Origin of the sequence: Pseudomonas sp. NY15435, from assembly GCF_048068295.1 — a bacterium.
In the GTDB taxonomy this organism is placed as follows: domain Bacteria; phylum Pseudomonadota; class Gammaproteobacteria; order Pseudomonadales; family Pseudomonadaceae; genus Pseudomonas.
The window spans coordinates 228,960-284,210 of the sequence record NZ_JBLUQA010000006.1 but is presented as its reverse complement, the minus strand read 5'-3'; the positions used below and the strand labels follow the sequence as shown (position 1 = coordinate 284,210).

56 protein-coding genes (2 of these 56 running past the window's edge) are annotated in these 55,251 nt (G+C 64.4%); 26 read left to right on the top strand and 30 right to left on the bottom strand.

What is annotated here, in order from left to right:
- Positions 1–646, bottom strand: the 5' end (the start) of a protein-coding gene (gene gyrA, locus ACNFH5_RS16705; RefSeq protein ID WP_416747770.1) for a DNA gyrase subunit A. 2,144 nt of this gene lie to the left of the window's left edge; 646 of the gene's 2,790 nt are visible here — the first part of the coding sequence; it begins with the start codon at positions 644–646; its stop codon lies beyond the left edge, outside the window.
- A gap of 233 nt (positions 647–879) precedes the next feature.
- Complete coding sequence (gene mtnA / locus ACNFH5_RS16700) at positions 880–1,956, bottom strand: S-methyl-5-thioribose-1-phosphate isomerase (RefSeq protein WP_416747768.1); 1,077 nt, start codon at positions 1,954–1,956, stop codon at positions 880–882.
- 155 nt (positions 1,957–2,111) lie between these two features.
- Between mtnA and ACNFH5_RS16695 the strand changes: the two genes are divergently transcribed.
- The 5 genes from ACNFH5_RS16695 to ACNFH5_RS16675 all read left to right on the top strand — a co-directional run bounded on the left by ACNFH5_RS16695 (position 2,112) and on the right by ACNFH5_RS16675 (position 7,121).
- Positions 2,112–3,440: a TRZ/ATZ family hydrolase gene (locus ACNFH5_RS16695; protein ID WP_416747767.1), complete on the top strand. Its 1,329-nt coding sequence runs from the start codon at positions 2,112–2,114 to the stop codon at positions 3,438–3,440.
- A 319-nt stretch (positions 3,441–3,759) separates the two neighbouring features.
- Positions 3,760–4,458 carry a bifunctional 2-polyprenyl-6-hydroxyphenol methylase/3-demethylubiquinol 3-O-methyltransferase UbiG gene (gene ubiG / locus ACNFH5_RS16690; protein WP_416747765.1) on the top strand — a complete coding sequence of 233 codons (699 nt, stop codon included), beginning with the start codon at positions 3,760–3,762 and terminating at the stop codon, positions 4,456–4,458.
- Complete coding sequence (gene mupP / locus ACNFH5_RS16685) at positions 4,455–5,132, top strand: N-acetylmuramic acid 6-phosphate phosphatase MupP (protein WP_416747763.1); 678 nt, start codon at positions 4,455–4,457, stop codon at positions 5,130–5,132. The genes ubiG and mupP overlap by 4 nt, the downstream gene beginning before the upstream one ends.
- Positions 5,133–5,185: 53 nt before the next feature.
- Positions 5,186–5,929 carry a YciK family oxidoreductase gene (locus ACNFH5_RS16680; RefSeq protein ID WP_416747761.1) on the top strand — a complete coding sequence of 248 codons (744 nt, stop codon included), beginning with the start codon at positions 5,186–5,188 and terminating at the stop codon, positions 5,927–5,929.
- Between the two features lie 265 nt (positions 5,930–6,194).
- Positions 6,195–7,121: a GGDEF domain-containing protein gene (locus ACNFH5_RS16675; protein ID WP_416747759.1), complete on the top strand. Its 927-nt coding sequence runs from the start codon at positions 6,195–6,197 to the stop codon at positions 7,119–7,121.
- 169 nt (positions 7,122–7,290) lie between these two features.
- Here the strand turns inward: ACNFH5_RS16675 and rluB are convergent, their stop codons facing one another.
- Positions 7,291–8,751, bottom strand: coding sequence for a 23S rRNA pseudouridine(2605) synthase RluB (rluB, locus tag ACNFH5_RS16670; RefSeq protein ID WP_416747757.1), 1,461 nt, complete (start codon positions 8,749–8,751; stop codon positions 7,291–7,293).
- A gap of 120 nt (positions 8,752–8,871) precedes the next feature.
- On the opposite strand from rluB, the gene ACNFH5_RS16665 reads away from it, so the two are divergent.
- The 4 genes from ACNFH5_RS16665 (at position 8,872) to ACNFH5_RS16650 (ending at position 11,650) form a co-directional block, all read left to right on the top strand.
- Positions 8,872–9,306: an NUDIX hydrolase gene (locus ACNFH5_RS16665; protein WP_416747755.1), complete on the top strand. Its 435-nt coding sequence runs from the start codon at positions 8,872–8,874 to the stop codon at positions 9,304–9,306.
- 150 nt (positions 9,307–9,456) lie between these two features.
- Positions 9,457–10,884, top strand: a complete 1,428-nt coding sequence (gene ccoN, locus ACNFH5_RS16660) for a cytochrome-c oxidase, cbb3-type subunit I (RefSeq protein ID WP_205339689.1) — start codon at positions 9,457–9,459, stop codon at positions 10,882–10,884.
- 1 nt (position 10,885) lies between these two features.
- Positions 10,886–11,116: a cbb3-type cytochrome c oxidase subunit 3 gene (locus ACNFH5_RS16655; RefSeq protein ID WP_416747752.1), complete on the top strand. Its 231-nt coding sequence runs from the start codon at positions 10,886–10,888 to the stop codon at positions 11,114–11,116.
- 267 nt (positions 11,117–11,383) lie between these two features.
- On the top strand, positions 11,384–11,650 hold the full coding sequence (locus ACNFH5_RS16650; RefSeq protein WP_236173051.1) for a DUF2790 domain-containing protein: 267 nt from the start codon (positions 11,384–11,386) through the stop codon (positions 11,648–11,650).
- 208 nt (positions 11,651–11,858) lie between these two features.
- On the opposite strand, the gene ACNFH5_RS16645 is transcribed toward ACNFH5_RS16650, so the two are convergent.
- Positions 11,859–13,763, bottom strand: a complete 1,905-nt coding sequence (locus ACNFH5_RS16645; RefSeq protein ID WP_416747750.1) for a potassium transporter Kup — start codon at positions 13,761–13,763, stop codon at positions 11,859–11,861.
- Positions 13,764–14,008: 245 nt separating this feature from the next.
- On the opposite strand from ACNFH5_RS16645, the gene rimO reads away from it, so the two are divergent.
- From rimO to ACNFH5_RS16630, 3 genes are read left to right on the top strand one after another with little or no spacing between them, the layout of a single operon-like run.
- A complete protein-coding gene (gene rimO, locus ACNFH5_RS16640) occupies positions 14,009–15,331 on the top strand; it encodes a 30S ribosomal protein S12 methylthiotransferase RimO (protein ID WP_416747748.1) in 1,323 nt (440 codons plus the stop codon).
- A 53-nt stretch (positions 15,332–15,384) separates the two neighbouring features.
- Complete coding sequence (locus tag ACNFH5_RS16635; RefSeq protein ID WP_045210051.1) at positions 15,385–15,846, top strand: DUF1456 family protein; 462 nt, start codon at positions 15,385–15,387, stop codon at positions 15,844–15,846.
- Positions 15,847–15,853: 7 nt separating this feature from the next.
- Entirely contained in the window at positions 15,854–16,222 is a 369-nt protein-coding gene (locus tag ACNFH5_RS16630) for a DUF2784 domain-containing protein (protein WP_416747746.1), read from the top strand.
- Here ACNFH5_RS16630 and ACNFH5_RS16625 read toward each other — a convergent pair.
- Complete coding sequence (locus tag ACNFH5_RS16625; RefSeq protein ID WP_416747744.1) at positions 16,170–17,753, bottom strand: ArnT family glycosyltransferase; 1,584 nt, start codon at positions 17,751–17,753, stop codon at positions 16,170–16,172. The two genes, ACNFH5_RS16630 and ACNFH5_RS16625, sit on opposite strands and share 53 nt — an antisense overlap.
- A gap of 173 nt (positions 17,754–17,926) precedes the next feature.
- On the opposite strand from ACNFH5_RS16625, the gene ACNFH5_RS16620 reads away from it, so the two are divergent.
- The gene (locus ACNFH5_RS16620) at positions 17,927–18,700 is read left to right on the top strand and encodes an SDR family oxidoreductase (RefSeq protein ID WP_416747742.1); all 774 of its coding nucleotides are present in this window, start codon (positions 17,927–17,929) and stop codon (positions 18,698–18,700) included.
- Between the two features lie 48 nt (positions 18,701–18,748).
- A complete protein-coding gene (gene tsaA, locus ACNFH5_RS16615; protein ID WP_416747740.1) occupies positions 18,749–19,447 on the top strand; it encodes a tRNA (N6-threonylcarbamoyladenosine(37)-N6)-methyltransferase TrmO in 699 nt (232 codons plus the stop codon).
- An 8-nt stretch (positions 19,448–19,455) separates the two neighbouring features.
- On the opposite strand, the gene ACNFH5_RS16610 is transcribed toward tsaA, so the two are convergent.
- Positions 19,456–19,758: a putative quinol monooxygenase gene (locus ACNFH5_RS16610; RefSeq protein ID WP_138212700.1), complete on the bottom strand. Its 303-nt coding sequence runs from the start codon at positions 19,756–19,758 to the stop codon at positions 19,456–19,458.
- A 60-nt stretch (positions 19,759–19,818) separates the two neighbouring features.
- Here ACNFH5_RS16610 and ACNFH5_RS16605 point away from each other — a divergent pair, with 60 nt between their 5' ends.
- Complete coding sequence (locus ACNFH5_RS16605) at positions 19,819–20,232, top strand: VOC family protein (protein WP_169940869.1); 414 nt, start codon at positions 19,819–19,821, stop codon at positions 20,230–20,232.
- A 440-nt stretch (positions 20,233–20,672) separates the two neighbouring features.
- Here ACNFH5_RS16605 and fpr read toward each other — a convergent pair whose 3' ends face one another.
- On the bottom strand, positions 20,673–21,449 hold the full coding sequence (fpr, locus tag ACNFH5_RS16600; RefSeq protein ID WP_017517998.1) for a ferredoxin-NADP reductase: 777 nt from the start codon (positions 21,447–21,449) through the stop codon (positions 20,673–20,675).
- 223 nt (positions 21,450–21,672) lie between these two features.
- On the opposite strand from fpr, the gene ACNFH5_RS16595 reads away from it, so the two are divergent.
- Positions 21,673–22,599: a LysR family transcriptional regulator gene (locus tag ACNFH5_RS16595; protein WP_081517925.1), complete on the top strand. Its 927-nt coding sequence runs from the start codon at positions 21,673–21,675 to the stop codon at positions 22,597–22,599.
- A gap of 96 nt (positions 22,600–22,695) precedes the next feature.
- On the opposite strand, the gene ACNFH5_RS16590 is transcribed toward ACNFH5_RS16595, so the two are convergent.
- Positions 22,696–23,067 (bottom strand): diacylglycerol kinase, encoded by a 372-nt coding sequence (locus ACNFH5_RS16590; RefSeq protein ID WP_024765290.1) that lies wholly within the window; start codon positions 23,065–23,067, stop codon positions 22,696–22,698.
- 108 nt (positions 23,068–23,175) lie between these two features.
- Positions 23,176–23,826 carry a response regulator transcription factor ErdR gene (gene erdR / locus ACNFH5_RS16585; RefSeq protein ID WP_416747736.1) on the bottom strand — a complete coding sequence of 217 codons (651 nt, stop codon included), beginning with the start codon at positions 23,824–23,826 and terminating at the stop codon, positions 23,176–23,178.
- 266 nt (positions 23,827–24,092) lie between these two features.
- Here erdR and ACNFH5_RS16580 point away from each other — a divergent pair, with 266 nt between their 5' ends.
- The gene (locus ACNFH5_RS16580; protein ID WP_416747734.1) at positions 24,093–24,977 is read left to right on the top strand and encodes a DMT family transporter; all 885 of its coding nucleotides are present in this window, start codon (positions 24,093–24,095) and stop codon (positions 24,975–24,977) included.
- A gap of 163 nt (positions 24,978–25,140) precedes the next feature.
- On the opposite strand, the gene ACNFH5_RS16575 is transcribed toward ACNFH5_RS16580, so the two are convergent.
- On the bottom strand, positions 25,141–25,857 hold the full coding sequence (locus tag ACNFH5_RS16575) for a tRNA-uridine aminocarboxypropyltransferase (protein ID WP_416747732.1): 717 nt from the start codon (positions 25,855–25,857) through the stop codon (positions 25,141–25,143).
- Positions 25,858–26,166: 309 nt separating this feature from the next.
- Here ACNFH5_RS16575 and ACNFH5_RS16570 point away from each other — a divergent pair, with 309 nt between their 5' ends.
- Positions 26,167–26,574 (top strand): quorum-sensing-regulated virulence factor family protein, encoded by a 408-nt coding sequence (locus tag ACNFH5_RS16570; protein WP_416747730.1) that lies wholly within the window; start codon positions 26,167–26,169, stop codon positions 26,572–26,574.
- A gap of 9 nt (positions 26,575–26,583) precedes the next feature.
- Positions 26,584–26,799, top strand: coding sequence for a DUF3820 family protein (locus ACNFH5_RS16565; protein WP_416747728.1), 216 nt, complete (start codon positions 26,584–26,586; stop codon positions 26,797–26,799).
- 39 nt (positions 26,800–26,838) lie between these two features.
- On the opposite strand, the gene ACNFH5_RS16560 is transcribed toward ACNFH5_RS16565, so the two are convergent.
- The gene (locus tag ACNFH5_RS16560) at positions 26,839–29,244 is read right to left on the bottom strand and encodes a xylulose 5-phosphate 3-epimerase (protein ID WP_416747726.1); all 2,406 of its coding nucleotides are present in this window, start codon (positions 29,242–29,244) and stop codon (positions 26,839–26,841) included.
- 125 nt (positions 29,245–29,369) lie between these two features.
- Here ACNFH5_RS16560 and ACNFH5_RS16555 point away from each other — a divergent pair, with 125 nt between their 5' ends.
- Entirely contained in the window at positions 29,370–30,791 is a 1,422-nt protein-coding gene (locus ACNFH5_RS16555) for an MBL fold metallo-hydrolase RNA specificity domain-containing protein (RefSeq protein ID WP_416747724.1), read from the top strand.
- 168 nt (positions 30,792–30,959) lie between these two features.
- Positions 30,960–32,033 (top strand): LOG family protein, encoded by a 1,074-nt coding sequence (locus ACNFH5_RS16550; RefSeq protein ID WP_416747722.1) that lies wholly within the window; start codon positions 30,960–30,962, stop codon positions 32,031–32,033.
- A gap of 51 nt (positions 32,034–32,084) precedes the next feature.
- On the opposite strand, the gene recX is transcribed toward ACNFH5_RS16550, so the two are convergent.
- The 3 genes from recX to ACNFH5_RS16535 all read right to left on the bottom strand — a co-directional run bounded on the left by recX (position 32,085) and on the right by ACNFH5_RS16535 (position 34,208).
- Complete coding sequence (gene recX / locus ACNFH5_RS16545) at positions 32,085–32,549, bottom strand: recombination regulator RecX (protein ID WP_416747720.1); 465 nt, start codon at positions 32,547–32,549, stop codon at positions 32,085–32,087.
- 5 nt (positions 32,550–32,554) lie between these two features.
- Positions 32,555–33,610 carry a recombinase RecA gene (gene recA / locus ACNFH5_RS16540; RefSeq protein WP_416747718.1) on the bottom strand — a complete coding sequence of 352 codons (1,056 nt, stop codon included), beginning with the start codon at positions 33,608–33,610 and terminating at the stop codon, positions 32,555–32,557.
- A gap of 85 nt (positions 33,611–33,695) precedes the next feature.
- Positions 33,696–34,208, bottom strand: coding sequence for a CinA family protein (locus tag ACNFH5_RS16535; RefSeq protein ID WP_416747716.1), 513 nt, complete (start codon positions 34,206–34,208; stop codon positions 33,696–33,698).
- An 82-nt stretch (positions 34,209–34,290) separates the two neighbouring features.
- Here ACNFH5_RS16535 and mutS point away from each other — a divergent pair, with 82 nt between their 5' ends.
- Together mutS and fdxA are read left to right on the top strand one after the other, a co-directional pair.
- Positions 34,291–36,864, top strand: coding sequence for a DNA mismatch repair protein MutS (gene mutS / locus ACNFH5_RS16530; RefSeq protein WP_416747714.1), 2,574 nt, complete (start codon positions 34,291–34,293; stop codon positions 36,862–36,864).
- 65 nt (positions 36,865–36,929) lie between these two features.
- Entirely contained in the window at positions 36,930–37,253 is a 324-nt protein-coding gene (fdxA, locus tag ACNFH5_RS16525; protein ID WP_015476292.1) for a ferredoxin FdxA, read from the top strand.
- A 434-nt stretch (positions 37,254–37,687) separates the two neighbouring features.
- On the opposite strand, the gene rpoS is transcribed toward fdxA, so the two are convergent.
- The 8 genes from rpoS to ACNFH5_RS16485 all read right to left on the bottom strand — a co-directional run bounded on the left by rpoS (position 37,688) and on the right by ACNFH5_RS16485 (position 44,714).
- Positions 37,688–38,692: an RNA polymerase sigma factor RpoS gene (gene rpoS / locus ACNFH5_RS16520; protein WP_045210031.1), complete on the bottom strand. Its 1,005-nt coding sequence runs from the start codon at positions 38,690–38,692 to the stop codon at positions 37,688–37,690.
- 95 nt (positions 38,693–38,787) lie between these two features.
- Positions 38,788–39,636, bottom strand: a complete 849-nt coding sequence (locus tag ACNFH5_RS16515; protein ID WP_416747712.1) for a peptidoglycan DD-metalloendopeptidase family protein — start codon at positions 39,634–39,636, stop codon at positions 38,788–38,790.
- Between the two features lie 73 nt (positions 39,637–39,709).
- Complete coding sequence (locus ACNFH5_RS16510; protein ID WP_088418250.1) at positions 39,710–40,345, bottom strand: protein-L-isoaspartate(D-aspartate) O-methyltransferase; 636 nt, start codon at positions 40,343–40,345, stop codon at positions 39,710–39,712.
- Between the two features lie 25 nt (positions 40,346–40,370).
- A complete protein-coding gene (gene surE / locus ACNFH5_RS16505) occupies positions 40,371–41,129 on the bottom strand; it encodes a 5'/3'-nucleotidase SurE (RefSeq protein WP_416747710.1) in 759 nt (252 codons plus the stop codon).
- Positions 41,117–42,175: a tRNA pseudouridine(13) synthase TruD gene (gene truD / locus ACNFH5_RS16500; protein WP_416747708.1), complete on the bottom strand. Its 1,059-nt coding sequence runs from the start codon at positions 42,173–42,175 to the stop codon at positions 41,117–41,119. The genes surE and truD overlap by 13 nt, the downstream gene beginning before the upstream one ends.
- A complete protein-coding gene (gene ispF, locus ACNFH5_RS16495) occupies positions 42,172–42,645 on the bottom strand; it encodes a 2-C-methyl-D-erythritol 2,4-cyclodiphosphate synthase (protein WP_416747706.1) in 474 nt (157 codons plus the stop codon). The genes truD and ispF overlap by 4 nt, the downstream gene beginning before the upstream one ends.
- Before the next feature lie 59 nt (positions 42,646–42,704).
- Positions 42,705–43,556 (bottom strand): S-formylglutathione hydrolase, encoded by an 852-nt coding sequence (fghA, locus tag ACNFH5_RS16490; protein WP_416747704.1) that lies wholly within the window; start codon positions 43,554–43,556, stop codon positions 42,705–42,707.
- Between the two features lie 45 nt (positions 43,557–43,601).
- The gene (locus ACNFH5_RS16485) at positions 43,602–44,714 is read right to left on the bottom strand and encodes an S-(hydroxymethyl)glutathione dehydrogenase/class III alcohol dehydrogenase (protein ID WP_416747702.1); all 1,113 of its coding nucleotides are present in this window, start codon (positions 44,712–44,714) and stop codon (positions 43,602–43,604) included.
- Positions 44,715–44,929: 215 nt separating this feature from the next.
- Here ACNFH5_RS16485 and ACNFH5_RS16480 point away from each other — a divergent pair, with 215 nt between their 5' ends.
- From ACNFH5_RS16480 to yedF, 3 genes are all read left to right on the top strand, one after another.
- On the top strand, positions 44,930–45,823 hold the full coding sequence (locus tag ACNFH5_RS16480) for a LysR substrate-binding domain-containing protein (protein WP_416747700.1): 894 nt from the start codon (positions 44,930–44,932) through the stop codon (positions 45,821–45,823).
- Between the two features lie 68 nt (positions 45,824–45,891).
- The gene (gene yedE / locus ACNFH5_RS16475) at positions 45,892–47,118 is read left to right on the top strand and encodes a selenium metabolism membrane protein YedE/FdhT (RefSeq protein ID WP_416747698.1); all 1,227 of its coding nucleotides are present in this window, start codon (positions 45,892–45,894) and stop codon (positions 47,116–47,118) included.
- Positions 47,084–47,332, top strand: coding sequence for a sulfurtransferase-like selenium metabolism protein YedF (gene yedF / locus ACNFH5_RS16470; protein WP_236198462.1), 249 nt, complete (start codon positions 47,084–47,086; stop codon positions 47,330–47,332). The genes yedE and yedF overlap by 35 nt, the downstream gene beginning before the upstream one ends.
- Positions 47,333–47,526: 194 nt before the next feature.
- Here the strand turns inward: yedF and ispD are convergent, their stop codons facing one another.
- The 8 genes from ispD to dnaE form a co-directional block, all read right to left on the bottom strand.
- Complete coding sequence (ispD, locus tag ACNFH5_RS16465; protein WP_416747696.1) at positions 47,527–48,225, bottom strand: 2-C-methyl-D-erythritol 4-phosphate cytidylyltransferase; 699 nt, start codon at positions 48,223–48,225, stop codon at positions 47,527–47,529.
- Positions 48,222–48,506: a cell division protein FtsB gene (gene ftsB / locus ACNFH5_RS16460; protein WP_416747694.1), complete on the bottom strand. Its 285-nt coding sequence runs from the start codon at positions 48,504–48,506 to the stop codon at positions 48,222–48,224. The genes ispD and ftsB overlap by 4 nt, the downstream gene beginning before the upstream one ends.
- Positions 48,507–48,569: 63 nt before the next feature.
- Positions 48,570–49,859, bottom strand: coding sequence for a phosphopyruvate hydratase (gene eno, locus ACNFH5_RS16455; protein WP_416747692.1), 1,290 nt, complete (start codon positions 49,857–49,859; stop codon positions 48,570–48,572).
- Positions 49,860–49,966: 107 nt separating this feature from the next.
- Entirely contained in the window at positions 49,967–50,812 is an 846-nt protein-coding gene (gene kdsA / locus ACNFH5_RS16450) for a 3-deoxy-8-phosphooctulonate synthase (RefSeq protein WP_416747690.1), read from the bottom strand.
- A gap of 2 nt (positions 50,813–50,814) precedes the next feature.
- Complete coding sequence (locus ACNFH5_RS16445) at positions 50,815–52,443, bottom strand: CTP synthase (RefSeq protein WP_169940904.1); 1,629 nt, start codon at positions 52,441–52,443, stop codon at positions 50,815–50,817.
- A 171-nt stretch (positions 52,444–52,614) separates the two neighbouring features.
- Positions 52,615–53,934, bottom strand: a complete 1,320-nt coding sequence (gene tilS, locus ACNFH5_RS16440; RefSeq protein WP_416747687.1) for a tRNA lysidine(34) synthetase TilS — start codon at positions 53,932–53,934, stop codon at positions 52,615–52,617.
- Positions 53,935–54,003: 69 nt separating this feature from the next.
- Positions 54,004–54,954 carry an acetyl-CoA carboxylase carboxyl transferase subunit alpha gene (accA, locus tag ACNFH5_RS16435; RefSeq protein WP_416747685.1) on the bottom strand — a complete coding sequence of 317 codons (951 nt, stop codon included), beginning with the start codon at positions 54,952–54,954 and terminating at the stop codon, positions 54,004–54,006.
- 114 nt (positions 54,955–55,068) lie between these two features.
- Positions 55,069–55,251: the final stretch of a DNA polymerase III subunit alpha gene (gene dnaE, locus ACNFH5_RS16430; protein WP_416747683.1), read on the bottom strand. Its footprint extends 3,348 nt past the window's final position; 183 of the gene's 3,531 nt are visible here — the last part of the coding sequence; the start codon falls outside the window, past its right edge; the stop codon is at positions 55,069–55,071.

The window sequence follows — 55,251 nt, the reverse complement described above, 5'->3', positions numbered from 1 at the left end:
CCGGACCGGGGATGTACTGCATCAGGTCATCGATGGACAGCTCGGGGTTGTCCATCAGCGCCAGGCAGCCGTCGATCACCTCGGTGAGGTTGTGCGGCGGGATGTTGGTCGCCATGCCCACGGCGATACCGCTGGAACCGTTGACCAGCAGGTTCGGGATCTTGGTCGGCATGACCGCCGGGATCTGCTCGGTGCCGTCGTAGTTGGGCACCCAGTCGACGGTTTCCTTGTCCAGGTCCGCCAGCAGCTCATGGGCCAGCTTGGACATGCGCACTTCGGTGTATCGCATGGCCGCGGCGTTGTCGCCGTCCACCGAACCGAAGTTGCCCTGGCCGTCGACCAGCATGTAGCGCAGCGAGAAGGGCTGGGCCATGCGGACGATGGTGTCGTACACCGCGGTGTCGCCGTGCGGGTGGTACTTACCGATCACGTCACCGACGACACGGGCGGACTTCTTGTAGGGCTTGTTCCAGTCGTTGCCCAGTTCGCTCATGGCGTACAGGACGCGGCGGTGCACGGGCTTCAAGCCATCGCGTGCATCGGGCAGGGCACGACCGACGATCACGCTCATGGCGTAATCGAGGTAGGACTGTCGGAGTTCGTCTTCGATGTTGACCGGGAGGATTTCTTTGGCCAGTTCGCCCATGAGAAGCCTGGTTCCTTTTTCAAATGGGTCTCCGTCATGCCCGTCCTGGGCCTGGCGGAGCGCGGTGCGCCATCAAAGCGCCACCGACTCTCTACAAATCAACGACTTGGCCGTTGATCCGCGATGCTGTGGGGGCCGTAAAAATGCCCCATCAAGAACCGTCGGAGCTTACCACAAGCCAGGGTCAAACCCTACCCTCGCCCAAGCCCCTCGATGAATTGCCGCAGGCCCCGTCAATGCAGGCGCTTGCGGCTCATCAGTTGGGCCATCCGCTCGGCGTCCGGACGCTCGACAACACCGCGCTCGGTCACGATGGCATCGATCAGGTCGGCAGGAGTCACATCGAACACCGGATTGAAGGTCTCGACGTCAGCGGCAATGCGTTTGCCGCCAATTTCCAGGAGTTCGCGACCGTCGCGCTCCTCGATCGGGATGTCCTCGCCGCTTTCCAGACCCATGTCGATGGTCGAACTGGGCGCTACCACCATGAAGCGCACACCGTGGTGCATGGCGGTGACAGCGAGCTGATAAGTGCCGATCTTGTTGGCAACGTCGCCGTTCGCAGTGATGCGATCTGCACCCACGATGACCCAGGTAATGCTTTCGGTCTTCATCAAGTGCGCGGCAGCCGCATCCACATTGAGAGTGACCGGAACGCCCTCGTTGGCCAGCTCCCACGCGGTCAGACGGGCGCCCTGCAACCAGGGACGGGTCTCGTCGGCATACACGCGCTCGATCAGCCCTTCCAGGTGCGCTGCACGCAACACGCCCAGCGCAGTGCCGAAGCCGCCGGTGGCCAGGGCGCCGGTGTTGCAGTGGGTGAGGATCTTCTGCGGGCCGCCGTGGTGCTTGCGAATCAGGTCCACCCCCAACTGGGCCATGGTCAGGTTCGCCTCGCGGTCGCTTTCATGGATCGCCACGGCCTCGGCCTCCATCAGCGGCAGCGGGTCTTCACCCGGTTTCAGACGCTCCAGGCGATCGCGCATGCGGTTCAGCGCCCAGAACAGGTTGACCGCGGTCGGCCGCGACTCGGCCAGCACGCTGAAGTCCTGTTCCAGCGCCGCGCGCCAATCGCCACCGGCGGCCACGCGGGCGCGCAGGCCCAGCACCAGCCCGTAGGCGGCGGCGATACCGATGGCCGGCGCACCGCGCACCACCATCTGGCGGATGGCATCGGCTACGCCTTCGGCAGTCTCGTAGGACAGCCAGGTTTCTTCCAGCGGCAGCAGGCGCTGGTCCAGCAGTCGGAGTGTGCCCTTGCGCCAATCAATGGCCGTGACCCGTTCGGCCGCCAACAGTCGCTCACGCATGGAACACCTCTTCAATTCGAATGGAATCGCGGGCCCAACCCGGCCCCCTGGACATTGCCCCGCCCAGGCGGGGAAAACGGCCGAGTATACCGAGCCTGCGGCGGTGGCGCTCGGCTATACTCCGGCCCTTTATCAACGCGCCCAGGATGCGCTTCATGCCCACCGCCAAAGTCCCGCTCGACCTGCTGCTCTTCCCCACCTGGATCGTCCCCGTGGAACCCGCCGGCATCGTCCTGCGTGACCACGGCCTGGGCATCCGCGACGGACGCATTGCCCTGCTCGCACCGCGCGCCGAAGCACTACGCCATCCGGCGACGGAAACCCGCGAGCTGCCGGGCATGCTGCTCTCCCCCGGCCTGATCAACGCCCACGGCCACGCGGCGATGAGCCTGTTCCGCGGCCTGGCGGACGATCTCGCGCTGATGACCTGGCTGCAGGAGCACATCTGGCCAGCAGAGGCCAAGTGGGTCGGTGAGGACTTCGTCCGCGACGGCACGGAGCTGGCCATCGCCGAGCAGCTCAAGGGCGGCATCATCTGCTTCTCGGACATGTACTTCTTCCCGCAGGTCGCCTGCGAGGTAGTACACAAGGCCGGCGTTCGCGCACAGATCAGCGTGCCGGTGCTGGACTTCCCGGTGCCCGGCGCGCGCGATGCCGACGAGGCGATTCGCCAGGGCCTGGCGCTGCGCGACGACCTCAAGCACCACCCGCGCATCAAGGTGGCCTTTGGCCCGCACGCGCCGTACACGGTCAGCGACGACAAGCTGGAAAACATCCTGATGCTTGCCGAGGAACTGGACGCCGGCATTCATATGCACGTCCACGAGACCGCCTTCGAGGTCCAGCAGGCCGTGGAAAAGCATGGCGAGCGCCCGCTGGCTCGCCTGCACCGCCTGGGCCTGCTCGGCCCGCGCTTCCAGGCCGTGCACATGACCCAGGTGAATGAGGAAGACCTGGCCATGCTGGTGGAGACCAATAGCTCGGTGGTGCACTGCCCCGAGTCCAACCTCAAGCTGGCCAGCGGTTTCTGCCCGGTGGAGCGACTGTGGCAGGCCGGCGTCAACGTCGCCATCGGCACCGACGGCGCCGCCAGCAACAATGACCTGGACCTGCTCGGGGAAACTCGCACCGCCGCCCTGCTGGCCAAGGCCGTGGCCGGCCAGGCCACCGCACTGGACGCCCATCGCGCCCTGCGCATGGCCACCCTCAACGGCGCCCGCGCCCTGGGCATGGAGCAGGAAACCGGCAGCCTGGAACTGGGCAAGTCTGCCGATATCACCGCCTTCGACCTCTCGGGCCTCGCCCAGCAGCCGGTGTACGAGCCGGTCTCCCAGCTCATCTATGCCAGCGGCCGCGACTGCGTGCGTCACGTCTGGGTCGGCGGCAAGCAACTGCTCGAAGACGGCAAGCTCACCCGCCTGGACGAAGAGCGCCTGATCGCCGTGGCCAGCGAGTGGGGCCAAAAGATCGCTGGCGTCCGATAGCCTACAGAGCCTGAAAGCCCCCTCTCCCCGAAGGGAGAGGGGGCTGTTCGGCGCTAATCGAGAATATGGGGTGTCCCTGATACACCAGGAAGAACACCCAACCTGAACATCACAGAGGACAACTCCCTCTCCCTTCGGAGCGGGGCGCGCAGCCAGGGCTGGGGAGAGGGTAACGCCTGGTGCCGATACCCCCACCGCCACGGCAAACCCCATTAAGTTCGCGCCGCTGCGACAATCTGTCATGCCGCGCCCCATCCATTCCACGAAGCTGGCATCATAGTCAGTCTTCGTTTCCAGCTTTTTGATCAATAGGGACCCCATGAGCAACGTCGACCACGCCGAGATCGCCAAATTCGAGGCCCTCGCCCACCGCTGGTGGGACCGCGAAAGCGAGTTCAAGCCCCTGCACGACATCAACCCGCTGCGGGTCAACTGGATCGACGAGCGCGTCAGCCTCGCCGGCAAGAAGGTGCTCGACGTCGGCTGCGGCGGCGGAATCCTCAGCGAAGCCATGGCCCAGCGCGGCGCCACCGTCACCGGCATCGACATGGGCGAAGCGCCGCTGGCCGTCGCCCAACTGCACCAGCTGGAATCCGGCGTACCGGTGGAGTATCGCCGCATCACCGCCGAGGAACTGGCCGAGGAAATGCCCGAGCAGTTCGACGTGGTGACCTGCCTGGAAATGCTCGAGCACGTGCCGGACCCGGCCTCGGTCATCCGCGCCTGTTACAAGATGGTCAAACCCGGCGGCCAGGTGTTCTTCTCCACCATCAACCGCAACCCGAAGGCCTACCTCCTCGCCATCGTCGGCGCGGAATACGTGATGCGCCTGCTGCCGCGCGGCACCCACGACTTCAAGAAGTTCATCCGCCCCTCCGAACTGGGCGCCTGGTCGCGTGATGCGGGCCTGGCGGTCAAGGACATCATCGGTCTGACCTACAACCCGCTGACCAAGCACTACAAGCTGGCCAACGACGTCGACGTCAACTACATGATCCAGACCCTGCGCGAGGAGTGAATCGCATGCTCAGAGCGGTTCTCTTCGACATGGACGGCACCCTGCTGGATACCGCGCCGGACTTCATCGCCGTCTGCCAGGCAATGCTCAAAGCCCATGGCCGCGAGCCGATCGACGACCAGCGCATCCAGGACGTGGTGTCCGGCGGCGCCCGCGCCATGGTCGCCGCGACCTTCAACATGGACCCGGAAGCCCCTGGCTTCGAGACCCTGCGCCAGGAGTTCCTCGACCGCTACCAGGAGCACTGCGCCGTCCTCACCCGCCCGTACGAGGGCATGCCGGAGCTGCTGGAGAGCATCGAACGCTCGCGCCTGATCTGGGGCGTGGTGACCAACAAGCCGGTACGCTTCGCCGCGCCGATCATGGAGCAACTCGGCCTGGCCGAACGCTCGCAGGTGCTGGTCTGCCCGGACCACGTCACCAAAAGCAAGCCGGACCCGGAAATGCTTCTGCTGGCCTGCAGCCAACTGAAAGTCGACCCGTCCGAAGTGCTGTTCATCGGTGACGACCTGCGCGACATCGAATCCGGCCGCGCCGCCGGGACCAAGACCGCGGCTGTGCGCTACGGCTACATCCACCCGGACGACAACCCCGCGCACTGGGGCGCCGACGTCATCGTCGACCATCCCCGCGACCTGCTCGCCGTCCTCGACCGCGCCCTCTGCTCCTGCTGAGCCGAACCTCGCGAGCCCGTCCATGCGCTGACGGGCTCCGCCTAGGAGAAACCATGTTCGACTATTCCGCCCGCCCCGACCTGCTCAAGGGCCGCGTGATCCTGGTGACCGGCGCTGGCCGCGGTATCGGCCGGGCCGCCTCGCTCGCCTTCGCCGCCCACGGCGCCACCGTGCTGCTGCTGGGCAAGACCGAGGACTTCCTCAACGAGGTCTATGACCTGATCGTCGCCGCCGGCCATCCGGAACCCGTGGTGATCCCGCTGAACCTCGAAACCACGTTGCCCCACCAGTACGACGAACTGGCGGCCATGATCGAGAAAGAGTTCGGCAAGATCGACGGCCTGCTGCACAACGCCTCGATCCTCGGCGTGCGCTCACCCATCGAGCAGATTTCCACCGATAACTTCACCCGCGTCATGCAGGTGAACGTCAACGCCATGTTCAGCCTCACTCACACCCTGCTGCCGCTGCTCAAGCTCTCCGAGGATGCCTCGGTGGTCTTCACCTCCAGCAGCGTCGGCCGCAAGGGCCGCGCCTATTGGGGTGCCTACGCGGTGTCGAAGTTCGCCACCGAGGGTCTGATGCAGGTGCTGGCGGACGAGTGCGAGGACATCACCAGCGTGCGCGCCAACAGCGTCAACCCTGGCGCCACCCGGACCGCCATGCGCGCCCACGCCTATCCGGGCGAGAACGCCTACAACAACCCGGCGCCGGAAGAGATCATGCCGATCTACCTGTACCTCATGGGCCCGGACAGCAAGGGTGTGAACGGCCAGGCCTTCAACGCCCAGGACTGATTCCGACCTGAAGATTCGGTACTGACGTACCAGCGGCGTCGACCTGCAGCCCAGCAACGACGCCGCTTCCCGCCAATTTTCCGGCTCCGCCGCTCGCCGCCCTCCGGCAAAGTGCCACTATTTCGCCAGACTTCTGGCGAAACCTTGATCCCCTCGGGAACCCTGACCGCCATCGGTCGGTCAATACGGCGTCTTTTCAGGCCTTTCCGCGCCCTGGCACGGAAATCGCTCTACCCCTGCAAACGCCGTAAAAATGGTCACCGCCATGGTTCCTCCCAAGCAGTCCAACACCATCGATTTCGATGCTGCCAAGCTCCAGCGCGCAGCCAGCCAGGACATCCGCACACCTTCGCGGCGTCCGCTGGACCTGCTGGAACTGCGCCAGCAACTGAACCTGCAATTGCAGGTGAGCCTGGAGGCCGAGCGCATCCTGGCGGTGTTCTTCCGCGAGATCCAGCAGATGCTGCCGGTGGAATACATGGCCTACTGCCATGCCGGCGCCGACCTGCGCCTGGAGTTCGGCGAAGCGGCCCGGCACAGCGCCGACTACCGCCTGACCCACGCCAGCGAATACCTCGGTGAGATCAGCTTCCGCCGCGCCCGCCGCTTCTCCGAGGCAGAGCTGTCGCAGCTGGAATCGCTGATGGCCTGCCTGCTCTACCCGTTGCGCAACGCCCTGCTCTACCGCGCCGCCGTGCAATCGGCGCTGCGCGACGCGCTGACCGGCACCGGCAACCGCATCGCCATGGACCAGACTTTGGCCCGCGAGGTCGAGGTGGCGCGCCGCCATCTGCTGCCGCTGTCGATCCTCATGCTCGACCTCGACCACTTCAAGCAGATCAACGACGAACATGGCCACAGCGTCGGCGACGACGCCCTGCGCGCCGTCGCCACGGCGCTGAAGAACAGCCTGCGTAACGTCGATATGGTGTTCCGTTTCGGGGGAGAAGAATTTCTCGTGCTGCTCTCCAATACCCCCGGCGCTGCCGCCGTACAGGTAGGTGAACGGCTGCGCGCTGCCGTGGAAGAGCTGAACCTGGCCGCCGACGGCAAGCGCTTGCCGCTGTCCATCAGCCTGGGCTGCGCGACGCTCAACGGCGGCGAGTCGGTGGATGACCTGCTGCGCCGCGCCGACAGTGCCCTCTATGAGGCCAAGCGGGACGGCCGCAACCGGCTGGCCTGCGCCAGCTGATCCAGCGAGAGAGGCAACCCTGCAGGAGCGAGCTTGCTCGTGAAAGGGTTTCCCGGCAGCTCTGGCGTCAAGCGGGTTCGCGAGCAAGCTCGCTCCTACAGAAGACTTCCGGTAAATCGCAGGCAAGAAAAAGGGCTCCGAGGAGCCCTTTTCCATTTACCGCTGACGCTTAGCGCTTGAAGCCCGGACGCATGCCGTCGCCAGCAGCCTGCGGGCGGCGCTTGGCGATCGGCTTGCGCGCGACCGGCTTGCCGGGACGCTCGGCCAGCGGGGCGCCTTTTTCACGCGCCGGACGGTCGCTCGGAGCCTTGCGCGGCGCACGGTTCTCACCGGCATCGCTGCGCGGGCCACGGGCCGGACGATCAGCGCCGTCGCGCGGAGCACGAGCAGGACGATCACCACCAGCATCACGCGGTTTGCGCGGGGCGCGGCTATCGGCCGAATCGCTACGCGGGCCACGGGCCGGACGGTCACCGGCATCGCGCGGTGCGCGAGCGGGACGATCACCACCGGCGTCACGCGGCTTGCGCGGGGCGCGGCTGTCAGCGGAATCACTGCGCGGGCCACGAGCCGGACGATCACCGGCATCACGCGGAGCGCGGGCCGGACGGTCAGCGCTGTCGCGCGGTGCGCGCGCCGGACGCTCGTCGCTATCACGCGCAGCACGAGCCGGACGTTCACCGGCCGCCGGGCGCGGAGCACGCTGCGGACGCTCGCCTTCAACACGCTCGGTACGGGTACGCGAACCACGGCCCGGACGCTCGCTGGGCGCCAGCTTCTTGCCGAGCTTGCGCTCCTGGCGCTCGACCTTTTCCTTGGTCTTGGTGGAGACCGCCGGCAGGGCGACCGGCGTCAGGCCGACTTCCTCGCTGAGGATGTCCAGCTCGCGCTGGCCCATCTCGCGGTAGCGGCCCATGGTCAGCTCGGAGGTCAGGAAGACCGGTCCGAAGCGCACGCGCTTCAGGCGGCTGACCACCACGCCCTGGGATTCCCACAGGCGGCGGACTTCGCGGTTACGGCCTTCCATCACCACCACGTGGTACCAGTGGTTGAAGCCTTCGCCACCCGGCGCTTCCTGGATGTCGCTGAACTTGGCAGGGCCGTCTTCGAGCATCACGCCGGCTTTCAGGCGCTCGATCATCTCTTCGTCGACTTCACCGCGCACGCGCACGGCGTACTCGCGGTCCATCTCGTAGGACGGGTGCATCAGGCGGTTGGCCAGTTCGCCGTCGGTGGTGAACATCAGCAGACCGGTGGTGTTGATGTCCAGGCGGCCGACGTTGATCCAGCGGCCGCTGCGCAGGCGCGGCAGGCGGTCGAACACGGTCGGACGGCCTTCCGGATCGTCACGGGTGCAGACTTCGCCTTCGGGCTTGTTGTAGATCAGCACGCGGCGGACGTGCTCTTCGATCTTCTCGCGCTTGAGCAGGCGGTCATCGACGGCGATGGCATCGCGGTCGCCCACGCGCTGGCCAAGGGTGGCGACGGCGCCATTGACCTTGACCCGGCCCTCCTCGATCCAGGCTTCGACGTCGCGGCGCGAGCCCACGCCCATGCGGGCCAGGACCTTCTGCAGCTTCTCGCCTTCCGGAGCGGGGGTCAGTTCGGTGTTTTCGTGCTGGTCGTTCATCTCGGCACCTCCCGGTGTGTCGTGCAACGAAGAAAAAGGTCGCGCATCATACGCGCTTGTGCGCGGCAAAGCACCGCCCGCAGTCGGGAAAGACTAGTCGACTTACAGGGGAATGAAGCCATGCAGCACGAAGACGACTTCACCGGCGCCAAGCTCGCGCTGTTCCATGGGGGCCAACTGGTGGTCTACAAGCGCGACGACAAGCCCGGCATTCCCTATCCCGGCTGCTGGGACTTTCCCGGTGGCGGCCGCGAGGGAGAGGAAAGCCCGGCGCAATGCGCGCTACGCGAGCTGGAAGAGGAGTTCGGCCTGCGCCTGGGCGAGCAGCGCATCGAATGGCAACGCCGCTACCCTGCCACGCACGGCCCCGCGCCCTGGGCCTGGTTCCTGGTGGCGCGCCTGCAACAGGCGGAGTTCGAGGCCATCCGTTTTGGCGACGAAGGTCAGTACTGGCGGCTGATGCTCGTCAGCGAATACCTCGCCGAAGAACAAGCGGTGGGTTACCTGCAGGAACGCCTGCGGCATTTCCTCGCAGGGCGCATGGACATCGCCTGAATCCACGCGCCGAGCCGCTGATACGCATTTGAGCGGCCCATCTGAATCTGTTTCCTCTGCCCGCATTTTCCTAGATTGCCCGCTCACCGGAGCGCGCTGGATTCACAGTCCGTTGCGCGCCGGACGTTCTGTCACAAGCGGGAATCGAGCATGAACACGAGAAGCACGGAGCAGGCGTACAACTACAAGGTAGTCCGCCAATTCGCCATCATGACGGTGGTCTGGGGCGTCGTCGGCATGGCCATGGGGGTACTGATCGCCTCTCAACTGGTCTGGCCGCAACTGAACCTGGACCTGCCATGGACCAGTTTCGGGCGTCTGCGCCCGTTGCACACCAGCCTGGTGATCTTCGCCTTTGGTGGTTGCGCGCTGTTCGCCACCAGCTACTACACGGTGCAGCGCACCTGTCAGACGCGTCTGTTTTCCGACAGCCTCGCCGCCTTTACCTTCTGGGGCTGGCAGGCGCTGATCGTGGTGATGATGATCAGCTTGCCGCTGGGCTACACCACCACCAAGGAATACGCCGAGATCGAATTCACTGGCGCAGTGTGGATGGCCATCGTCTGGGTCGCCTACGCGGTGGTGTTCTTCGGCACGCTGATGAAGCGCAAGACACCGCACATTTATGTGGGCAACTGGTTCTTCGCCGCCTTCATCCTGGTGACGGCGATGCTGCACATCGTCAACCACCTGGCCATTCCGGTGGACTGGTTCAAGTCCTACCCGGTGTACTCCGGCGCCACCGACGCGATGGTGCAATGGTGGTACGGGCACAACGCGGTGGGCTTCTTCCTCACCACCGGCTTCCTCGGGATGATGTACTACTTCGTGCCCAAGCAGGCCGGGCGCCCGGTGTATTCCTACCGGCTGTCCATCGTGCACTTCTGGGCGCTGATCACCCTGTACATCTGGGCCGGCCCACACCACCTGCATTACACCGCCCTGCCCGACTGGGCACAGTCGCTGGGCATGGTGATGTCTCTGATTCTCCTGGCACCGAGCTGGGGCGGCATGATCAACGGCATGATGACCCTCTCCGGCGCCTGGCATAAGTTGCGTACCGATCCGATCCTGCGCTTCCTCGTGGTCTCGCTGGCGTTCTACGGCATGTCGACCTTCGAGGGCCCCATGATGGCGATCAAGACCGTCAATGCCCTGTCTCACTACACTGACTGGACCATCGGCCACGTCCATGCCGGCGCGCTGGGCTGGGTGGCGATGATCTCCATCGGCTCGCTCTATCACCTGATTCCCAAGGTTTTCGGTCGCGAACAGATGCACAGCATCGGTCTGATCAACGCACACTTCTGGCTGGCCACTATCGGCACGGTCCTGTACATCGCCTCGATGTGGGTCAACGGCATCACCCAGGGCCTGATGTGGCGGGCGGTGAACGCCGACGGCACGCTCACCTACTCCTTCGTCGAAGCGCTGCAGGCCAGCCACCCGGGCTTCGTGGTACGGATGACCGGCGGGCTGATGTTCCTCAGCGGCATGCTGCTGATGGCCTGGAACACCTGGGTGACCGTGCGCCAGGCGCGCCCGGAAGCCATGCGCGTCGCCGAGAGGATGGCCTGAGATGACGCTGTGGCTGGGGCTGGTCGGCCTGCTGGCGATGTACTTCGGTATCGGCTGGAGCCTGCGGGCGCACCGTCAGCGCGGTATCGAGGAGGCCAGCATGCTGCCTTTCGCCGATGACGAGGACGTGGCCAGACGCATGGAGAAAGCCACCGGGCGCAGCCGAACTGGCTGCGCCTGCCCCGGCCGCTGCCAAGGCGACTGCGAGCACTGGCGCGACTGGCAGCCCTAGTACGGCACTTTGCGGGCATGCCTGCGACAGAGCGCCACATCACCTCCATCAATTTTCATTAGCAAGCACATCAATTTCCCGGCGGCGGGCCCGAGGAGGAATATCACTCCCGTGCCCCGCCACCTGATGGACGCCTGAAGCATCGTCCCCTGTCCTGTCTGGACCCCAGGACAGACATCATCGATGCCAGTGCTCCCCGGTGGGGCTTTCAAACCCATTCAAGGGCCCCGCGGGCCCTCACCGAGCGTTTCACCGAGGGAATAAAGAATGAAGCTTGCCTCTGTCGTGTCGGCTGTCATCTCCAGCCTCGCCCCGATGGCTTTTGCCCAGGACGCAATCAAGAACCCCGGCGCCGATCTGCCGGCCACCGAATACCACTACGGCATGTCCCTGGACGTCGACAAGGTCCTGCACCGCACCGACAACTCCGGCAAGGTCGGCATCGTACCGGCATACATGGTCTATCAGGATCACGAGGGCCAGACCCACAAGGTGCGCTTCCTCGAATGGGGCGGCAGCACCAGCCAGGGCTGAGTCTCACGAATATCGCCCTCCGGCTGTCTTGGCCAAACCCCGCGAGCCAGTGGTGGCGGTCGGGGGGCGATCCTGGCTCCATCTTTTCGCGAGCAAGCTCGCTCCTACAGGTAGACGCTGGTGTGCTCTTTGTAGGAGCGAGTTTGCTCGCGAACCAACCTAAACGAAAAAGCGCGCCGATTGGCGCGCTTTTTCGTGCGTGGGCGGATCAGATTTCCACCTGCGTCCCCAGCTCGATCACCCGGTTCAGCGGCAGGTTGAAGTAGCGCAGGTTGCCGTTGGCGTTCTTCAGCAGGAAAGCGAACAGCGCCTCGCGCCAGCGCGCCATGCCGATCAGCTTGGATGGGATCACCGTCTCGCGACTGAGGAAATAGGTAGTACGCATCGGGCTGAAGTCCAACTCATTGAGGTGGCACAGCTTGAGCGCCTGCGGGATGTCCGGGTCTTCGATAAAGCCGAAGTGCAGCACCACGCGGAAGAAGCCTTCGCCGTAGGCATCCACCTCGAATCGGCGGTCCGGGGCAACCCGCGGACTGTCTTCGTTGACCACGGTGAGCAGCACGACCTGCTCATGCAGCACCTGGTTGTGCAAAAGGTTGTGCAACAACGCATGGGGCACGGCGTCGGTGCGCGCGGTGAGGAACACGGCGGTGCCCTGCACGCGGTGCGGCGGCTGCGAGCGGATGCTGGAAATAAACAGTGGCAGCGGCAGCGAGCCTTCGTCCAGACGATCCACCAGCAATTGGCGACCGCGCTTCCAGGTGGTCATCAGGATGAACAGGCCGATACCGGCGATCACCGGGAAGGCACCACCCTGGACGACCTTGGGCAGGTTGGCGGCGAAGAACAGAGTGTCGACGAACAGCATCATCAGGAAGAACGGAATCGCCAGCCACAGCGGCCACTTCCACATCAGCCAGACCACCACGCCCATCAGCAGCGTGGTCATCAGCATGGTGCCGGTCACCGCCACGCCGTAAGCCGAGGCCAGTGCGGCAGAGGACTCGAAGCCCAGCACCAGCAACACCACGCCGACCATCAGCGCCCAGTTGACCATGCCGATATAGATCTGCCCCTGCTCGTGGCTGGAGGTGTGCTGGATCACCATGCGCGGCACGTAGCCGAGCTGGATCGCCTGACGGGTCAGGGAGAAGGCACCGGAAATCACGGCCTGCGATGCAATCACCGTGGCCGCCGTGGACAGCGCCACCATGGGCACCAGCGCCCAGCCCGGCGCGGTCAGGTAGAACGGGTTACGCGCGGCTTCCGGGTTGACCAGGATAGTCGCACCCTGGCCGAAGTAGTTCAGCACCAGCGCCGGCAGCACCAGGGCAAACCAGGCACGGGCGATGGGTTTGCGGCCGAAGTGGCCCATGTCGGCGTACAGCGCTTCGGCGCCGGTCAGCGCCAGCACGGTGGCGCCGAGGATGGCCACGCCGATGCCCGGGTGGGAAATGAAGAAGTTGACGGCCCAGGCCGGGTTCATCGCCTTCAGCACTTCCGGCTGCTGCGACACGCCATAGGCCCCCAGCGCCGCCAGCGCCACGAACCACGCCACCATCACCGGCCCGAAGAGAATGCCGATACGCGCGGTGCCGTGCTTTTGTATGAGGAACAGTCCGACCAGCACGATCAGCGACAGCGGCACCACCCAGTGTTCCAGGCCGTCGAAGGCGATCTCCAGGCCCTCGATGGCCGAGAGCACCGAGATCGCCGGCGTGATCATGCTGTCGCCATAGAAAAGTGCCGCGCCGATCAGGCCGGCTATCACCACCATCGCCTGCAACCTGCGGCGTCCGGTGGCGGCGCGCCGGGCCAGCGCGGAGAGGGCCATCACCCCGCCCTCACCCTGGTTGTCAGCGCGCAGGACGAAGATCACGTACTTGATCGACACCACCCAGATCAGCGACCAGAAGATCAGCGAGAGCACGCCGAGTACACCGTCGTGGTTGGCCTGCACGCCATAGCCGCCGACGAAGACTTCCTTGAGGGTGTACAGCGGGCTGGTGCCGATATCGCCGTAGCAGACGCCCACGGCACCGACCATCAGGCCGACGGCGGAGCTGGAATGGGGCTGCTCATGCTCAACGGTGCCGGCGCTTGCATCGGACATGTAACAAAATTCCTCAAAAAAAATTCGGCGCATCCTGCTCCGACCCTTTCGTCGATGCAAGAGCCGGGTTCGAAGGTTCTGATTGACTATAGAGCCTGTTGCCCGGAATTACCGGGCAGACGGGGCTGTCCGGCGGCGTGCGACAGCTTGTCCCAGAGAGGCTGGTCAAGTGCGCGGGACGCCGCTAGAATTGCGCACTTTTTGATCAGAGGCGCCGCCAGCGCGCCCTTCGAGGTTAGCCGCACATGTCCACCGCCACACCCAAAGTAGGATTCGTCTCGCTCGGATGCCCGAAAGCGACCGTCGACTCCGAACGCATCCTCACCCAACTGCGCATGGAAGGGTACGAAATCGTCCCCACCTACCAGGACGCGGACGTGGTGGTGGTGAACACCTGCGGCTTCATCGACAGCGCCAAGGCCGAATCCCTGGACGCCATCGGCGAGGCCATCGCCGAGAACGGCAAGGTGATCGTCACCGGCTGCATGGGCGTCGCCGAAGACAGCATCCGTGACGTGCACCCCAGCGTGCTGGCCGTGACCGGCCCGCAGCAATACGAGCAAGTGGTCAATGCTGTCCACGAGGTGATCCCGCCCAAGGCCGAGCACAACCCGCTGATCGACCTCGTGCCGCCGCAGGGCATCAAGCTGACTCCGCGCCACTACGCCTACCTGAAGATTTCCGAAGGCTGCAACCACAGCTGCAGCTTCTGCATCATCCCGTCGATGCGCGGCAAGCTGGTCAGCCGCCCAGTCGGCGACGTGCTCAGCGAAGCCCAGCGCCTGGTAAAAGCCGGCGTGAAGGAACTGCTGGTCATCTCCCAGGACACCAGCGCCTACGGCGTCGACCTGAAGTACAAGATGGACTTCTGGGACGGCCAGCCGGTGAAGACCCGCATGCTGGAGCTGTGCCAGGCGCTCTCCTCCATGGGCGTGTGGGTGCGCCTGCACTACGTCTACCCGTACCCCAACGTTGACGACGTGATCCCGCTGATGGCCGAGGGCAAGCTGCTGCCCTACCTGGACATCCCCTTCCAGCACGCCAGCCCGAAAGTGCTGAAGTCCATGAAGCGCCCCGCCTTCGAGGACAAGACCCTGGCGCGCATCAAGAAGTGGCGCGAGATCTGCCCCGAGCTGACCATCCGCTCCACCTTCATCGTCGGCTTCCCCGGCGAGACCGAGGAAGACTTCCAGTACCTGCTCGACTGGCTGACCGAAGCCCAGCTCGACCGCGTCGGCTGCTTCCAGTACTCCCCGGTGGAGGGCGCCCCGGCCAACGACCTGGGCCTGGACGTAGTGCCGGACGACGTCAAACAGGACCGCTGGGAGCGCTTCATGGCGCACCAGCAGGCGATCTCCGCCGCCCGTCTGCAACTGAAGATCGGCAAGGAAATCGAAGTCCTGATCGACGAAGTGGACGATGAAGGCGCGGTCGGCCGCTCCTACGCCGACGCCCCGGAAATCGACGGTGCCGTCTACATCGACAGCTTCGACGTGAAGCCGGGCGACAAGGTGCGCGTACGCATCACCGACGCCGACGAGTACGACCTCTGGGCCGAACTGGTCTGATCCGCAAAAGCCCCGCTGATGCGGGGCTTTTCATTTCTGCTATTGGAAAGCCCATGACCAACAACGACGTACTGCGCAGCCTGCGCTACCTGCTGGACATCCGCGATGCCCAGGTTGCCGAGATCACCGCGCTGGCCGGCTTCAACGTCAGTGCCGAGGAAATCGGCGCCTTTCTCGCCCGCGACGACGAACCGGATTTCAAACCCTGCAGCGACCGCGTGCTGGCGCACTTCCTCGACGGCCTGATCGTGCATCGCCGGGGCCGCGACGAATCGCGCCCGCTGCCGCCGGTGGAACTGCCGCTGACCAACAACATCACCTTGAAGAAGCTGCGCGTGGCCTTCGAGTTGCGCGACGACGATATCCTCGCGATCCTCGACAGCGTCAGCTTCATCGTCACCAAGACTGAGCTGGGCGCACTGTTCCGCAAACCCGGCCACAACAACTACCGCCCGTGCGGCGACCAGTTGCTGCGCAACTTCCTCAAGGGCCTGACCCAGCGCCAGCAGCGCTGAGGCTGCCGTGCTCTATCGCCTCGCCGCCGACGCCGTCGTCCTGCTGCACCTGGGGTTCATCCTCTTCGTGCTGCTTGGCGGCGTTCTGCTGCTGCGCTGGCCGCGCCTGGCCTGGCTGCACGTGCCAGCAGCGGCCTGGGGCATGGCGGTGGAATTTCTCCACCTCTACTGCCCGCTCACCCCGCTGGAAAACCACTTCCGCGGCTTGGCCGGCGACAGCGGCTACAGTGGCGGCTTCGTCGAGCACTACCTGATCCCGCTGATCTACCCCGCCGGCCTGACCGAGGCGACCCAGGTCGTCCTCGGCCTTGTAGTGGTAGCGGTCAATCTGCCGCCGTACCTGCTTCTCCTGCATCGGGCGCTGCGTTCGCGCTGAGCGGCTTTCCGATAGGCAGATAGGCGAGGCTCGCCTCCTTGTTCTTTGCATGGCCCAAGCGCTGGCCGTTGTTGAGCGTCGATTCGATCAGCCGGTGATCCGCCGTCAGCCAGTTCAGCGGCTGCGTTCCCTCGTGTGTCACCTGGGAGATGATCAGGGTGCGCGCCGGATCCCACTCCTCGCCGGTGTTCTGGTGAAGCCAAGCGAACAGTGCCGCGCTGTCGCCCTGTGGATAACCGGAGTGGATATAGAGGAATGGGTGCGCCTGCTGCTCACCCTGCTTCTGCAGATAGATCGGCAGTCGCGCATCATCATCACCAAGGACCAGTACCCGCCACTGCGACCACGGCGCGGTCTGCTCCGCCGCCGCACGCACCTCCTTGGCAAACAGCGGAACCCCGCCCCCGCCATTGCTCCACGGGTAGGCCACCCCCAGCACCAACAGCATCACCACAGCGCCCGCCCCCACCAAGCGCGGCCAGAACCGCCCCAGCCCGACGAGCCCACGCTCATGCCGCGACTCGACTACCCACCAGGCCGCCAGCAACTGGGCGAACGGCACCAGCGGAAGCACGTAGTAACTGCGCCGGCCACCGCTGGCAGTGAAGAACGCAAACAGCAGCACCAGCGCCCAGACCAGCCAGCGCGCGTTGGGCTCCAGCTGCTTCCAGCGGCGCGCGGCGAACCACAGGCCGAGTACCCACAACGGCGCCCAGGGCAGCGTGTAGGCCGGCAGGTACAGCAGGTAGGTGTAGATCGGCCCCTCGTGGTCGAAAGGCTGGAAGAAGCGCACCACGTTCTCGCGGAACACCAGCGCCAGCCCGCTCTCGCCGTAGCTCGGCTGGCCATAGAAATGCGACAGCACGAAGGGAATCGCGTAGACCGCACCAGCCACCACCAGCGCCGCCAGCAACCGCAGGTTCAGGTGCCGGCGCCAGCGCCCGTCACTGAGCAGGTGCGGCAGCAGCACCAGACCCGGCAGGACGAAACCGATCAGCCCCTTGCACAGCGAAGTCAGCGACAGGATCAGAAAGAAGCCGAGGTAGCCGCGGAAGCGCGTGTCCTCCGGATCACGCCAATACCAGGCCAGCGCCGCCAGCACGCCAAACACGGTGAGCATGTCTGCCGTCGCCACCCGCGCCCAGAACAGGAAGTAAAAAGTGCTCGCCAGCAGCCAGCCGGCCAGCAACCCGGTGCCTTTGCGCAGCAGGCGCTCGCCCAGCCACCAGGTCAGCCACACGCTGCCCAACCCGGATAGCACGGTGCTGGCGCGCAGCGTCCAGTGGTTGAGGCCGAACAGGCTGGCCGGTGCGGTAATCAGCCAGTAGGACAGCAGCGGCTTGTCGTAATACGGCGCGCCGCGCAGATAGGGGTCGAAGTAATCGCCCGACTGCAGCATCTGCAGGGAGATATCCGCCCAGCGCACTTCCGGCCCCCAGACTTCGCGTGCCCATAACCCGGTCACCATCAGCACCAGCGTGGCAACCATCAGCAGCAACAGCGCTTTGCGATCTTTGCTCCAACCCTGCATTACCCGGCCCCCGGCCTCTCGAATGTGCGCGGGACACTAGGGCAGCGATGGTTATGCGCAGGTTAAGAAAATGCAGCCGTCGCGTAATGCGCCGCCATTTGCCGACTGGATAGTGCTCGGAGCCCCCCGACGATCCCGCTAGGGTGACGCGAAAACCCAGCCAGGAGAGGCTCATGCACCCGTACTTTTCCCTTGCAGGCAAGACCGCACTGGTCACCGGCGGCACCCGTGGCATCGGCCGAATGATCGCCCAGGGCCTGCTTGAAGCCGGCGCCAAAGTGATCATCTGCGCCCGCGACGGCGCTGCCTGCGCCGACACCGCCGCCGAGCTGTCGCAGTACGGCGAATGCATCGGCCTGCCGGCCAACCTCGCCACCGAGGAAGGCGCCCGCGTGCTGGCCGCCGATCTCACCGAACGCCTGGACCACCTCGACATCCTGGTGAACAACGCCGGCACCACCTGGGGCGCACCGCTGGAAAGCTACCCGGCCTCGGGCTGGGAGAAGGTCATGCAGCTCAACGTCACCGCCGTGTTCAGCTGCATCCAGCAACTGCTGCCGCTGTTGAAGAAGGCCGGCAACGCGCAGAGCCCGGCGCGGGTGATCAACATCGGCTCGGTGGCCGGCGTCACCGCCCACGGCGAGAGCGCCTACGCCTACGGCCCGAGCAAGGCCGCGCTGCACCAGCTGTCGCGCATGCTCGCCCGCGAACTGGTGAACGACCACATCAACGTCAACGTCATCGCTCCCGGCCGCTTCCCCAGCAAGATGACCCGCCACATCGCCAACGATGAGCAGGCCATGGCCGAGGATACTGCCGTTATCCCCATGCGCCGCTGGGGCCGCGAGGAAGAGATGTCCGCCCTGGCCATCAGCCTGGCGAGCGCCGCCGGTGCCTACATGACCGGCAACATCATCCCCATCGACGGCGGCTTCCACCTCGGCTGAAGCGCGTAATCGGGTACCATGGCGGCCCCTGCAACCGCTTGTGCCGCCATGTCCCACACCGTCTCGCCCATCGGCTACGTCCGCTCCTGCTTCAAGGAGAAGTTCGCCATTCCGCGCCAGCCGCAACTGGCTCCGGCCGCGACCGGTGTACTGGAACTGCTGCCGCCATTCGACACAGGCGACGCGGTGGCGGGCCTGGAGCAGGTCAGCCACGTCTGGCTGATCTTCCTCTTCCACCAGGCGCTGGAAGACAAGCCACGGCTGAAGGTGCGCCCACCGCGCCTGGGCGGCAACCAGTCGATGGGCGTGTTCGCCACCCGCGCCACCCACCGGCCCAACGGCCTCGGCCAATCCGTAGTGAAACTGGAGAAAGTCGAGCCCGGCCGCCTCTGGCTGTCCGGCATCGATCTGCTGGACGGCACTCCGGTCATCGACATCAAGCCCTACGTGCCCTACGCCGACATAGTCGCGGACGCACGCAACGCCATCGCCGACGCGCCGCCCGCCCCCATTGCCGTGCACTGGAGTGACGAAGCCCTGCGCCAGGCCCATGAGCACGGCCTGCGCCTCGGCCAGCCGGTGCGTGAACTGGTCGAGCAATGCCTCGCCCAGGACCCGCGCCCGGCCTATCAGAAGCCGCCGCCGGAACGCCGCTATGGCGTGCGCCTGTGGGATCTCGATGTGCACTGGCACTACCCCGCCGACGGCGAGATCCGCGTGCTGGATCTGCAGCGCGCCGCCGACTGAGACCTGCCTCAGTCCACTGGGTTGAGGGCGATCACGTCGCTCTCGAAACACTCCTGCTCGACGATCAGCGGCTCTACCAGCGGACGGCTGTCGCGGAAATGTGCGGTCTGCGTGTGGGCTTCGTAAGCCGCATCATCGCGGTAGATCTCGTAGAGATAGATCACGTCCGGATCGAGGCGGTCCTGTGACACATCGAAGACCAGGCAACCAGGCTCGCTGGACACGGAAGCGGCGGCATTGGCCTTGATGGCGTGCAGGAAATCCTCGGCGCTGCCGGGTTTTACGCGTGTCTTGATGAACAGGCTGTACACAGGGCGTTCCTTTTGTTTTAAATTTGAAATCAAATTGTATACAAAAAAGGAACCGCGTCCATGTCCGATCTCCCTGCCCGCCCCGGCCGCCTCAACGGCCTGCGCCACCTCGCCCTGCTGGTGCCAAACCTGGAAGAGTGCGAGCGCTTCTATGTCGACGTGCTCGGCATGGAAGTGCTGAACCGCGCCAACGAGGACCTGGTGTACCTCACCTGCGGCAACGACAACCTCTCGCTGGGACGCGGCTTTGGCGCCGCCAATGGGCTACAGACCATGGATCACTACGGCTTCGTGGTGGACAGCGTGGAAGAGCTGGAAGCCTGGTACCAGTACTTCAAGGCTCGCGGCGTGACACTGCTGGACCGCCCCTTCGACCATGGCGACGGCGCGCGCAGTTTCCATCTGCTGGACCCGGCGGGGAACAAGGTGCAGCCGCTGTATCATCCGGCGGTGTCGGGGCAGCGGCTGGCCTGACGTCCTTATAGGAAAAACTGTGTCCCCCGGACTCCGCGCCTTGGCTTTCCCTCCCCCCAGCCCTCTCCCTGAAGGGAGAGGGTGAGCGGCCCTTGATCTCGTAGGAGCGAGCTTGCTCGCGAATGGAGGACGCACCGCGCCTTACAGGTTCGCGAGCAAGCTCGCTCCTACAAAAAGCGGACTGGCGATCAGAGTCACTGGCCTTGGTCGACCCTCTCAGAACGGGTCGCTCACCCGGGTCAGCCCCAGGGGCTTTTGATCCTGTAGGAGCGAGCTTGCTCGCGAACGGAGGACGCACCGTGCCTTACAGGTTCGCGAGCAAGCTCGCTCCTACAGAGGGCCGCGGCTCGGGGCAGAAAGCCAGGCATAAAAAACGCCGCGATCCCAAAGGAATCGCGGCGTTTTTCGACTCAATCGTCAGACGCTGCTGACTGCTCGGCTTACTTCTCGACGAAAGCACGCTCGATCAGGTAATCGCCCGGCTCGCCCATGCGCGGGGAGATCTGCAGGCCGAAGCTGTTCAGCACTTCGCTGGTCTCGTCGAGCATGCTCGGGCTGCCACAGATCATGGCGCGGTCGTCCTGCGGGTTCATCGGCGGCAGGCCGATGTCAGCGAACAGCTTGCCGCTGCGCATCAGGTCGGTCTGACGACCCATGCTGTGGAATTCCTCGCGGGTCACCAGCGGGCAATAGATCAGCTTCTCTTTCACCATGTCGCCGAAGTACTCGTGCTCCGGCAGGACCTTGGTGATGAAGTCCGCGTAGGCCAGCTCGCTGACCCAGCGTACGCCGTGGACCAGGATGACCTTCTCGAAGCGCTCGTAGACTTCCGGGTCCTGGATGACCGACAGGAACGGCGCCATGCCAGTGCCGGTGCTCAGCAGGTACAGGTGCTTGCCGGGCTTGAGGTCGTCCAGCACCAGGGTGCCGGTGGGCTTGCGGCTGACCATCAGCTCGTCGCCTTCCTTCAGGTGCTGCAGACGCGAAGTCAGCGGACCGTCCGGGACCTTGATGCTGAAGAATTCCAGGTGCTCTTCGTAGTTCGGGCTGGCGATGCTGTACGCGCGCATCAGCGGACGACCGTTGACTTCCAGGCCGATCATCACGAACTGACCAGTCTTGAAGCGCAGACCCGGGTTACGGGTGGTCTTGAAGCTGAAGAGGGTGTCGTTCCAGTGGTGCACGCTGAGAACGCGCTCGGTGTACAGGTTGCTCATCAAGGACTCCTAGGAGAAACGTGGCGCACCCCAGCAAATCCCGGACGTAGCGCAATTGCGCGACATTTTATAGGCGGCGACAATATCCGCAAAATAAATTATCTGGATATTGCTAATCCAAAACACAGATAAGCCCGCATCATGTCGCCGCAAAAGGATACCTTCCGGGCATTCCTGCGCCGGGGCGACGAAATGTCGCGCAGCCTTTTCGGAGTCCTCTCCCATGAAATTCACCCTGCGCCAGCTCGAAGTCTTCGTCGCCGTCGCTCAGCAGGAAAGCGTCTCGCGCGCGGCTGAAGCCCTGTCGATGTCGCAGTCGGCGACCAGCACCTCTCTGGGTGAACTGGAGCGGCAGTTCGACTGCAAGTTGTTCGATCGCTCCGGCAAGCGCCTGACCCTCAACGCCCTCGGCCGCCAATTGCTGCCCCAGGCAGTGGCCCTGCTCGACCGCGGCAGCGAGATCGAGAACATGCTCAACGGCAAGAGCGCCTTCGGCTCGCTGGACCTGGGCGCCACCCTGACCATCGGCAACTACCTGGCGACCTTGCTGATCGGCACCTTCATGCAGCGCCAGCCCGACTGCCGGGTGCGCCTGCATGTGCACAACACCGCCCACGTGGTGCAGCGCGTGGCGCATTACGAACTGGACCTGGGGCTGATCGAAGGCGACTGCCAGCACCCGGACATCGAGGTGCAGCCGTGGATGGAAGACGAACTGGTGGTGTTCTGCGCGCCGCAGCACCCGCTCGCCCGTGAGGGCCGCGCGAGCCTGGAGCGGCTGACGGAGGAAGCGTGGATCCTGCGGGAACAGGGATCGGGCACGCGGCTGACCTTCGACCAGGCCATGCGACACCACGTGGAGCCGCTGAACGTGCGGCTGGAGCTGGAACACACCGAGGCGATCAAGCGCGCCGTGGAATCGGGGTTGGGGATCGGCTGCATTTCGCGTCTGGCCCTGCGCGATGCCTTCCGCCGTGGCAGTCTGGTACCGGTGGAAACCCCGGACCTGGACCTGCGCCGGCAGTTCTACTTCATCTGGCATCGGCAGAAGTACCAGACCGCGACCATGCGCGAGTTCCTGGAGCTGTGCCGCAGCGAAACCGCCGGGGTGACGCGCAGCGACGATATCGTCCTGCCGATGATTCCCTGAGTTGAGCTTTTAGTAGGAGCGAGATTGCTCGCGAACGCTTCATGCCTGCGACATCAGTGTCAGGCGGCTCGCGAGCAAGCTCGCTCCTACAAGCCGTCAGCCGAGCAGAATGCCTGCCCAGGTCACGGTGATGATGGTCAGCGCCACGAACTGCGCGGCGCTGCCCATGTCCTTGGCGTTCTTCGACAGCGGGTGGCGCTCCAGGGATACCCGGTCCACCACCGCCTCGATGGCGGAGTTGAGCAGTTCGACGATCAGCGCCAACAGGCACACCGCAATCATCAGTGCGCGCTCGCCACGGGTCACGTCGCAGAAGAACGACAGCGGGATCAGAATGACGTTGATCAGCACCAGCTGGCGGAAGGCCGCTTCACCCTTGAAGGCGGCGGCGAAACCGGCCAGGGAGTAGCCGGCGGCGTTGAAGATTCGTTTCAGGCCGGTCTGGCCCTTGAAGGGGGAGGCGGACACGTGTGGTTCTCACAGGCAAAGGTCGCGGCACTCTATACCAGCGATCGTCAAAAAGGGGTCAAGGCCATTACAGAATGTGACGGTTCCCGAGCCGGGATGTGACGGCCCTCAGGCCCCCGGTACCGATTCCATCTGCGCCAGCAGCAGCGCCGCCTGAGTGCGGGTGCGCACATTCAGCTTGCGGAAGATCGCGGTGACATGCGCCTTCACCGTAGCTTCGGAAACGCTCAACTCGAAGGCGATCTGCTTGTTCAGCAGGCCTTCGCAGACCATGGTCAGCACGCGGAACTGCTGTGGAGTAAGGCTGGCCAGACCGGCGCTGGCGGCGCGGACGTCCTCGCTCATCTCGGTCACGGCGTCCACCTGCGGCGGCCACCAGACGTCGCCGTCGAGCACCGCGCGCACTGCCTGCTGCAGAGTGCCCAGGTCGCTGGACTTGGGAATGAAGCCGCTGGCGCCGAACTCGCGAGAGCGCTGTACTACCGCGGCCTCTTCCTGGGCCGAGACCATCACCACCGGAATCTGCGGGTACTGGCCGCGCAGCAGCACCAGGCCGGAGAAGCCGTAGGCGCCGGGCATGTTCAGGTCCAGCAGCACCAGGTCCCAATCGGCCTTCTCGTTCAGGCGCGCCTCCAGCTCCGCGATACTCGCGGCCTCCGACAGTCGCGCCTCGGGGCCGAGACCGATGGTCAGGGCCTGGTGCAGGGCACTGCGGAACAGCGGGTGATCGTCAGCGATCAGGATCTCGTAGGAAGCCATGAATTTTCCTTGAAGGCCGCGCCGAAGCCCCGCCGTGGATAACAGCCAGACTTGCGCAGGAAAGGTCGGAGCACGGATAGAGCACTGCTTGTCACATTGTACGCAAAGACCACCCCCGGTGTCCGCCGCGAATACATGGCCTGCCGGTACTTACACAGTGGCCTGAGAGCCTCTGCCACTGTGCCCGCCGAGAGTCCGTTCCCCTTTCCAAAGCACCGGCGTTGCGGCAGAGTTCCGCTTTTTTTCCTGCCCGTTACGAGAACAAGATGAAAAGCCATGCGCTGCGCGCCGATTTCCTGATGCTGTTCACCGCGATGATCTGGGGGGTCTCCTTCGTCGCGCAACGCCTCGGGATGGATGCCATCGGTCCCTTCCTCTATACCGGCCTGCGCTTCACCCTCGGCGCCGTGGCACTACTGCCGCTGCTGGCCTGGTCGAGCAAGCGCGGCGCCCAGCCGTTCAATCGCGGCCTGGTACTCGCCGGCCTGGCCATCGGTACCGCGCTGACCGTAGGCATCAACCTGCAACAGGTCGGCCTGATGTTCACCAGCGTGACCAACTCCGGCTTCATCACCGGCCTTTACGTCATCATCGTGCCGCTGCTCGGCCTGCTGATCGGCCATCGCGCCGGAATGGGAACCTGGCTCGGCGCGGCGCTGGCGGTGATCGGCATGGCCATGCTGAGCATCGGCCCGGACTTCCACGTCGCCTCTGGCGACTGGCTGCAATTGACCGGAGCCTTCGTCTGGGGTGGCCACGTTCTGTTGGTGGGCCTGTTCGCCAGCCGCTATGACCCGATCCGCCTCGCGTTCCTGCAGTTCGTCACCTGCGCGGTGGTGAGCATGCTCCTGGCGCTGGTGTTCGAAGAGATTCGCCTCGACGCCATCATCCAGGCCGGCCCGGCGCTGATATACGGCGGCCTGTTCGGCGTTGCCACCGGCTTCACCCTGCAAGTCATTGCGCAGAAGCACGCCATCGCCTCCCACGCGGCGATCATCCTCTCCCTGGAAGCCGTATTCGCTGCCATCGCCGGCGCACTGTTCCTCAACGAGACCCTGCATGTGCGTGGTTATTTCGGCTGCGCGCTGATGCTCGCCGGCATGCTGGTGGCGCAGCTTTGGCCGAAGAAGGCCGAGGTGAAGGCAGTCTGATCCCTACTGCACAACGGAGCGAGACTGTTCGCGAGCAAGCTCGCTCCTACAGGCTGGGGATTCGGGGGCACGAGCGCTTTTCGTAGGAGCGAGCGTGCTCGCGAACCGCACACCTCGGCGCCCGCCCTGAAAATCAGAAACATGCATGCGATGAAGGGCCGATCTAGCGCTCGGTAAACGGCCTCAACGCCTGGTGCGCCGGGCTCTGCTCGTCCAGCGGCTGCTGGCGCTTGGAGCCCAGGTAGCGCTCGCTGAAAACGTCCAGGTAGGCATCCAGGGCGTCGCCGGCGCGACGGTCACCAGCCAACCCCAGGCAGAGCGCAGCCACTTCGGCGGTGCACAGGTGCTCTTCGAACTTGGAACGGCGCAGCCGGTAACGCGAGAGCGCGTCGGGCGTGATGCTCAACACCGGGAAGCGGTCCAGGTAAGGGCTCTTGCGGAACATCTTGCGTGCTTCGTTCCAGGTCGCGTCGAGCAGGATGAACAGCGGGCGTTTGCCATCCCGCGGCTCGACCGCTGTAACCACGCGCTCGGGCTGGACGAACTCGCCAGGGAATACCACGTAGGGCTGCCATTGCGGATCATCGAGCAACGCCAGCAGCGCCGGGTCGACCTCGATGCGCGACCAGCCGAAGGCCCAGGTCTCGGGCACCGTCTCGGCGATCAGCCAGCCAGTGTTGCTGGGCTTGAGCGGTTCGGTGTCGAACATCACCAGGCACATCGCCGAATGGGACTCGACCTGCGGTCGCAGGCCGCACATGCAGTAGTTCGGGCGCAGGCGGCAGCCGGGGCAGCGCGGCGAGCGCGAGCCGCGGGCCACGAAGGGCTTGAGGCAGCGAGCCAGGCGTTCATCGCGCAGGCGAGCGACGGCGTGGCTCATGCTGCGGCCACCGGGAGGAAGGAAAGCGAACGGGACATCGAGGGCTCGAATGGAACGACAGTTGCGAGCCGTCGATTGTACCAGAGCCGCCGTCCACCACCTCCGTATGCGTGGCCAAGTGGCAGGACGAGGCGCAACGATATTCGCACCATCCTTTGACGAGGTTGGCCGCCTGGCGGGCCGGACAGCGGCCTGTGGCAATCGAACCTCGGCAGGAGGGCCGTTTTCGGGGACAATAGGCGGCTGTAATGACCAGCGAACCCGGAAGGTTCGCCATGGTCGAATCGGCACCATTGTCAGGAGATGCCCATGCTGCGCCTCACCGCCCTCGCCCTCTGCCTCGTCCTTCCCGTCGCGCACGCCGCCTCGAAGAAGGACTTCGAACTGACCCAGACCCTGGAAAAGGTCGCCAAGGAAAGCAGCGAAGGCACCCCGCGCGCCATCAACGAGGACATCCTCGACCAGGGCTACACCGTCGAAGGCCCGCAGCTGATCAACCACCTGAGCGTGCGCGCCAGCCATGCCGAGCGCATGCGCGAGAACCCCGACAGCGTGCGCAGCCAGCTGGGTGACAGCGTCTGCAGCAATACCGCCTACCGCCAGCTGCTGGCCAAGGGCGCGATCCTCACCTACAGCTTCACCGAGTACAAGACCAACGCCCCGGTCGCCACCGAGCGCTTCGACGCCGGCAGCTGCAAGATCAAGCTGCAGAAGTAAGCGCCGCCCATGCTCGACAAGGAACAGCTGCTGAAGATCGCGCGCACGCCGATGCCCTTCGGCAAGTACCAGGGCCGCATGCTGGTGGACCTGCCGGACGAGTACCTGCTGTGGTTCCACAAGAAGGGCCAGTTCCCGGCTGGCGAACTGGGCCGGCTGATGCAGCTGACCCTGGAACTGAAGATCGACGGCCTCGACGGCCTGATCAAACCACTCAAGCGCTGATCCCTGCGCCACCGCCCTCGGCGGTGGCGCAGGCGCCCATCAACGCAGCACGGCCGGGCTCTCCTTGGCGGCCACTGCTGCCGCTTCATCCGGCGCCAGCAAGGCACTGCGCGGCACATCCAGCAGCCGTGCGCAGGCCGCCAGCACATGGGCCCAACTGCAACGGTTGGCGAACAACATGCCCGCCTCGTCCAGCGTCCCACCCTGGTTGCGATAGCCCAGCACCGCTGTTTTCAGCGCATCCGGCAGGATCGGCCAGAGATGCCCGCGCGCCACTTCCGGACGCATGTGGGTGAGCAGCACGCGGCGTTCGTAGTGATCGGGGAAAAGGCGCATGGCGATGGATTCGTCCGTCAGCGCCTGCAGCTCCCAGTTGTCGCGCGGCGCGCGGAAACGTCCCGGCTCCTGCAGATAGACCAGTCGGTAGGGATAACCGGCCTCCTCCAGCCGCTGGGCTGCGCGGCGCATTTCCGCCAGTTGATAGGCACCGTTGGCGATCAACAGCAGCGGCTCGGCACCGGGGTGCTCATCCATCAGGATCGCGCCATCACGCGCCAACTGCTCGGCCTGGGCCTGGGTGAATACCGACGGCCGCTCACGCTTGGGTGCCACGATGCAGGCCAATTGCCCGCGACTGCGGTAGATGTCCGGCAGCAGCGCCAGCAGGCTGTTGTGATCGGCCGGAAAGACCACCCGCACCATATCGTTCATCTCACCCAACAGCGCTTCGCAGAAGGTGGTGTCCTGGTGCGATTGCTGGTTCTTGCCGTTCTCCCAGGTGTGTGAGGTCGCCACCAGCGGCCACCCAAGCCATCCCGCCGGACGCCCGGCTTCCTTCTGTTGGCGGGCGAAGATCAGCGTCTGACGCACCGCGCCGAGCATCTTCACGCAGAAGGCTTCGTAGCTGGCCACCAGGTTCAGTCCGCCCTGGTTGGCCAGGCAAGCAGAAACCACCGCCTCCTCGTTGAGCGCGGTGATGATGCGGCCGTCCACGGCCTCCAGCTCGCTTTCCGGTTCGCTCACCCGGTGCCGTAATGCCTTGAGCACGCCAGCCAGGCGGTTGCTCGCCAGCTCGTCCGGGTTGCCGACGCGGGCACGCAGATCAGGGTTGGCAGCGCACAGGTCAACAAAGAAACGATCCAGCGCCGCCATGGGCGAACACTCATCGCTGCGGTAATGCAACGCTGGAATCGAGGGCTCGATGGGGCGCCGCACAGCCAACGGATTGTCACGCTCCAGTACCCGGCCGCTGCGCGACGCGGAGAACAGCGCGCAAGCTTCAGCCAGTTCCTCCGGTTCAACCCAGAGCGGCGCCGCATGCTGGTTGAACAGCTCGCGCGCCTCCGCGTCCTCGCTGGGATTACCCGGCAGCGGCAGGTTGTGCGCGGCATTGCTGCCGGCGCCGTAGAAGCCGTAGCCCTTGGTCGTCTCGGCGATGCCGTAGGGAATCGGTAGCGGATAGCGCAGGATGCCGCGTTCCTTCTCGTCGACGCGGTGTTGCAGGCGCTCCTCCATTTCCCACAGGACGCAGACGAAGGCCGCCGGATCGCGGCCGTCGAAGCTGATCGGGTCGAAGCCACAGCGCCGCAGGTGCAGCTTGAAACCTTCCAGTCCTTCGTGGGTGCCCAGGTCGGTGCGCTGCTCGATGCGCCGGCCGTTGGCGATCATCACCGGCAACGCCGCGCCGCAGTCCTCGGCACGCCACCAGCGAGGAATCCAGTCGCTGCCACGCTGCTCCTCGGCGGCGCCGTCGGAGAGGAAGGCCACCAGGGTTTCGCCCGGCAGCGGCATGTGGGCGTACATCAGCTCGGCAAAACCAAGATATCCGCCCTCGGCGACACCGCCGGCCGTGTGTGGGTTGACGTGACTGCCCAGCGGCGCGGCAACCTTGCCGTCCGGCGTCTGGGCATAGCTGTAGAAGTCCTGCACCAGCCGGTCCAGCCCGGCCTCGCCGCTTCCGTAGGCGGCAGCCTGCTCCGGATGCAGGTTGCCGGTGAGCACGTTGAGCGCGTCGATTGCCGCCACGCAGTGCCCCTGTCCCATCAGCCAGCCGCGGGTCTTGCCGCTCAGGGCATTCAGGGCGAGGTAGCCGGCATAGGCCGGTACCATGTTCAGCGCGCCACCGGTATGCCCCTCGGGCTGCGCCTTGAAATCCTCGGCCTGCAAGGGTGCGCCGTCGAGGCGCACGCGCCTGGCGTAGGTCATGTGCGCCACCAGCCAAAGGCCGGCGCAGGCCAGTCGGTCCAATGCGCCAAACAGCCGGTAGACGCTGGCCAGATCCGGCTGCAGGCCGTACTGGACCAATTGATGAGCGACACGAAAGACCGCCGCCTGGGTCTGCACGCTATGCTGAATCGGACCGCGGCCGTGCAGCCAGCTGGCGTATTCCGGCTCGGCTGCCGCGTGTGCGGCGAGTTCCTCAGGGCTTGGCAGGATCTGTGACATGTCGGCTCTCCCTTGGCTATGGCGGAAAGTCTAGGTCGCCACAGATCGGACAGGCGCTGACATGTATCAACGACCGTCCCGGCCAATCGGGCAAGGCTGAAAGAAATTTCCCATAAGGAGGCGACATGGCGCTTCTCACCTTCATCGGCGCGATCCAGGAAGTCACCGGCTCCTGCTACCTCCTGGAAACCCGCGACGGCGTCCGCGTGCTGCTTGAGTGCGGGATGCGCCAGGGGCGTAGCGGCAACAAGGGCACCCGCGACAACGAGGCGACCAACCGCACACCTTTCCCCTTCGACCCGAAGGAACTGGACGCGGTCGTCCTCTCTCACGCTCACCTCGACCACAGCGGCCTGCTGCCGCGCCTGGCGAAGGAAGGCTACAAGGGCCCGATCTACGCCACCGAATCCTGCTGCGACCTGCTGGAGCTGATGCTGATGGACTCGGCGAACCTCCAGGAGAAGGACGCCGAGTGGGAGAACAAGTGGCGCGCCCGCCTGGGCAAACCACCGGTCAAACCGCTGTACACCGTCGAAGACGCTTCCCGCGCACTGAACCAGCGCCGTCGCGTCAGCTACGGCAGCACCGTGGATGTGGCGCGCGGCATCCGCCTGACCTTCCACAATGCCGGACACATCCTCGGCTCGGCCATCGTCGAACTGGAAATCCATGAGTTCGGTTCGACTCGCCGCCTGGTGTTCTCCGGCGACCTGGGCAGCACCTGCTCGCCGCTGATGCGCACGCCGACACCGCTGACCCGCGCCGACGTGGTGTTGCTGGAGTCCACCTACGGCGACCGCGACCACCGTGACGCCAATGAAACCCTGCTGGAACTGTCCGGCATCCTGCAACGCGCGCAGAACGAGGGCGGCAATGTGCTGATTCCGTCCTTCGCCGTGGGCCGTACCCAGGACCTCATCTACTACCTCGGGCGCTTCTACCAGGAAGGCCGCCTGCCCCAGCAGGTCGTCTACCTCGACAGCCCCATGGCGGCGCGAGCCAACAACATCTACCTGCAGCACATCGGCGAGATCGCCGACGTCGACCGTGAATACATGCGCGGCACCGGTACGGCCAAGGTGGGCGAGTGGCTGCCGATCCTGCGCACCACCCAGAGCGCCGATGAGTCGATGGCGCTCAATCGCATCAAGAGCGGCGCCATCATCATCGCCGGCAGCGGCATGTGCACCGGCGGACGCATCGTCCACCACCTCAAGCACAACCTCTGGCGCGAGGAGTGCCATATCGTCTTCCCCGGTTTCCAGGCCAAGGGCACCCTGGGCCGCGCCATCGTCGACGGCGCGGAGACCGTGCGCATCCTGCGCCAGCGCATCAGCGTGAAAGCGCAGATCCATACCCTCGGCGGGTTCTCCGCCCACGCGGGACAATCACAATTAATTCAGTGGGTTGGCCACTTCGAACACAAACCCGAGCTATACCTGATACATGGCGAGCGAGAAAAGATGGATGTACTCAAGGGTGCACTCCAGGATCGCCTGAACTGGACGGCCAACATTCCGGAGCCCGGAGACCGGATCGCCATCTGAAATTGGGGCCTCACCGACTGTCACAGCCCGCGTGCCAGACTCGGCAGGCCTCCTGCTGAACCCCTGTGCGTGCGGCGAAGCGCCAATGCCTTACCGCCAGAGCCACATTGCGTGGCCGGCGCCGCCCATGGACAGGCGATCAGGGGTTGATGAACAAGGAGTATCAACATGCCCTATGAGCCCGACGACTACCTCTCCAGACACTTCCAGACCAGCGGCACCGACCTCGCCCAGAAGATCGAGGAACTGGCCACGCTGGCTGCCCCTGGTGACAGCCAGAACCTGCCGCTGTACCGCGAGATGCTCACCACCGTCGCCCGCATGGCCCAGGCCGATCGCAACCGCTGGGACGCCAAGATCATGCTGCAGACCTTGCGCGAGATGGAGCACGCCTTCAGCACCCTGGAGCAGTTCAAGCGTCGCCGCAAAGTCACCGTATTCGGCTCGGCGCGCACTCCGGCCGACCATCCGGTCTATGCCCTGGCCCGCGAGCTGGGGGAAACCCTGGCGCGTTACGACCTGATGGTCATCACTGGTGCCGGCGGCGGCATCATGGCCGCCGCCCACGAAGGCGCCGGGCTGGAAAACAGCCTCGGCTTCAACATCACCCTGCCCTTCGAGCAGCACGCCAATCGCACCGTGGACGGCACCAGCAACCTGCTGTCGTTCCACTTCTTCTTCCTGCGCAAGCTGTTCTTCGTCAAGGAAGCCGACGCGCTGGTGCTCTGCCCTGGGGGCTTTGGCACGCTGGATGAGGCGCTAGAAGTGCTCACCCTGATCCAGACCGGCAAGAGCCCGCTGGTCCCGGTGGTGCTGCTCGACCAGCCTGGTGGGCACTACTGGGATCACGCACTGGAGTTCATCAAGGAGCAACTGGAGGACAACGGCTACATCCTGCCCAGCGACATGAACCTGATGACGCTGGTGCACACCGCCGAGGAAGCTGCCGAGGAAATCGCCCAGTTCTACAGCAACTTTCACTCCAGCCGCTGGCTCAAGGATCGCTTCGTGATCCGCCTCAACCATCCGCTGAGCGTGCGCGCACTGCAGTTGCTGGAGCGCGAGTTCGGCGGCCTTTGCGTGACCGACGGTTTCCACCAGCAGCCCTACAGCGAATCGGAACTGGATGAACCGGAGTTCTCCCACCTCACCCGCCTGGCCTTTGCCTTCAACGGCCGCGACCAGGGGCGCCTGCGGGAACTGCTGAACTTCATCAACCAGCCGGAGAACTGGGAGCGCTGACTTTCCCGGCCCCGAAAACAAAAAAGGCACCTGGTTGGGTGCCTTTTTTGTTCAATCATCCGAGCGTCGCCCGCTGAGAAGCCTGCCGATGGCTTCCATCGAGTAGCCGCGATAGCTCAGGAACCTGCCCTGCTGGGCTCGCTCGCGGGCATCCTGCGGCAGCCGGGCGAACTTGCGGCGCCAGACCTCACGCAGGTTTTCGTTCCAGTCGACATCCGACTCGCTCAGCGCACCGTCGATCTCGCCACGGGGCAAACCCCGCTGCGACAGCTCCTCGCGAATCCGCACCGGACCGTAACCAGCCCGTGCTCGGCTGGCGATGTAGCTTTCCAGATAGCGACTTTCGTTGAGCAGCCCTTCCTCGGCCAAACGGTCGAGGGCGGGGTCGATCAGGTCCTGCGTAGCGCCGCGTTGACGCAACTTGCGCGAGAGCTCCGCCCGACCATGCTCACGTCTTGCCAGCAGGTCCATGGCGACCCGCCGCACCGCGACGGGGTTATCGAGCTCGACGGCCATGACTATTAATAGTCGGCTTCAGCTTCCGCTTCGGCTTCCGCCGCCGCGAGCTCGGCCTTGGTCGGCGGCGTCTGGTTGGTCAGCAGTTGCTCGCGGATGGCCTTGTCGAGGGTGTTGCAGATCTCGGTGTTGTCTTCCAGGAACTTGGCGGCGTTGGCCTTGCCCTGGCCGATCTTGCTGCCCTGGTAGCTGTACCAGGCGCCGGACTTCTCGATCAGGCCCAGCTGTACGCCCAGGTCGATGATCTCGCCGGTGCGGTAGATACCTCGGCCGTACATGATCTGGAATTCAGCCTGACGGAACGGCGGAGCAACCTTGTTCTTCACGACCTTGACGCGGGTTTCGCTGCCGACCACCTCGTCGCCTTCCTTCACCGCGCCGGTGCGGCGGATGTCGAGACGAACGGAGGAGTAGAACTTCAGCGCGTTACCACCGGTGGTGGTTTCCGGGTTGCCGAACATCACGCCGATCTTCATGCGGATCTGGTTGATGAAGATGACCAGGCAGTTGGCGTTCTTGATGTTGCCGGTAATCTTGCGCAGCGCCTGGGACATCAGGCGGGCCTGCAGGCCAACGTGCTGATCGCCCATCTCGCCTTCGATTTCGGCCTTGGGCACCAGGGCTGCCACGGAGTCGACGATGATCACGTCAACGGCGTTGGAGCGCACCAGCATGTCGGTGATTTCCAGGGCCTGTTCGCCGGTGTCCGGCTGGGAGACCAGCAGGTCGTCGACGTTGACGCCCAGCTTGCCGGCGTAGTCCGGGTCCAGGGCGTGTTCGGCGTCGACGAAGGCGCAGGTGGCGCCGACTTTCTGTGCCTGGGCGATGACCGACAGGGTCAGCGTGGTCTTACCCGAGGATTCCGGACCGTAGATCTCGACGATACGGCCACGCGGCAGACCGCCGATGCCCAGTGCGATATCCAGACCCAGCGAGCCGGTGGAAATGGCGGGGATAGCTTGGCGCTCATGGTCGCCCATGCGCATGACCGCGCCTTTGCCGAATTGGCGTTCGATCTGTCCCAGGGCCGCGGCCAGGGCGCGCTTCTTGTTGTCGTCCATTGAAGTCCTCGCGAAGTCAGGCGGCCGGGCGGCCACGAACAACTGTATAAGTAGCCAGTATTATTCCACAGGGCAAGCCGCTCGCCTACCCCTGAAGCGGATTTTCCCCGTCCGCCAGTCGCAACAGCCCTTGCAGAGCGGTCGCCACGGTCTGCCGGCGCACGGCCTCCCGATCACCGGTATACAGCCGGCGCTCGCTGAATACCTGTTCGCCTTTCTTCCAGGCCAGCCAGACGGTGCCCACCGGCTTCTCGGCGGAACCGCCGTCCGGCCCGGCAATCCCGCTAACCGCCACGGCAATATCCGCCCCACTGCGCGGCAAGGCGCCAGCGACCATGGCCTCGACAACCTCCTGGCTCACTGCACCCACCTCAGGGAACAGCTCCGCAGGCACATCCAGCTGGCGAGTCTTCTGGCCGTTGGAGTATGTGACGTAGCCCGCTTCGAACCAGGCCGAGCTGCCGGAGATACGCGTGATCGCTTCGGCAATGCCACCACCGGTACAGGATTCAGCTGTGGTGACACGCAGCCGGTTGGCGGCGAGGCGCTCGCCAACTCTGGCCGAGAGTTCGGTAATAAAGGAATCGGTGACGGGCACAGTGCGCTCCGGGGTTAAAGAAGGTCAGGCGGATACCGTACACTAGGCGCTTTTGCATGTTGAAGCCGGACAGCCAGAAGCCATGAGTCAGAGCGACCTCTCCGCCCACACACCGATGATGCAACAGTACTGGAGGCTGAAGAACCAGCACCCGGATCAACTGATGTTCTACCGCATGGGCGACTTCTATGAGCTGTTCTACGAGGACGCCAAGAAAGCCGCCAAGCTGCTGGACATTACCCTGACCGCGCGCGGCCAGTCCGCCGGCAATTCCATTCCGATGGCCGGCATCCCCTTCCACTCCGCCGAAGGCTATCTGGCCAAACTGGTGAAGCTCGGCGAATCGGTGGTGATCTGCGAGCAGATCGGCGACCCGGCCACCAGCAAGGGGCCGGTTGAGCGCCAAGTTGTACGCATCCTGACTCCCGGCACCGTCAGCGACGAAGCACTGCTCGACGAGCGCCGCGACAACCTGATCGCGGCCGTACTGGGTGACGAGCGCCTGTTCGGCCTGGCCGTCCTGGACATCACCAGTGGTCGATTCAACGTCCAGGAAATAAAAGGCTGGGAAACGCTGCTGGCCGAACTGGAGCGCCTGAATCCCGCCGAGCTGCTGATCCCCGACGACTGGCCCCAGGGCCTGCCGGCGGAGAAGCGCCGTGGCGCGCACCGCCGCGCCCCCTGGGACTTTGATCGTGACTCGGCAAAGAAGGGCCTGTGCCAGCAGTTCGGTGTGCAGGACCTCAAAGGCTTCGGCTGCCAGGAGCTGACCCTGGCCATTGGCGCCGCGGGCTGCCTGCTGACCTATGCCAAGGAAACCCAGCGCACCGCCTTGCCGCACTTGCGCAGCCTGCGTCACGAGCGGATCGACGACACCGTGATCCTCGATGGCGCCAGCCGCCGCAACCTGGAACTGGACACCAACCTCGCCGGCGGCCGCGACAACACCCTGCAATCGGTGGTCGACCGCTGCCAGACCGCCATGGGCAGCCGCCTGCTGACCCGCTGGCTGAACCGCCCGCTGCGCGACCGAGCCGTGCTCGAAGCTCGCCAGGAGTCCATTGCCTGCCTGCTGGAGCGCTATCGCTTCGAAATCCTTCAGCCGCAACTGAAAGAAATCGGCGACGTCGAACGAATCCTCGCCCGTATCGGCCTGCGCAACGCCCGTCCGCGCGACCTCGCCCGCTTACGCGATGCCCTCGCCGCCCTGCCAGAACTGCAGAATGGCATGACCGAGCTGGAGGCCCCGCACCTGAGCGAACTGGCCGTCAGCATCCGTACCTATCCGGAACTGGCGGACCTGCTGGCCCGCGCCGTGATCGAGAACCCGCCGGCGGTGATCCGCGACGGCGGCGTCATTGCCCGTGGCTACGACGCCGAGCTGGACGAGCTGCAAATGCTCAGCGAGAACGCCGGCCAGTACCTGATGGATCTGGAGACTCGGGAGAAAGCCCGCACCGGCCTGCCGAACCTGAAGGTCGGCTACAACCGCATCCACGGTTACTACATCGAGCTGCCCCGGGTGCAGGCCGAACAGGCGCCTGCCGACTACATCCGCCGTCAGACCCTGAAAGGCGCCGAGCGCTTCATCACCCCGGAGCTCAAGGCCTTCGAAGACAAGGCGCTGTCAGCCCAGAGCCGCGCCCTGGCCCGCGAGAAACAGCTTTACGAAGAACTGCTGGAACTGCTGATCGGCCAACTGGCGCCGCTGCAGGACACCGCTGCCGCCCTGGCCGAACTGGATGTGCTGTCCAACCTTGCCGAACGCGCACTGAACCTCGACCTGAACCGCCCGCGCTTCGTCGAAGAGTCCGGCATCCTCATCGAGCAAGGCCGCCACCCGGTGGTCGAGCAGGTGCTGGATACGCCATTCGTCGCCAATGACCTGAACCTCGACGAAGACACTCGCATGCTGGTGATTACCGGCCCGAACATGGGCGGTAAATCGACCTATATGCGGCAAACAGCGCTGATCGTGCTGCTGGCACATATCGGCAGTTTCGTCCCGGCCGCACGCTGTGAGCTGTCTCTGGTGGACCGCATTTTCACTCGTATCGGCTCCTCCGACGACCTCGCCGGTGGCCGCTCCACCTTCATGGTGGAAATGAGTGAAACCGCCAATATCCTGCACAATGCCAGCGACCGTAGTCTGGTGCTGATGGACGAAGTGGGCCGTGGCACCAGCACCTTCGACGGACTGTCTCTGGCCTGGTCCGCCGCCGAACACCTGGCAAAACTGCGTGCCTTTACCCTGTTCGCGACTCACTATTTCGAGCTGACCGTGCTGCCCGAAAGCGAGCCCGCGGTGGCCAACGTTCACCTGAACGCCACCGAACACAACGAGCGCATCGTGTTCCTGCACCACGTGCTGCCCGGCCCAGCCAGCCAGAGTTACGGCCTCGCGGTTGCACAACTGGCTGGCGTGCCGGGTGCGGTAATTCAGCGCGCCCGCGAACATCTGTCGCGCCTGGAAACCACCAGCCTGCCCCACGAAGCGCCGCGTTCGACCGACCCGAAAAGCCCAGCACCACTACAAAGCGACCTGTTTGCCAGCCTGCCGCACCCGATTGTCGAAGAGCTGATGCGTGTCAGCCCCGATGACCTGACTCCGCGCCAAGCTCTCGAATTGTTATATGCATGGAAGATGCGGGTCTGACGGACCGCTGGACAAGCTGCTAGAATCGCGCGCGCTTAGCCGCCCGCCTGAGGAGAAAATTAGAAATGACCTTCGTCGTCACCGACAACTGCATCAAGTGCAAATACACCGACTGCGTGGAAGTATGCCCGGTGGACTGCTTCTACGAAGGCCCGAACTTCCTGGTCATCCACCCGGATGAGTGCATCGACTGCGCCCTGTGCGAACCGGAGTGCCCGGCACAGGCGATCTTCTCCGAGGACGAAGTCCCGGATGGCATGCAGGAGTTCATCGAGCTGAACAAGGATTTGGCCGATGTATGGCCGAACATCACCGAGAAGAAGGATTCCCTGCCGGACGCCGAAGAGTGGGACGGCAAGCCGAACAAGATGCAGTATCTGGAGCGCTGATTTCCAGCACCTCCAGAAATAGAAAAGGCCCGCCTAGTGCGGGCCTTTCTGCATCTGAAATGTCACTTTTCTGCGGGCAAAAAAAAGGGGCGGGATAACCCGCCCACTCTTTCTTCCCTTCGTCATCATCCTGATGAACCGCATCCTGCGGGGGTCCTGACCGACATCCTTACCGGCCTGCGCCTTTCCGTGTACGCAGGAGTGATATTACCCGCCTGCCGGATCGCGGCAACTAGGGCACTTCCGCGCACCCTACCGCCTCAGCGCCTCTCTCTAGAAGCAAAATACTTATAAAACAATAAGATACGAAAAATCTCCGCCAGAGCTGGCAGTATTTCAAGCTGAACACTCACAGATGATGTAAGCGAATGCTTACATCACGACGCATAAAAAAGCCCGGAATCATCCGGGCTTTTTCGTTGTCGGCCTGAACGCTACTGGAACAGTGCGTCGCTCGACAGGCCGTTCTTCTCGAGGATTTCGCGCAGACGCTTGAGGGCCTCGACCTGGATCTGCCGAACCCGCTCGCGGGTCAGGCCGATTTCCTGGCCGACTTCCTCCAGAGTGCTGCTTTCATGACCACGCAGGCCGAAGCGGCGAATCACCACCTCACGCTGCTTATCGGTCAACTCCGATAGCCAAAGGTCGATGCTCTCGCTGAGATCGTCATCCTGCAGCAGTTCGCAGGGATCGGTGGGGCGGTCGTCGGTCAGGGTATCGAGCAGGGTCTTGTCCGAATCCGGGCCAAGGGAAACATCCACCGAAGTGACCCGCTCGTTCAGACCGAGCATTCGCTTGACCTCTTCCACCGGCTTCTCGAGCAGGTTGGCGATCTCCTCGGGCGACGGCTCGTGGTCCAGCTTGTGGGTCAGCTCGCGAGCGGCCCGCAGGTAGACGTTGAGTTCCTTCACCACGTGGATCGGCAAACGAATGGTGCGGGTCTGGTTCATGATGGCCCGTTCGATGGTCTGACGAATCCACCAGGTCGCATAGGTGGAGAAGCGGAAGCCGCGTTCGGGGTCGAATTTCTCCACCGCGCGGATCAGCCCGAGGTTGCCCTCTTCGATCAGGTCGAGCAGGGAGAGACCGCGATTGACGTAACGTCGCGCGATCTTCACCACCAGACGCAGGTTGCTTTCGATCATTCGCCGCCGGCCGGCCGGGTCGCCCTTCTGCGCAAGGCGCGCAAAGTGGACTTCCTCTTCCGGGGTCAGGAGCGGCGAGAAACCGATTTCATTCAGATACAGCTGGGTCGCGTCGAGCGCGCGGCTGTAATCGATGTGCTTGTGTTGCTTGAGAGAGGAAAGTGAGGTGGCTTTAGGAGTGACTCGAAGCGATACCTGCTCTTCGGCAAATGACTCTTCGAGGATGATGCCAGGCTCCAGCAGGAGCACTTCATCATCGACGTCAAACTCCGGCCCTTCTTTTTTAAGTGCCATGTCGTTATCCCTTGCTGAGTTCGACAACAAGCCCAGGTGCGTCCTTATCCTTAGGACACCTAGGCCCGCTCACCCACGCAGGGGAACAGCTACCGTCAACGACTTGGCAGGTATTGCAGCGGATCTACAGGTTTACCCTGGCGGCGAATCTCGAAGTGCAGCTTCACCCGGTCCGTCCCTGTGGAGCCCATCTCGGCAATGTTCTGCCCGACTTTGACCTGTTGCCCTTCCCGCACCAGCAACCTGCGGTTGTGACCGTAGGCGCTTACGTAGGTATCGCTGTGCTTGATGATCACGAGTTCGCCGTAGCCCCGCAAACCACTACCGGCGTACACCACCGTGCCATTAGACGCAGCCAGGACAGGCTGGCCCAATTGCCCGGCTATATCAATCCCTTTATTCAAACTGCCGTTTGATGCAAAACGCCCAATAAGAGTGCCATTGGTTGGCCATATCCAGCCCCCCGGTGCGCCCCCTGCAACTGCCGGAGTTCCGCCGCTGGCGGGCGTCTGCGCGGGAGTAGTGACGGCGGGAGTGGTCGGTTTACTGGCGGTCGCAGGCTGAGTAGCCGGTTTGTTGACGACCACCGGCGCGACAGACGTAGTGTTTTTGGCGACAGACGGTGCAGTTGACGAGCCACCATCGAAGCGAATGGCCTGACCGGGACGAATGGTGTACGGCGCGGAAATGTTGTTGCGCGCGGCCAGGGCTTTCCAGTCCCAGCCGTAGCGGAAGGCAATGGAATACAGCGTGTCACCGGGACGCACGACGTATTGGCCAGAGGTGACGGTCGGCTTTTGCTGAGCGTTGCGGTCCACCACGGTAGTGGTACTGCGCGAAGTTGAAGAACAGGCCGCCAGCAGAGAGCAAACGGCAATGGCCACCACAGCGTGGCCCAGGCCCTTGATCCAGTTCCGTTGACACAGGGTCGCTGTCAAGCTCACCCATCCCCCTTATCCATGAATTGACGTCCAGCCTCACTGGCCGGCAGTTACCGCAGCCTTGACCGGCTTGCTCTCAGCCTAGCGGACCGTTGAGCAGCGGGACGAAGCGTACGGAATCCAGCACCTGGCGCTGGAAGCCGTCCTCGGTGCGGACGATCAGCATCAGTTGCTGCACCTCGCCGCCACCGACCGGAATCACCAGTCGCCCTCCAGGCGCCAGTTGGTCCAGCAATGCCTGCGGGACCTCGGCCGCCGCGGCGGTGACAATGATGCCGTTGTAAGGCGCCAGGGCAGGCCAGCCTTCCCAGCCGTCGCCCCAACGAAAGACAACATTTCTCAGGTTTAGCTCCGCAAGTCGTTCTTTCGCGCGGTCCTGCAAGGCCTGGATGCGCTCGACGGAGAATACCCGCTCCACGAGCTGGGACAGCACGGCGGTCTGGTAACCCGAACCGGTTCCGATCTCCAGCACCTTGTCCAGAGGGCCTGCGGCCAACAGCAGCTCGGTCATCCGCGCCACCATGAAGGGCTGCGAGATGGTCTGGTTGTGCCCGATGGGCAGCGCGGTGTCTTCATAGGCGCGGTGCGACAGCGCTTCGTCAACGAACAGATGGCGCGGCGTACGGCGAATCACTTCCAGCACATGGGCGTTGGACAATCCCTCTTCGTACAGACGCTGGATCAGACGCTCACGGGTGCGCTGGGAAGTCATGCCAATCCCGCCGCGGCGCGACAATTCATTGGCCATGGTCGAGCCCTCCGAGCCAGTCGCCAAGGACATTGAACGCCTCCCGGAAGGTCCGGTCCATCTGCAGCGGCGTGACGGAAACGTAGCCCTGCATGACCGCGTGGAAATCGGTGCCCTCTCCGCCATCCTCGGCATCGCCGGCAGCGGCGATCCAGTAGCCTTCCTTGCCGCGCGGGTTGACCACCTTGACCGGCGGCTTGGCGCGGGCGCGATGGCCCAGCCGGGTCAGCTGGATACCTTTGATCCGCTCCAGCGGCAGGTTGGGAATGTTCACGTTGAGCACGGTGCGCGGTGGCAGCGCGAGCTTCTCGTGGGACTCGACCAGCAGGCGAGCGAAGTGCATGGCGGCTGGCAGGTTGTCCGTCAGGCGCGAGCACAGCGAGAAAGCGAAGGCCGGACGGGACAGGAAACGCCCTTCCAGCGCCGCCGCCACGGTACCCGAATAGAGCACGTCGTCGCCCAGGTTGGCGCCGAGGTTGATGCCCGACACGACCATCTCCGGCACGTCTTCGAGCAGGCCGTTGAGGCCCAGGTGCACGCAGTCGGTCGGAGTGCCGTTGAGGCTGATGAAACCATTGCCCAGGCGATGGGGATGCAGCGGCCGATCGAGCGTCAGCGAACTACTCGCTCCGCTACGATCGGCTTCCGGGGCGATCACGATGCAGTCCGCATAATCGGACAACGCGTCGTGAAGCGCGGCGATACCGGGTGCAGTGACCCCGTCGTCGTTGGCAATCAATATGCGCATGGGCTTTCCGTCTGCCCTGCCGGCACGAGGTCGATCAGCTCGCGCACTACCACGGTGGCGAAGCAGCCCGCCGGCAGGACGAATTCCAGTTGCAGAATGTCAGGGGCGGGATAATGCCATGTAAGACCCGGGATGGGGAGGCGCAGAATGCGCCGTTCGTGCGCCATGTCCGCACCGGCAAGCCACTGGCAAAGCGCCATCTCCGCCTGCTGCACGCTGCTTTCGATCTCTCCGGGCTGGCTCGTCGCCGGTGAGTCGCCCTCGCCCCACATCGGACCGGTGGGATGCAGGTCGAGTACCGCAAGGCGCGGGTCGGAGCATTCCGCTTCGCCAGCGGGGAAGAAGCTCCGGCTGTCGGTGAACGCCAGCAGGTCACCGACCAGCGCCTGACTCCAGGTGCCTTGCGCCACGCGGCGGGCCAGCACCTGGTTGAAGACATAGCTGCGCGCCGCCGAGAGCAGGCGCGAGCGCATGTTGCGATGCTCCGGCAGCTTGCCGCGCTCGGCAAAGCCACGGGCATCGAAGACGTTGCCGCCCTCATGGCCGAAACGCTGGGTACCGAAGTAGTTCGGCACGCCGTTGGCGGCTATGGCCTTCAGACGTGCTTCGAGCTGTTCGCGATCCGCCTGCAGCTCGGTCAGACGCAAGGTGAAACCGTTGGCTGAATGCGCGCCACGCTGCAATTTGCGGCGATGGCGATTGCTCTCGAGGATGCGCAGGCTGTCGTCCTCGGCCGCCGCCAGATCAGGATCGGACTTGCCCGGCAGATGCAGACTGAACCACTGGCGGGTCAGAGCCTGGCGGTCCTTGAGCCCGGCATAGCTGATCATCTTCACCGGTACGCCGGCCGCACGGGCCAGGCGGCGCGCAGCTTCCTCGGTGTTCAGGCCACGCTTCTCTACCCACAGCCAGAGGTGCTCGCCGTCACCCGAGAGTGGGATATCCAGTACTTCGTCGACCTGGAAGTCTTCGGCCACAGCCTTGAGCACGGCACTTCCGCACGCTTCGCCATGGGCGCGCGGGCCCAGCAGTTCCAGCTCGGTCATGCGCGGCCCAGCAAGGCAACAGCGTGAACCGCGATGCCTTCTTCACGGCCGGTAAAGCCGAGTTTCTCGGTAGTAGTGGCCTTGACGTTGACCTGATCCAGTTCGACCTTCAGGTCGGCGGCGATGGTCTCGCGCATGCTCTGGATGTGCGGCGCCATCTTCGGTGCCTGGGCAATGATGGTGGTGTCGACGTTTTCCACTTTCCAGCCCTTGGCTTCGACCAGGCTCAGCACGTGGCGCAGCAGCGCACGGCTGTCAGCACCCTTGAACTGCGGATCGGTATCCGGGAAATGCTTGCCGATATCGCCCAACGCGCAGGCGCCCAGCAGGGCATCGGAAAGTGCGTGCAGGAGTACGTCGCCGTCGGAATGGGCAATCAGCCCGAACTTGTGGGGAATGCGCACGCCGCCGAGGGTGATGAAGTCGCCCTCGCCGAAGCGGTGCACGTCGTAGCCATGTCCGATACGCATGAAAAAACGCCCTGTAGATGTCAGGGCGTCGATTCTACCGGATCACTGCGCCGAAGGTGTCAGCCACAGAGCGCTGCGGCGTGGTGGCGCAGGTGATCTTCGATGAAGCTCGCAATGAAGTAGTAGCTGTGGTCATAGCCGGGCTGCAGGCGCAGCTCCAGCGGATGGCCGACCGCAGCGGCCGCTTCGCGCAGGGCTTCCGGCTTGAGTTGCACGGCGAGGAAGTCGTCGCGGTCGCCCTGATCCACCAGGATCGGCAATCGCTCGCTGGCATTCGCCAGCAGCTCCACGGCATCCCACTCGCGCCAGGCGGCCGGGTCCTCACCCAGGAAGCGACCCAGTGCTTTCTGGCCCCACGGGCAATCGCTCGGGTGGGTGATAGGCGCGAAGGCCGATAGCGACAGGTAGCGCCCCGGATTGCGCAGCGCGCAGATCAGCGCGCCATGGCCACCCATGGAGTGCCCGCTGATGCCGCGTTTCTGGGAAACCGGGAAGTTCGCCTCAATCAGCGCCGGCAGCTCCTGTACCACATAGTCGTGCATCCGGTAGTGGCGCGCCCAGGGTTCCTGGGTGGCGTTGACGTAGAAGCCGGCGCCGAGGCCGAAGTCCCACGCGCCATCCGGATCGCCCGGCACTTCCGGCCCGCGGGGGCTGGTGTCCGGCGCGACGATGACAATCCCAAGCTCGGCAGCCATGCGCTGGGCGCCGGCCTTCTGCATGAAGTTCTCGTCGGTGCAGGTCAGGCCGGACAGCCAGTACAGCACTGGCAGGCCCGCCTCGGGCTCGGCCTGGGGCGGCAGGTAGACCGCGAAGGCCATGTCGCAGCCGAGGGTTTCGGAACGATGGCGGTAGCGCTGGTGCCAGCCGCCAAAACTCTTCTGACTGCTGATGAGTTCGATGGAATCCGTCATGGAGCCTCCTGTGAGGCCGGGCGCGCAGGGCGCCCGGCGGTTCGATCAGTAATGGATGACGGAGCGGATGCTCTTACCTTCGTGCATAAGGTCGAAGGCTTCGTTGATCTTCTCCAGGCCCATGGTGTGGGTGATGAAGGTATCCAGCGGGATTTCGCCCTTCTGCGCCTTTTCCACGTAGCTCGGCAGTTCGGTGCGGCCCTTCACGCCGCCGAAGGCGGAACCGCGCCAGACGCGGCCGGTGACCAGTTGGAACGGACGGGTGCTGATTTCCTGACCAGCACCGGCAACGCCGATGATGGTGGATTCGCCCCAGCCCTTGTGGCAGCACTCCAGAGCCGCACGCATCAGCTGAACGTTGCCCACGCACTCGAAGGAATAGTCCACGCCGCCGTCGGTCATTTCGACGATGACGTCCTGAATCGGCTTCTGATGATCCTTCGGATTGACGAAGTCGGTAGCGCCCAGTTCCTTGGCGATGTCGAACTTGGCCGGGTTGATATCAACAGCAATGATGCGCGAGGCCTTGGCCATCTTCGCGCCGATGATCGCCGCCAGGCCAATGCCGCCCAGGCCGAAGATGGCGACAGTGGCGCCCTCCTCCACCTTCGCGGTATTCAGCACGGCGCCGATGCCGGTGGTCACGCCGCAACCGAGCAGACAAACCTTCTCCAGCGGCGCCTCCTCGGGGATCTTCGCCAGGGAGATTTCCGGCAATACGGTGTACTCGGAGAAGGTCGAGCAGCCCATGTAGTGGAAGATCGGCTCGCCCTTGTAGGAGAAGCGGCTGGTGCCGTCGGGCATCAGGCCTTTGCCCTGGGTGGCGCGCACGGCCTGGCAGAGGTTGGTCTTGCCGGATTTGCAGAATTTGCACTCACGGCATTCGGCGGTGTACAGCGGGATCACGTGGTCACCCACTTTCAGCGAGGTCACGCCCTCACCGACTGCCTCGACGATGCCGCCACCTTCGTGGCCGAGGATGCACGGGAACACGCCCTCGGAATCCTGGCCGGACAGGGTGTAGGCATCGGTGTGGCAGACGCCAGTGGCGACGATGCGCACCAGCACTTCACCCTTCTGCGGCGGCGCGACATCCACTTCGACGATTTCCAACGGCTTGTTGGGGGCGAAGGCTACGGCGGCACGGGACTTGATCATCGGGAAACTCCTGAACGAGAAAACGACAACGCCCGCCAATGGCGGACGGGTTCGGCGCAGTGGCCGAGAAACCGGGACGGGCCGGAGCCACGTCGGGGAGCGCTGGGGACAATAGGCCAAAAGCGCGCCCCAAAGCCTTGGAAGTGTAGAAAACCCCGTTTGAGGGAATAATCAGGCAATAATCAAAACATTATTGCAATACAGGGATAATCCAGATGCACCGCTGGGAAGGACTGGACGAATTCGTCGCCGTCGCCGAAACCGGCCAATTCACTGCCGCCGCGGAACGCCTCGGCGTGTCTTCGTCCCATGTCAGCCGGCAGGTCGCCCGACTGGAAGAGCGCCTGCAGACGCGCCTGCTCTACCGCAGCACACGCAAGGTGACGCTGAGTGAGGCCGGGCAGACGTTCCTGCAGCATTGCCGGCGCCTGCAGGATGCCCGCGAGGAAGCATTGCGCGCCGTCAGCGATCTGTCCGCCGAGCCCAAGGGCTTGCTGCGGATGACCTGCGCTGTGGCCTATGGCGAGCGTTTCGTGGTGCCGCTGGTGAACGAGTTCATGGCGCAGTTCCCGCAACTGCGGGTAGAAATCGAGTTGTCCAACCGCCAGTTGGACCTGCTTCACGAGGGCTTCGACCTGGCGATCCGCCTCGGCCGCCTGAGCGATTCACGTTTGGTGGCCACACGCCTGGCACCCAGGGTGATGTACCTCTGCGCAACGCCGGAGTACCTCGCCCGCCACGGCACGCCGCAGAGCGTGGCGGAGCTGGCGCGGCACAACTGCCTGGTGGGCAGCAGCGACCAATGGAGCTTTCTCGAGGACGGCCGCGAAACCCAGCACCGGGTCCAGGGCAACTGGCGCTGCAACAGCGGCCAGGCCGTGCTCGATGCGGCGCTGCGCGGGTTCGGACTGTGCCAACTGCCCGACTACTACGTGCTGGAACATCTGCGTAGTAGGCGCCTGACATCGCTGCTGGAGGGGCACCAACCGCCCAATACCGGGGTCTGGGCGCTGTATCCCCAGCAGCGGCATCTGTCGCCCAAGGTGCGACAATTGGTGGACCATTTGAAGAAAGGCCTACAGCACCTTCAGCACTCTCCGTTGCCTTGAAGCAAGCACCGGGAAATTGCGTTGGCTAGAATGCGCGGTTTCCCACCGCAAGCTTCAAGGACGACGACATGTCTGCCCTTTCCTCCTTCCGCGAGCGCTATCTCCTGCGCTTCTGGTCACCACTGCCGACGCTGGTCGCGCTGGGCGTCATCTCCGCCTACTACTTCGCCATGACCGGCACCTTCTGGGCGGTCACCGGCGAGTTCACCCGTTGGGGCGGCCATGTGCTGTCCTGGTTCGGCCTGCAGCCGCAGGAATGGAGCTACTTCAAGATCATCGGCTTGCAAGGCACACCGCTGGACCGCATCGATGGTGTGATGATCATTGGCATGTTCCTCGGCGCACTGGTCTGTGCACTCTGGGCCGGCAACGTCAGCCTGCGCTGGCCAACCAGTAAGCGGCGCCTGCTGCAGGGTCTGATCGGCGGGGTGATCGCCGGCTTTGGCGCGCGCCTGGCGATGGGCTGCAACCTGGCGGCCTTCTTCACCGGTATCCCGATGTTCTCGGTGCACGCCTGGGCCTTCATGTTTTCCACTGTGATCGGCGCCTGGTTCGGCGTGAAGATCAGCCTGCTGCCCTTCCTGCGTATTCCACTGAAAGTGGACGGTAAGGCCGCGGCGCTTCCCAGCGCCGAAGCCCTGGCTCGCCGCGCCAAGCTGCAATGGCGCCTGGGCATGGGCGTGCTGGCCATTGCCGCGCTGTTCGCCGCCTGGCGCTTCGAGGTCTCGCTGGTGCTGGGCATGGCCTGCCTGTTCGGCCTGCTGTTCGGCGGCCTGATCGAGCGCGCGCAGATCTGCTTCACCAGCGCTGCCCGCGACCTCTGGACCACCGGCCGGACCCAGGCCGCGCTGGGCATCCTGCTGGGCATGGCGGCCGCCTGCGTCGGCACCTTCGCGGCGATCCACAATGGCCTGCCGCCGAAGATCTTCTGGATGGGCCCGAACGCGGTGATCGGCGGCGTGCTGTTCGGCATCGGCATCGTGCTGGCCGGCGGCTGCGAGACAGGCTGGATGTACCGCTCGATGGAAGGCCAGGTGCACTTCTGGGTAGTCGGCATCGGCAACGTGATCGGCGGCACGCTGGTCGCGGTGTATTGGGACCAGCTCGGCACCAGCCTCGCCCTGCCCTACCCCAAACTCAACCTGCTGCAGGAGTTCGGCCCTGGTGGCGGCCTGCTGATCACCTTCGCCGGCCTCGCCCTGTGCATGCTGCTGGTGCAACTGAACGCGCAACGATTCACTCGTAAACGGAAAGCCTACGATGTCCGAAACCAAGACGCCGACGCTGTCGCTTGATTTGCGCGGCGAACACTGTCCGTACAACGCCATCGCCACCCTGGAAACCCTGGAGACGCTCAAGCCGGGCGACCTGCTGGAGGTCATCACTGACTGTTCGCAGTCGGTGCACGGCATTCCGGAAGACACCCAGCGCCATGGCTACCATTGCCTGGCGGTGGAGCAGCATGGGGCGCTGTTCCGCTTCCTGATCGAGGTCCCGCTGCTGGGCTGAGGCTGCTTTTGTAGGGGCGGACTCCGTCCGCGATGAGCCCGAATCGCGCCGGAAGCCAATCGCGGACAAAGTCCGCTCCTACGGCCCAGCCCGGCGCGCAGCCTGTAGGAGCGAGCTTGCTCGCGAACCTGCCCAGCACTGAAGTCGCCGGAAACTTTGTTCGCGAGCAAGCTCGCTCCTACAGGGATACAGGATCAGTGCTTGGCGAAGTTACGCTGCAGGCGCTGCAGGTCTTCCGGGGTGGTGACCTTGATGTTGTCCACCCGCCCTTCCACCATGCGCGGCGCATAGCCCGCCCACTCCATGGCAGAGGCTTCGTCGGTGATGGCCGCATCGGCCACCAGCGCATCGGCGAGTGCGCGATGCAGCGCGCCGAGGCGGAACATCTGTGGGGTGTAGGCCTGCCAGACCACGCTGCGATCGATGGTCTCGACGACTCGGCCATCAGCGCCAACGCGCTTCAACGTATCCCGCGCGGGTACACCGAGCAGCCCGCCCACAGTGTCGAATTCCAACTCGTCCAGCAGACGATCCAGGTCGGCGCGCACAAGATTCGGCCGGGCGGCGTCATGCACCAGCACCCAGTCATCCGGCGCGGCGCCCAGCTCGCTCAGGCGCAGCAGGCCGTTGAGCACGGAATCCGCACGCTCGCGGCCACCTTCGGCGCGCTGGATCAGCTCGTTGGAGGCACTGGGCAGGGTCGGCCACCAGGGATCGTCGGCAGCCAGGCACACCACGAGGCCCTTGAGCCTGGGATGGCCAAGGAAGCAATCGAGGGTGCGTTCGAGAATGCTGCGACCGGCAAGGTCGAGGTATTGCTTGGGGCGATCGGCGCGCATCCGCGAACCGATACCGGCGGCCGGGATTACGGCCCAGAAGGCGGGAGTGGTCATTGCGCGAGCTGGTAGAGGGTTTCCTTGTCCTTGACCATGCCAAGTTCGTGGCGTGCACGCTCCTCGACGGTCTCGGTGCCTTTCTTGAGCTCGGCGACTTCCGCCTCGAGGATGCGGTTACGCTCGAGCAGGCGCTCGTTCTCACCCTGCTGGTCGGCGATCTGCTTCTGCAGGTCGCGCACTTGCGCCAGGCTGCCTTCGCCTACCCACAGGCGATACTGCAGGCCGGCCAGCGCCAGGATCAGCACGACGAACAGCCAGTAAGGGCTACGTAACCTCAAACCATCAGCTCCCTATACGCGAAGGGGTGGCTTGTGCCACCCCTTCACCGTACCAGACTAGGATCAGCCGCGGAATTCCGCGCGACCACGGTACGGCGCCTTGGCGCCCAGCTGCTCTTCGATGCGCAGCAGCTGGTTGTACTTGGAAACGCGGTCGGAGCGGCAGAGGGACCCGGTCTTGATCTGACCAGCGGCAGTGCCGACAGCCAGGTCAGCGATGGTGCTGTCCTCGGTTTCGCCCGAACGGTGCGAGATCACCGCGGTGAAGCCGGCAGCCTTGGCCATCTGAATGGCTTCCAGAGTCTCGGTCAGCGAGCCGATCTGGTTGAACTTGATCAGGATCGAGTTGCCGATCTTCTCGTCGATGCCGCGCTTGAGGATCTTGGTGTTGGTCACGAACAGGTCGTCACCGACCAGCTGTACCTTCTCACCGATCTTGTCGGTCAGGACTTTCCAGCCAGCCCAGTCGGACTCGTCCATACCGTCTTCGATGGAGATGATCGGGTAGCGCTGGGTCAGGCCAGCCAGGTAGTCGGCGAAACCTTCGGCGCTGAACACCTTGCCTTCGCCTTCCAGGTCGTACTGGCCGCCCTTGAAGAACTCGGAGGAAGCGCAGTCCAGGGCCAGGGTCACATCGTCGCCCAGCTTGTAGCCAGCGTTGGCGACGGCTTCGGCGATGGCGGCCAGGGCGTCTTCGTTGGATGCCAGGTTCGGCGCGAAGCCACCTTCGTCACCTACGGCGGTGTTCAGGCCACGGGCCTTCAGCACGGCTTTGAGGTGATGGAAGATTTCGGCGCCCATGCGCAGGGCGTCGGCGAAGTTCTTGGCGCCAACCGGCTGAACCATGAACTCCTGGATATCGACGTTGTTATCGGCGTGCTCGCCGCCGTTGATGATGTTCATCATCGGAACCGGCATGGAGTATTGGCCCGGGGTACCGTTCAGGTCGGCGATGTGCGCGTACAGCGGCACGCCCTTGGCCTGGGCGGCGGCCTTGGCGGCGGCCAGGGACACAGCGAGGATGGCGTTGGCGCCCAGCTTGCCTTTGTTCTCGGTACCGTCGAGGTCGATCATCGCGTGATCCAGACCTTTCTGGTCAGCCGCGTCCTTGCCCAGCAGCAGGTCGCGGATCGGGCCGTTGATGTTGGCCACCGCTTTCAGCACGCCCTTGCCCAGGTAACGGCTCTTGTCGCCATCGCGCAGTTCGAGAGCCTCGCGGGAACCGGTGGATGCACCGGACGGGGCGCAAGCGCTGCCGACGATGCCGTTGTCCAGGATCACGTCCGCTTCAACGGTCGGGTTGCCGCGGGAGTCCAGGACCTCACGGCCCTTGATGTCGACGATCTTTGCCATTCTTGATAACACTCCGAAGATAGAGATAAACGGGGCGGCTGGTGAGACATCAGAACCTGCTCAATGCCCCGCCGAGCTTGACGCTACGGGGCACATTGAGCGGATTCTCAGGCAGTCTCGATAGTGGGGAAACTCTTGACCAGGTCGTCCAGCTGCTTGAGCTGGGACAGGAAAGGCTCGAGCTTGTTCAGGCGCAGGGCGCACGGACCGTCGCATTTGGCGTTCTCGGGGTCCGGGTGGGCCTCCAGGAACAGACCGGCGAGGCCCTGGCTCATGCCGGCCTTGGCCAGGTCGGTGACCTGGGCGCGGCGGCCGCCGGCAGAATCGGCGCGACCGCCCGGCATCTGCAGGGCATGGGTCACGTCGAAGAACACCGGGTACTCGAACTGCTTCATGATGCCGAAGCCGAGCATGTCCACCACCAGGTTGTTGTACCCGAAGGAGGAGCCACGCTCGCAGAGGATCAGTTGGTCGTTACCCGCCTCCTCGCACTTGCGCAGGATGTGTTTCATCTCCTGCGGTGCAAGGAACTGGGCCTTCTTGATGTTGATCACCGCATTGGTCTTGGCCATGGCCACGACCAGGTCGGTCTGTCGGGACAGGAAGGCCGGCAGTTGGATGATGTCGCAGACCTCGGCCACCGGAGCGGCCTGGTAGGGCTCGTGCACGTCGGTGATGACCGGTACGTTGAAGGTCTTCTTGATCTCTTCGAAGATCTTCAGCCCTTCTTCCATGCCCGGACCACGGAACGAGGTGATCGAGGAACGGTTGGCCTTGTCGAAGCTGGCCTTGAACACGTAGGGGATACCGAGTCTCTCGGTGACCTTCACGTACTCTTCACAGACCTGCATCGCCAGGTCGCGCGACTCCAGCACGTTCATGCCGCCAAACAGCACGAACGGCAGGTCGTTGCCAATCTGGATATCACCGACGCGGATGATCTTCTGGGTCATGTTCAGGCTTTCCCGGCTTGCTTCAGGGCGGCGTTGACGAAGCCGCTGAACAGCGGGTGGCCATCACGCGGGGTGGAAGTGAATTCCGGGTGGAACTGGCAGGCCACAAACCACGGATGATCCGGAGCCTCGACCACTTCGACCAGCGCACCGTCGCCGGAGCGGCCGGAAATCTTCAGGCCAGCGGCTTCCAGTTGCGGACGCAGGTTGTTGTTCACTTCGTAGCGATGACGATGACGCTCGACGATCACTTCCTTGCCGTAGCAGTCGTGCACCAGGGTGCCAGCCGACAGCAGGCATTCCTGGGCGCCCAGGCGCATGGTGCCGCCCAGATCGGAAGCTTCGGTGCGCACTTCGGTGGCGCCGGTAGCATCCTGCCACTCGGTGATCAGACCGACGACCGGGTGGCCGCTGGACTTGTCGAACTCGGTGGAGTTGGCATCGGTCCAGCCCAGCACGTTGCGGGCGTATTCGATGACGGCCACCTGCATGCCCAGGCAGATGCCCAGGTACGGAACCTTGTTCTCGCGAGCGTACTGCACGGCGGTGATCTTGCCTTCTACGCCGCGCAGGCCAAAGCCGCCCGGGACCAGGATGGCGTCGGCGCCTTCGAGCAGGCTGGTGCCCTGCTGCTCGATGTCCTCGGAGTCGATGTAGCGCAGGTTGACCTTGGTGCGGCTCTGGATGCCGGCGTGGGTCATGGCTTCGATCAGCGACTTGTAGGCGTCGAGCAGTTCCATGTACTTGCCGACCATGGCGATGGTGACTTCACGCTCAGGGTTGAGCTTGGCGTCGACCACACGGTCCCACTCGGACAGGTCGGCCGGGCCGCACTCAAGACCGAAGCGCTCGACGACGAAGTCATCGACGCCCTGGGCGTGCAGGACGGACGGAATGCGGTAGATGGTGTCGACGTCTTCCAGCGAGATGACCGCGCGCTCTTCCACGTTGGTGAAGAGAGCAATCTTGCGGCGGGAAGAAATATCCACCGGATGGTCAGAACGGCAGACCAGGATGTCCGGCTGCAGGCCGATGGAGCGCAGCTCCTTGACCGAGTGCTGGGTCGGCTTGGTCTTGGTCTCGCCAGCGGTGGCGATGTACGGGACCAGCGTCAGGTGCATCAGCATGGCGCGGCGCGAACCGATCTCCACGCGCAACTGGCGGATGGCCTCGAGGAAGGGTTGCGACTCGATGTCACCAACGGTGCCGCCGACTTCCACCAGGGCCACGTCGGCATCGCCGGCGCCCTTGATGATGCGACGCTTGATCTCGTCGGTGATGTGCGGGATGACCTGCACGGTAGCGCCCAGATAGTCACCACGGCGCTCCTTGCGCAGCACGTCCATGTAGACGCGGCCGGTGGTGAAGTTGTTGTTCTGGGTCATCGTGGTACGAACGAAACGCTCGTAGTGGCCCAGATCGAGGTCGGTCTCGGCACCGTCGTGGGTGACGAACACCTCACCGTGCTGGAACGGGCTCATGGTGCCCGGATCGACGTTGATGTAGGGGTCCAGCTTGAGCATCGTGATCTTCAGGCCACGCGCTTCCAGAATGGCAGCCAAGGAAGCCGAGGCGATGCCTTTCCCCAATGAAGAAACAACACCACCCGTGACGAAGATGTAGCGCGTCATGAAAAGCCCTGAATGTCAGCGTTTAGGCGGCTCGGCCGCCGGGGAAGCGAAGGTGTCGGGTACAAGACCCGGCTCACGACTTCGTCGTGAAAATAGCGAACTCCCACTGATTCGCAGGCGAATCAACAGGAGCGGTACAAGACGGGAGCGTAGTCTACCGGAAAGCCGCTATCAGCTCAAACCCGAGTCATTCGTCGGAGGTGTCCAGCGCAGGGTCCAGCCCTGCCCCACCTCAACCTGCAGGTCCGGCAACAGCGCCACGCCGAGCAGCTCGTCGGCTCGCCAGAGCAGCGGCAAACGGCCACGCAAAAAAGCCGGCACAGCCGCCTCGTTGAGCAGACGCTTGAGGTCGCGCGAGCCTCGACCGGCCAGCGCCATCGCCTCCCCAGCCTGGCGATAGCGAACCTCCAGCGGTCCGCCCGGCGGCTCGCCGTCGAAACGCAGCGAACCGTTTCCCGCCAGCGAAAGCGGCCGTGCAGGGTCAGGCCAGGCCTGATTCCTCGGTACGAACCCGAGCCAGGGACTGGCCAGCCACCAGAGCCGACCGTGAGCGCGGCGCAGTTCGCCATCAGCGAGCCGCCAGATGGGCTCGGCATCTTCGCGAGCGTCGCGCAGGTCTCGCCAGCCTGCCCAGTGTGCGCTGTCAGGCAAACGCGCCAGTGGCGCAAGCCAGTGACGCAATGCATTGCGCTGGCGTGATTCGCTCAACTCCGCCAGCGCCGCGATGGCCAGCGAAGGCAATTGCATACCAATGTATTCATTGCGTGCGCCGGCGCAGATCAGGTCGTTCTGTGCCAGCTCCCCCAACAGCCCGTCGGCTTCCGCCAAATGCTCAGCACTCCGGGCAATGGTTTCGACCGCGGCGGGCCAGCGCCGGATGATGCCCGGCAGCACCTGGTTGCGCAGGTAGTTACGGTCGAAGTCGTTGCTGGCGTTGGACGGGTCTTCCACCCAGCTCAGCCCTTGCCTGCGGGCATAACGCTCCAGCTCCGCTCGATTGAGACCGAGCATGGGGCGCAACAGAGTCCCTGCCCCCAAGGGACGACTGGCGGCCATGCCGGAAAGCCCGCGCACGCCTGCCCCTCGGAACAGCCGGAACAGCACGGTTTCCGCCTGATCGTCACGGTGCTGGCCAGTCAGCAGGCATTCGCCCTCCCCCAGTGCTGCGGCGAAAGCCGCGTACCGCGCTTCGCGCGCCGCACGCTCCAGGCTGGCGCCATCATCGACCTGCACCCGCGCCACCTGCAAGGCAATCCCAAGTGAATCGCAGAAGCGCTGGCAATGCTCCGGCCAGGAGTCCGCAACAGCCTGCAGGCCGTGGTGCACGTGAATCGCGGAAATCGGCGGCAAGGCCTCGCGATGGGCGAGCTGCGCCAGGAGATGCAGGAGAACAGTGGAATCCAGCCCGCCGGAAAAAGCCACGCGCCACACCGGCGCATGACGCCAGGGAGCGAGGAAATTCAGCAGCCGGGATTCGAAGTCAGCAGACATGGCGCAGGTCGGCAGGGTCGGGGACGAGGCAAGGATACCTCGTCACCCGCGCTGCGCCGAAGGCGTCGATCAGGCGACGCCGTAGCTCATCAGGCGCTCGTAGCGGCGCGCGAGGAGTTCTTCGGTGCTCAGCTGGTTCAGCGTATCGAGCTGGCCGAGCAGGGAACTGCGGATGGTCTCGGCCATGGCGGCCGGATCGCGGTGGGCGCTGCCCAGCGGCTCGGGGATGACGTTGTCGACGATACCCAGGTCCTTCAGGCGGTTGGCGGTGATGCCCATCGCTTCGGCCGCTTCCGGTGCCTTTTCGGCGGTACGCCAGAGGATCGAGGCGCAACCTTCGGGCGAGATCACCGCATAGGTGGAGTACTGCAGCATGTTCAGTTGGTCGCACACGCCGATGGCCAGTGCGCCGCCGGAGCCGCCTTCACCGATCACGGTGGCGATGATCGGGGTCTTCAGGCGCGCCATGACACGCAGGTTCCAGGCGATCGCCTCGCTCTGGCCACGCTCTTCAGCGTCGATGCCCGGGTAGGCGCCGGGGGTGTCGATGAAGGTCAGAATCGGCATCTTGAAGCGTTCTGCCATCTCCATCAGGCGGCAGGCCTTGCGGTAGCCTTCCGGACGCGGCATGCCGAAGTTGCGGCGCACCTTCTCGCGCACTTCGCGGCCCTTCTGGTGGCCGATGATCATCACCGGCTGGTCTTCCAGGCGGGCAACGCCGCCAACGATGGCCGCGTCGTCGGAGAAGTGGCGATCACCGTGCAGCTCTTCGAACTCGGTGAAGATGTGCTCGATGTAGTCCAGGGTGTAAGGGCGACGCGGATGGCGTGCGAGCTGGGCGATCTGCCAGCTGGACAGGTTGCCGAAGATGTTCTCGGTCAGCGCCTTGCTCTTCTCCTGCAGACGGGAGATTTCGTCGGTGATGTTCAGGGCGTTGTCGTTGCCAACCAGGCGCAGCTCTTCGATCTTGGCGTGCAGGTCGGCAATGGGCTGTTCGAAATCGAGAAAATTCGGGTTCATGGGCTATCCGTCGTTCTGTTGGCGGCTGGGCCTGGTCCGTAGGCGCCCTACCTTACGGTATCGGGCGCCGAGGGTCGAGACTGGCGGGCGGGCGGCCTTTGGCCACCGGCCTCACTAGCGGTAGTTCAGGAAGACGTTGTCGCGGCCGAACTGGTCACGCAGCGCTTGAATCAGGTTGTCTGCCGGGTCGATCCGCCACTGCTCGCCGAACTGCAGCAGCGCGCGCGCCGACTCGCCACTGTAGTCCACGGTGACGGGGCAACTGCCTCTATGGCGGGTGCACAGATCAGCCAGCCA

What these genes read in the sequence shown, in the direction of transcription:
- ACNFH5_RS16485 (WP_416747702.1), bottom strand. Translation starts at nt 44,714, where the DNA reads ATGATCAAGTCCCGTGCCGCCGTAGCCTTCGCCCCCAACAAGCCGTTG.
- ACNFH5_RS16655 (WP_416747752.1), top strand. Translation starts at nt 10,886, where the DNA reads ATGACGCTGTGGCTGGGGCTGGTCGGCCTGCTGGCGATGTACTTCGGT.
- ACNFH5_RS16680 (WP_416747761.1), top strand. Translation starts at nt 5,186, where the DNA reads ATGTTCGACTATTCCGCCCGCCCCGACCTGCTCAAGGGCCGCGTGATC.
- ACNFH5_RS16580 (WP_416747734.1), top strand. Translation starts at nt 24,093, where the DNA reads ATGAAAAGCCATGCGCTGCGCGCCGATTTCCTGATGCTGTTCACCGCG.
- accA (WP_416747685.1), bottom strand. Translation starts at nt 54,954, where the DNA reads ATGAACCCGAATTTTCTCGATTTCGAACAGCCCATTGCCGACCTGCAC.
- ACNFH5_RS16595 (WP_081517925.1), top strand. Translation starts at nt 21,673, where the DNA reads ATGAAATTCACCCTGCGCCAGCTCGAAGTCTTCGTCGCCGTCGCTCAG.
- ACNFH5_RS16665 (WP_416747755.1), top strand. Translation starts at nt 8,872, where the DNA reads ATGCAGCACGAAGACGACTTCACCGGCGCCAAGCTCGCGCTGTTCCAT.
- ACNFH5_RS16445 (WP_169940904.1), bottom strand. Translation starts at nt 52,443, where the DNA reads ATGACGCGCTACATCTTCGTCACGGGTGGTGTTGTTTCTTCATTGGGG.
- fdxA (WP_015476292.1), top strand. Translation starts at nt 36,930, where the DNA reads ATGACCTTCGTCGTCACCGACAACTGCATCAAGTGCAAATACACCGAC.
- ACNFH5_RS16645 (WP_416747750.1), bottom strand. Translation starts at nt 13,763, where the DNA reads ATGTCCGATGCAAGCGCCGGCACCGTTGAGCATGAGCAGCCCCATTCC.
- tsaA (WP_416747740.1), top strand. Translation starts at nt 18,749, where the DNA reads ATGTCCCACACCGTCTCGCCCATCGGCTACGTCCGCTCCTGCTTCAAG.
- ACNFH5_RS16480 (WP_416747700.1), top strand. Translation starts at nt 44,930, where the DNA reads ATGCACCGCTGGGAAGGACTGGACGAATTCGTCGCCGTCGCCGAAACC.
- eno (WP_416747692.1), bottom strand. Translation starts at nt 49,859, where the DNA reads ATGGCAAAGATCGTCGACATCAAGGGCCGTGAGGTCCTGGACTCCCGC.
- ACNFH5_RS16570 (WP_416747730.1), top strand. Translation starts at nt 26,167, where the DNA reads ATGCTGCGCCTCACCGCCCTCGCCCTCTGCCTCGTCCTTCCCGTCGCG.
- ispD (WP_416747696.1), bottom strand. Translation starts at nt 48,225, where the DNA reads ATGACCACTCCCGCCTTCTGGGCCGTAATCCCGGCCGCCGGTATCGGT.
- mutS (WP_416747714.1), top strand. Translation starts at nt 34,291, where the DNA reads ATGAGTCAGAGCGACCTCTCCGCCCACACACCGATGATGCAACAGTAC.
- tilS (WP_416747687.1), bottom strand. Translation starts at nt 53,934, where the DNA reads ATGTCTGCTGACTTCGAATCCCGGCTGCTGAATTTCCTCGCTCCCTGG.
- ACNFH5_RS16625 (WP_416747744.1), bottom strand. Translation starts at nt 17,753, where the DNA reads ATGCAGGGTTGGAGCAAAGATCGCAAAGCGCTGTTGCTGCTGATGGTT.
- recX (WP_416747720.1), bottom strand. Translation starts at nt 32,549, where the DNA reads ATGGCCGTCGAGCTCGATAACCCCGTCGCGGTGCGGCGGGTCGCCATG.
- rimO (WP_416747748.1), top strand. Translation starts at nt 14,009, where the DNA reads ATGTCCACCGCCACACCCAAAGTAGGATTCGTCTCGCTCGGATGCCCG.
- kdsA (WP_416747690.1), bottom strand. Translation starts at nt 50,812, where the DNA reads ATGACCCAGAAGATCATCCGCGTCGGTGATATCCAGATTGGCAACGAC.
- ccoN (WP_205339689.1), top strand. Translation starts at nt 9,457, where the DNA reads ATGAACACGAGAAGCACGGAGCAGGCGTACAACTACAAGGTAGTCCGC.
- ACNFH5_RS16695 (WP_416747767.1), top strand. Translation starts at nt 2,112, where the DNA reads ATGCCCACCGCCAAAGTCCCGCTCGACCTGCTGCTCTTCCCCACCTGG.
- yedE (WP_416747698.1), top strand. Translation starts at nt 45,892, where the DNA reads ATGTCTGCCCTTTCCTCCTTCCGCGAGCGCTATCTCCTGCGCTTCTGG.
- ACNFH5_RS16550 (WP_416747722.1), top strand. Translation starts at nt 30,960, where the DNA reads ATGCCCTATGAGCCCGACGACTACCTCTCCAGACACTTCCAGACCAGC.
- ACNFH5_RS16560 (WP_416747726.1), bottom strand. Translation starts at nt 29,244, where the DNA reads ATGTCACAGATCCTGCCAAGCCCTGAGGAACTCGCCGCACACGCGGCA.
- ACNFH5_RS16635 (WP_045210051.1), top strand. Translation starts at nt 15,385, where the DNA reads ATGACCAACAACGACGTACTGCGCAGCCTGCGCTACCTGCTGGACATC.
- ACNFH5_RS16565 (WP_416747728.1), top strand. Translation starts at nt 26,584, where the DNA reads ATGCTCGACAAGGAACAGCTGCTGAAGATCGCGCGCACGCCGATGCCC.
- ACNFH5_RS16605 (WP_169940869.1), top strand. Translation starts at nt 19,819, where the DNA reads ATGTCCGATCTCCCTGCCCGCCCCGGCCGCCTCAACGGCCTGCGCCAC.
- mtnA (WP_416747768.1), bottom strand. Translation starts at nt 1,956, where the DNA reads ATGCGTGAGCGACTGTTGGCGGCCGAACGGGTCACGGCCATTGATTGG.
- rluB (WP_416747757.1), bottom strand. Translation starts at nt 8,751, where the DNA reads ATGAACGACCAGCACGAAAACACCGAACTGACCCCCGCTCCGGAAGGC.
- fpr (WP_017517998.1), bottom strand. Translation starts at nt 21,449, where the DNA reads ATGAGCAACCTGTACACCGAGCGCGTTCTCAGCGTGCACCACTGGAAC.
- ACNFH5_RS16620 (WP_416747742.1), top strand. Translation starts at nt 17,927, where the DNA reads ATGCACCCGTACTTTTCCCTTGCAGGCAAGACCGCACTGGTCACCGGC.
- ACNFH5_RS16555 (WP_416747724.1), top strand. Translation starts at nt 29,370, where the DNA reads ATGGCGCTTCTCACCTTCATCGGCGCGATCCAGGAAGTCACCGGCTCC.
- ubiG (WP_416747765.1), top strand. Translation starts at nt 3,760, where the DNA reads ATGAGCAACGTCGACCACGCCGAGATCGCCAAATTCGAGGCCCTCGCC.
- fghA (WP_416747704.1), bottom strand. Translation starts at nt 43,556, where the DNA reads ATGACGGATTCCATCGAACTCATCAGCAGTCAGAAGAGTTTTGGCGGC.
- recA (WP_416747718.1), bottom strand. Translation starts at nt 33,610, where the DNA reads ATGGACGACAACAAGAAGCGCGCCCTGGCCGCGGCCCTGGGACAGATC.
- truD (WP_416747708.1), bottom strand. Translation starts at nt 42,175, where the DNA reads ATGACCGAGCTGGAACTGCTGGGCCCGCGCGCCCATGGCGAAGCGTGC.
- ispF (WP_416747706.1), bottom strand. Translation starts at nt 42,645, where the DNA reads ATGCGTATCGGACATGGCTACGACGTGCACCGCTTCGGCGAGGGCGAC.
- ACNFH5_RS16675 (WP_416747759.1), top strand. Translation starts at nt 6,195, where the DNA reads ATGGTTCCTCCCAAGCAGTCCAACACCATCGATTTCGATGCTGCCAAG.
- ACNFH5_RS16575 (WP_416747732.1), bottom strand. Translation starts at nt 25,857, where the DNA reads ATGAGCCACGCCGTCGCTCGCCTGCGCGATGAACGCCTGGCTCGCTGC.
- rpoS (WP_045210031.1), bottom strand. Translation starts at nt 38,692, where the DNA reads ATGGCACTTAAAAAAGAAGGGCCGGAGTTTGACGTCGATGATGAAGTG.
- ACNFH5_RS16510 (WP_088418250.1), bottom strand. Translation starts at nt 40,345, where the DNA reads ATGACTTCCCAGCGCACCCGTGAGCGTCTGATCCAGCGTCTGTACGAA.
- yedF (WP_236198462.1), top strand. Translation starts at nt 47,084, where the DNA reads ATGTCCGAAACCAAGACGCCGACGCTGTCGCTTGATTTGCGCGGCGAA.
- surE (WP_416747710.1), bottom strand. Translation starts at nt 41,129, where the DNA reads ATGCGCATATTGATTGCCAACGACGACGGGGTCACTGCACCCGGTATC.
- erdR (WP_416747736.1), bottom strand. Translation starts at nt 23,826, where the DNA reads ATGGCTTCCTACGAGATCCTGATCGCTGACGATCACCCGCTGTTCCGC.
- ACNFH5_RS16650 (WP_236173051.1), top strand. Translation starts at nt 11,384, where the DNA reads ATGAAGCTTGCCTCTGTCGTGTCGGCTGTCATCTCCAGCCTCGCCCCG.